A 55080-nucleotide genomic window follows, 5' to 3' on the forward strand; every position below is an offset into this window, starting at 1 on the left:
GACTTTTCAGGAAAACATGTAAAACCACAAGTACTTGAAGATTATCGTGGTGGTGATATTGCTTTAGGTATTGGTGATGAAGTGTTATCGCCAGTTATGTTCCCAATCTTACATTCAATGATTGGTAAGACATTAATTACTACAGATGGTAAAACATTACTGGGTGCGGACGACAAAGCAGGTATTGCTGAAATTATTACTGCGATGGTGCGCTTAAAAGAAACGAATCGACCTCATGGGGATATTCGTATTGCTTTCACTCCTGATGAAGAAATCGGGCGTGGCGCGCATTATGTAGACTTAAAAGCATTCGGTGCAAGCTGGGCTTATACCGTTGATGGTGGTGGTGTTGGCGAACTGGAATATGAAAACTTCAATGCCGCATCCGTGAATATCAAAATTGTAGGTAACAATGTTCACCCAGGCAGTGCAAAAGGGGTGATGGTTAATGCATTAGGATTAGCAACACGTATTCATCAAGAATTACCTGTTGACGAAACACCAGAAAATACCGACGGTTATGAAGGTTTTTACCATCTGCAAAGTATCAAAGGCTCGGTAGAAAGAGCGGAAATGCATTATATTATCCGTGATTTTAATCGTAACTTATTTGAAAAACGCAAACAGAATATGATTGCGATTGCAGAGAGAGTGGGTAAAGGCCTGCATCCTGATTGTTATATTGAGCTAACGATTGATGATAGCTATTACAATATGCATGATAAAGTTGTTCAATTCCCTCACATCATTGAAATAGCCAAACAAGCCATGATTGATTGTGATATTGAGCCAAATATCAAGCCTATTCGTGGTGGTACAGACGGTGCTCAACTTTCTTACCGTGGATTACCTTGCCCTAATATTTTCACAGGCGGTTATAATTTCCATGGTAAGCATGAATTTATCTCTTTAGAAGGCATGGAAGCGGCGGTGAGTGTCATTATGCGCATTGCTGAAATAACGGCTGAAAGAGAAAAGGCTAAAGTGGTTAGCTAATCGCTTATTGAGCTTCGAAATTAAAAATAATAGCCGAAATATCGGCTATTATTTTTTAGTAAAAAGAATATATTAAGTTTGTTTATTTACGCTTTTCGTAATCTTGTTCAACAGAAGATTTCCAATCTTGATTTAACTCTTTTCCTTCAATTTTAGATTGAACGGCTTTATTAACAGACTCATAGGCATTTTCATAGCCTTTAGCATCTTGGATATATTGAGTTGAGTTGGATGATTTAATGCCAATACTTTCAGCCGCACTTATTGCATCAATGTTGGCACCTAAAAAGATAAATTCCCAACCTTTCTCTTTTTCTGCTGAATTAATTAATGATTTTATTTTTTCTAGCGAATATTCACGGCTACTATTTTCTTCGCCATCGGTGATGATCACCATCATGACATTCTTATAGGGTGAATTTGGTTTATTTCCTTCAGTGATCGCATTTCCCACAGCATCTAACAGTGCGGTATTACCCGATGCAAAATAATCGTTAGTCGTTAAATTCTCTATCTTATTAATATCAATGCGGTTATGTAATTTTTTAGCCTGACTATCAAATAAAATAGTGGTGATATAGACTTTTTCAGGGCGATTTTTATTTTCCGCTAAAATAGTATTAAATCCACCAATAGTATCTTTTTCATACCCTTGCATTGAGCCACTTTTATCTAACACAAAAATGATATCCGTTTGTGCTGGTGGTGCCTTCATATTTGCTGTTTCTACTGTTTTTGCAAATACCACGGTCGGTAAAATAAAAGCAGCGATTAAAACAATAAACTTTTTCATAGGCGACTCCATTGTCGAAAAAATAAGTAAAGCAGTAAAAATCTAATTTTATCTTAGGGGCAATTGATCAAATAAAATAGGAGAAACGGCTGAAAAACAAACGAAACATTAATGAAAAAATTTACTTAATTAAAAATAGAGTGATTTTATAATAATGGACTAACATATTTTTTATTATTAAGCTTTTAATATAGGCTTAATATTAATAACTCTTTGATAAATTGAGTTTCCTGAATATCCCTTATAATTAAAGAGAAATAAATATAATATAAGGATATTGAATGGAAACCATAACAGGAAAATTATTAAGACCTGTAATAGAAGAGCAACTAAGCTCTCATAAAAAGGAAGTGATTAAAAAATCTGAGCAACAATCATTTATTATTATTTTTAGTTATTTTCTAATCACTTATTTAATCTCATTTTCTCTTTATGTGACAAATAGCAAACATACATTATTACTTTTTTTCTTACAAAGTACATTTTTTGTTGTTATTCCTTTTTTCTTTCGTAATACAAGAATACTTTTAAAAGAGTCGATAATTTATTTAATTCGTTAGATATTAAAATAAGACTTATTTTAATATTTCTAGTAATAAAAAAGCCCTGCAATAATATGTCAGGGCTTTATAACTTATCATTGATAATTAATCTTCAAAATACCAATAACCTTGGTTTACCAAGTGTGTTAATAAACGTACAAATTTTGGATCGGTTAATGCATCACCTAAGTGTTGTTTATCAATATAATCATATTGACAAAGCGCATCAGCAGCTTCGATATAATCAGTATCTATCAACTCGCCATTAACAAAACAGCTATCACCAACACGTAGCGCACGAAGACCATTTAAGCGGTGAAGTTGTTCGCCTTGTTGCAGCAAATCATGAATTTCTGCGTTTTCATATAAAGGTTCTGGCACTGCAAGATCAAGCTCATGGCGAGATTGAGAAATAAACTCACCAAACCAATGACGGAATACTTCTGGTTGAGCAAGTAGATCTTCCATCATGTCATGAAGTTTATTTAACTCTTGATGTTGCACTAATGCTGGATTCTCACGCGGAGTTAGATCAGGATCGCTATAACGATAGCTACCTAAATCATTTGCTAACACATAGTCAGCGAAACCACTGAAAAGTTCACGAGCATTAGGTGATCTGAAACCAACAGAATAGTTTAGCGATTCTTCAATCGCATAGCCTTCATGTGGGAATCCAGGTGGGATATAAAGAATATCGCCCGGCTCTAATTCTTCATCAATAATTGCTTCAAAAGGATCAACTTGAAGCAGATCAGGGTGAGGGCAGTGTTGTTTCATTGGGATTTTTTCACCCACACGCCAACGACGACGGCCTTGTCCCTGAATAATAAAGACATCATATTGATCAAGATGTGGGCCTACACCACCACCGGGAACAGAATAAGAGATCATTAAATCATCAATGCGCCAATCGGGTAACACACGAAATGGCTTCATTAATGCCGCACTAGGAAAATGCCAGTGATCGACGGCTTGTACAAGTAAAGACCAATCTTTATCACCAAGTCCTTCAAAGTGCTCGAAAGGCCCGTGTTTGACTCCCCATTGTCCGTCTTGACAGCTAACAAGACGGCTATCTACTTCATCTTCCATTGCAAGACCAGCAAGTTCGTCAGGAGATAAAGGATCAACAAAACGAGAGAAGCCGTTTTTAATTAATAAAGGGCGTTTTTGCCAATGGCTTTCGAGGAATGATTGCCAATCTAAATTAAGTTTATAGTCCATTGTGTATATCCTGAATTCGGGAAGCCTGAAGCCATAGTATAATGAATTCTAACTTCCTGCTAAACATTCCTTTGAGCAATGTGAGTAATAGCGAGTAACTCGATAATAACTGAACAGATATCATACATAACGCCGTATATTTGGCGATAACTTTAAAAAGAGAGGTTTTTTTTATAAATAAGGGTTATTCGCGTTCTGTAGTGAGTTGTTGCTCAGCAAATGTCACAGTGATACGAGCGCCTCCTAACGGGCTATCGGTAATAGTAATTTCACCACTATATTGTTCAATAATATCCACCGCGATAGATAATCCTAAGCCTTGCCCAGGACGCAGAGTATCTGCTCTTGTTCCTCGTTGGAAAATGGTCTCTCTTTTTTCAGGGCTGACTCCTGGGCCGTCATCATCAACAATAATCATTATACTACTTTCATTATTGCTAACATTGATTTCAACAAATTCTAAGCAGTATTTACAGGCGTTATCAAGAATATTACCCATCACTTCCATAAAATCATTTTTCTCACCTAACCACATGATTTCAGGTGAAACATTGAGTGTTAAATCAATTCCTTTTGACTGATAAACTTTACTCAATGCACTGCAAAGATTATCTAGCAATCCTGACAGTGAATGAAGTTTTCGCGTGGTAATATCGTGATCACCATGGATGGATGCTCGGTGCAGATAATAACCGACTTGTTGCGAAATTCGTTCTATTTGATCGAGCATGATAGGTTCAGCTTGCTCTATCGTCATCTGTTTGCCCGAACGTAAAGAGCGTAATGTTGATTGCAACACGGCAAGTGGTGTTTTTAGGCTGTGGGTAAGATCAGATAAACTTGTGCGATATTTACTATAACGACTACGTTCATTACGCAATAACACATTTAAATTTCGGACTAAGCCTTTTAGCTCGGTTGGCGGGTTTTCATCCAAATCATTGCGAGTCCCTTTTTCTAATGCACTAATTTGTTCAATAACTTGTTTTATCGGTCTTAAACTCCAATGTGCAGCCAACCAAATTAAGGGTACAACCAAAAATAAATTTGCAAGAATGATATATAAGAACCAATCCCAAACTTGACTGACTTTTTGCATACGTTGAGGAATAGGATCGATAACCGCGATCGCCATATAAGGCATATTATCAGCTGCAGGATAATGATTAATCACAACTGAGTGAGTCAAAAATTCATTACTAGAGTATTCCTCAAGACGTTTGAGATAAACACGATATTGCGGTAACTGCTTTAACATTAACCGTGTTGTTTTGATATCAACTGAGATCTCAAATAAGCCTTCTTCATGACGCCATTTATGTTTAATGCTATCGGGAATGGCTTTGGGGAGATCGGGAGGCATCCATAATACATCGCCTTTATCATCAAAAATGATCACCAGTGAGGTGTTGTTATTATTGAGATTAGTTGGAAATTCAATGTTCAGCTTTCCCTTATTCCACTGCGTTAAGCTGTAATAAAGATTGCTTTGGCTACGCATTAGCATAAATGTGGTTTTATCTATACTCACAATCGAACCCACAATTGCTACTAACCCATATGAGAGTGTGAGTGCCAAAATAATGGCACTAGTAGCAAGTAAAAAGCGTGTTCGTAATGAGAGTGGGGAGCGCTGTTTTTTTTGCATATTAAGGTTTCATATCGAAACGATAGCCTTGTCCACGTACGGTAACCACCACATCATCAGGATATTTTTCTAAGATTTTTTTACGTAGTCGCCCCATAAGTACATCAATAGTATGGCTTTCTTTGAGTTCAGCATCAGGATATAGCTGGCGCATTAATGCATCTTTACTGACAACTTTATTTTGATTGCGCATTAATGTTTCTAAAATCGTATATTCAAATGCAGTTAACTTAATTTGCTCTCCTGAAATCATGAACTCTTTACGTGATAAATCCAACTCAAAAGGTTCAATGGCGAGTGTTTGTGAAGCAATTCCCATGTTTCTTCGCATTAATGCCTGAATACGTGCGACAATTTCCTCAAAATGAAAGGGTTTTGTCACATAATCATCAGCGCCCGCATTTAACGCTGAAACTTTTTCTTGCCAACTTTCGCGCGCAGTTAATACCATTATTGGCAGGGTAATATTATTATCCCGCCATCTACGAATAAGGCTAATGCCATCTTCATCTGGCAATCCTAAGTCCACAATGGCAACATCAGGTGTACCTTCTGCAATAAAATTATCTGCTTCTTTGGCATCTTCTGCTGCATCAACCTGATGCCCAGCATCACGAAATTGCACAGATAAATGATGGCGAAGTAAAATATTATCTTCAATAATTAAGATCCGCATTATCCCACCTTGAGTACAATCAGCAAAAATTCACTGTTGTAAAATAAATATAGGAAATGAATGTCATCCTATAAGATAAAAAATATATTGTTATCATAGTCAATCTATCACTTAAAAAATACCGTAGCGGGTAAAGTGTTTAAGTTACAGAGAGTTTTCTAATTTTTTGATATAAAAAAAGGCAGAGATTATCTGCCTTTTTAGAAAGATAAATTAGTTTAATTTATCAACAAGTTGAGTGGCAAAACCAATATAGCTTTCAGGTTTCATTGCTTTTAAGCGCGTTTTTTCATCTTCTGGTAGTTCTAAACCATCAATGAAAACTGCCATATCTTGTTCAGTGATGCGTTTGCCGCGAGTAAGCTCTTTTAGCTTTTCGTAAGGTTTTTCAATGCCATAACGACGCATTACAGTCTGAATTGGCTCGGCTAATACTTCCCAGTTACAGTCTAATTCTTCACGAAGGTGGTTTTCATTCACTTCAAGTTTATTAAGACCTTTCATGGTTGATTGATAAGCAATCAGCGCATAACCCATCCCAACACCTAAATTACGCAGTACCGTTGAGTCTGTTAAGTCACGTTGCCAACGTGAAACGGGTAGCTTGCTAGAAAGGTGTCCCATTACTGCATTTGCTAACCCTAAGTTGCCTTCAGAGTTTTCAAAGTCAATTGGATTCACTTTATGAGGCATGGTTGATGAACCAATTTCACCTGCAATTGTTTTTTGCTTGAAGTGGTTTAGTGCTACGTAACCCCAAATATCGCGGTCGAAATCGATCAAGATAGTGTTGAAGCGACTAATACAATCAAAAAGCTCTGCAATATAATCGTGTGGTTCAATTTGAGTTGTGTATGGGTTCCATGTAATACCCAATGAAGTTACAAATTCTTCACTAAATTGATGCCAGTTTACTTCAGGATATGCAGCTAAGTGTGCATTGTAGTTACCTACTGCACCATTGATTTTACCTAAGATCTCAACTTGTGTTAGTTGGCGATATTGGCGCTCCATACGGTAGGCAACGTTAGCAAACTCTTTGCCAATTGTAGATGGTGTTGCTGGTTGACCATGTGTGCGAGAAAGCAATGGTAAATCACGGTATTCTTGAGCCATTTTGCTAATGGTATCAATAATTTCACGCCATGCAGGCAGTAAGATCTCTTGGCGTGCTGTTTCCAGCATAATGGCATGAGACAGGTTATTAATGTCTTCAGATGTACAAGCGAAGTGAATAAATTCAGAAACCTGATGTAAAGCAGGGATAGTCGCCACTTTTTCTTTTAAGAAATATTCTACGGCTTTTACATCATGGTTAGTGGTACGTTCGATAGTTTTAATGCGTGCTGCATCTTCTTCATTGAAGTTAGCAACAATCGCATCAAGGTAATCGTTTGCGTTTTTTTCAAAGGCTGGAACTTCTTTAATGTCGGCGCAAGATGCCAGCTTTTGTAGCCAGCGAACTTCTACCTGTACACGGAATTTCAGAAGACCGAATTCACTAAAAATAGAACGTAACGACGAGGTTTTACTTCCGTAACGACCGTCAATCGGTGAAATCGCTGTCAGCGAAGATAATTCCATTGTTGGCAACTCCCAGGTTGAATTTAAAGTATTAACATTGAGCGAGAAAATCATCAGCTTGTCGTAGGATAGCCTTTTGATGCAGTAAAAAATCAAAACGACGACCACCGACTTGACGCCAGAGCACCGCACTTCGAATGCCAGTCAGTAATAACGCTCTAACTTTAGCTTGAATAATAGGGGTATTTAATAGATCAATCGAGCCATGAACCTGAATGCGAGAGCCGACAGGGCTAACTGCATCAACATAAACGCCAGCAAGGGCATTAAATACACCTTCGGACATGGGTTCAAAATAACTTTTTTGGCGCTCTAATTGAGAAATTTTTTGTGATAAATGTGAGCTGTAATTATCATTTTTGCTGATAATACGCTCTAGGTTGATTAAACCTTGTTGGTAAGTCATTAACTCAAGCGTTAACTTTTCTCTTCTCACCGCCTGATGAATGGCTTTCAATGTTTGAAAGCCTAATTTTAGGTGACTGATTTGGTTACCATAAACATCAAGTGTTGAAGTCGGATTGAGATTAAAAACACTGTTAACCATTACTTCAACATCATTCTCGTTCGCATTACCTTGGTAAGCAACTTGTTGAACAAGACGACTTGCTTGGCAGATGCCTGCCAATGCAAGTGTTATATCACGAAAATCTTTAGCCACGTCTACTCCTGAATACGGGTTTCAATGATACCGCCACCTAAACAGACTTCGTCTTGATAAAAGACGGCTGATTGTCCCGGAGTAACTGCTGCAACAGGATAATCAAAGTGGACTTCAATTTTATCTTCACCTAATGGTGTTACTGTACACGCAATATCAGGTTGGCGATATCGTGTTTTAACAGTACAGCGGAAAGCCTCAGTAATAGGTTCCCTTGATACCCAATGTAATTGTTGAGCAATCAAACCTACAGACATCAATCTTGGGTGTTCATGACCTTGAGCAACGATAAGAATATTGTTTTCAACATCTTTATCAACAACATACCAAGGGTCATCGCCACCGTCTTTCGTTCCACCAATACCTAACCCTTTACGTTGACCTAATGTGTGATACATCAACCCTTGGTGTTCACCAATGGTTTCTCCATCAACCGTGATGATAGGACCAGGTTTAGCAGGTAAATAACGCGATAAGAAATCGGTAAATTTACGTTCACCAATAAAACAAATACCTGTTGAGTCTTTTTTCTTTGCTGTCGCTAAATCAAGTTTTTCAGCAATTTTTCTCACTTCAGGTTTTTCCATTTCACCCACAGGGAAAAGGCTTTGTGCAATTTGCTCGTGACTTAACGTATATAAAAAGTAGCTTTGGTCTTTGTTGTTATCAACACCGCGAAGCAATTGGCTTTTGCCATCAACATCACGACGACGAACATAGTGACCTGTTGCGATATAGTCAGCACCCAAATCTTCCGCTGCATATTCTAAAAATGCTTTAAATTTTATTTCTTTATTGCAAAGAATATCGGGGTTAGGGGTACGACCTGCTTTATATTCAGATAAAAAATGTTCGAAAACATTATCCCAATATTCAGCGGCAAAATTGATGGTATAAAGCTCAATGCCAAGTTTATCGCACACAGCTTGCGCATCAGCAAGATCGGTAGATGCTGAGCAATATTCTGTATCGTCGTCTTCTTCCCAGTTCTTCATAAACAGACCAACGACCTGATATCCCTGTTCCTTAAGAAGATAGGCTGAGACGGATGAATCTACGCCACCGGACATTCCTACGATGACTTTTTTTTGGCTGTTATCTGACATGACTGGATCTCACTGCGAAAAAATAAGCGCCATACTTTACCATATCACTGACACAGGTGCATCATGTCTTACTCTGTTTTTGATGCTTTGTTTTTCCTTTAATATTATTTAATTAAAAGGAACACCAAAACTGCTTAATAGAGATAGAGGATAACGTTCACCTTGTTGATAACATAGCAGGCTTTCTCTGACTAAAGGTGAACGTAATTGTTGGCAATGAATAATTTCATCGGCACTGACCCAGTGACAACAATCAATATCACTATCATGAGGCTGAGTTTCATATTGCTCTTGCGCTTCAATAAGAAAAAGAAAACGCAGAAAAGGTGTTTTATCAGGCGCAATCCATTGGTGTAATTTTAGAAAATGTTGAACAGGAAGTGTTAACCCTGTTTCTTCCCATAATTCACGTTGAACCGCCTGAATAAGTGTTTCATTGGCTTCAAGGTGTCCAGCGGGTTGATTCCACGTTGCTTTTCCATTGACCGTTTCTTCAACAACGAGGAACTTATTTTTTGCATGAACGATACACGCGACAGTCACATTAGGTTTAAACAAAATCAATCTCCTTCCATTCACCGGGTAATAAATTATCCAATGTAATATTTCCCATACTAAAGCGGATCAAACGCAATGTTGGATAACCGATATGCGCCGTCATTCGTCTCACTTGACGGTTTTTACCTTCAAATAACGTTATTTTTAACCAAGTTGTCGGGATAGTTTGACGTTCTCTAATAGGCGGATTTCTCTCCCATAGCCATTCAGGTTGTTCAACTATTTCGACTTGTGCAGGTAATGTTTTGCCATCTTTAAGCTCTAATCCATTTCTAAATTGTTGTAATGAGGCTGCACTTGGAATGCCTTCAACCTGAGCATAGTAGATTTTTCCTGTTTTTTTACCCGGTTGTGTTAATTGTGCTTGTAGCTTCCCATCATTTGTTAAGACTAAAAGTCCTTCACTATCTCTATCTAAACGTCCTGCCGCATAAATATCACGAATAGGAATAAAATCTTTTAGTGTTTTTCTGCCATTTTCGTCTGTAAATTGCACAAGAACATCGAAGGGCTTGTTGAAGATAACGACTTTACGCTCACCTCTTGGGCGCACTGGTTTTCTTTGTGCGAGTAGCGTGTGATGTTTTCTCGATTTAGCGCTATTTTTAAGTTGATTTGCCATAGTTAATTTTTGTAAAAAATGGGAGATTGATTATACCTTAAAAGAGAAGCGATTGGCGTTAGCTGAATAATCAAGTAGTATTGACAGGTCTCTTACAAAAAATTAACAAAGCGTGCGCTTACATGAAAGGAGAGGTAAATGGAAAGCAAAGTAGTTGTTCCGGCTAATGGCGCTAAAATTACACTAGATGCTAAAGGTAAGCTTGTTGTTCCAAATAATCCGGTTATCCCTTATATCGAAGGGGATGGTATCGGTATCGATGTTACGCCAGCAATGTTAAAAGTTGTTGATGCCGCAGTTGAGAAAGCTTACGGCAAAGAACGTAAGATTGAGTGGATGGAAGTCTACACCGGTGAAAAATCAACGCAGGTATATGGTAAAGATGTTTGGTTACCAGAAGAAACCTTAGATCTTATCCGCGAATATCGAGTTTCTATTAAAGGTCCTCTTACTACGCCAGTTGGCGGTGGTATCCGTTCATTAAATGTTGCATTACGCCAACAACTTGACCTCTATATTTGCCTACGCCCAGTACGTTATTACAAAGGCACTCCAAGCCCAGTTAAACAGCCAGAACTAACCGATATGGTTATCTTCCGTGAAAACTCAGAAGATATTTATGCCGGTATTGAGTGGAAAGCGGGCTCAGCAGAAGCAGATAAAGTGATTAAATTCCTGCAAACTGAAATGGGTGTTACTAAAATCCGCTTCCCACAAGATTGCGGTATTGGTATTAAGCCTTGTTCAGAAGAAGGTACTAAGCGTTTAGTTCGTGCAGCAATTGAATATGCTATTGATAATGATCGCGATTCAGTCACATTGGTACACAAAGGTAATATTATGAAATTTACCGAAGGTGCCTTTAAAGACTGGGGTTATGAGTTAGCTCGCGAGGAGTTCGGTGGTGAATTATTAGATGGCGGTCCTTGGGTCAAAATCAAGAATCCAAAATCAGGTAAAGAGATCATCGTTAAAGACGTTATCGCTGACGCATTTTTACAACAAATTCTGTTACGCCCAGCAGAGTATGATGTTATCGCATGTATGAACCTAAATGGCGACTATATTTCTGATGCATTAGCAGCTCAAGTAGGTGGTATTGGTATCGCACCAGGTGCAAATATTGGTGATGAGTGTGCATTGTTTGAAGCAACACACGGCACAGCACCAAAATATGCAGGCCAAGACAAAGTTAACCCAGGTTCGATCATTCTTTCCGCAGAAATGATGTTACGCCACATGGGTTGGACAGAAGCTGCTGACTTAATCATTAAAGGTATGGAAGGCGCAATTGCCGCTAAGACTGTAACTTATGATTTCGAACGTCAGTTAGAAGGCGCTAAACTGCTGAAATGTAGCGAGTTTGGTGACGCGATTATCAAACACATGTAATTGTTGATTTGATAAATAGTTAACGGGAGCTTATTAGTTCCCGTTTATTTTTTGTACTATAAAATTCTTCCCCAAAATATCCCCAAAACTCTTCCCCAAAACTGTTCAATTAAACAGCAATAATTTGCCATTCTTTACCTCTATCGTCGTGGTATTTATCAGTCATATTTTGTGTTTTATGACCCAATAATTTTTGTGTATTAATTCCTTGTTCTCGATAAAGTCGCTCAGATAAAGATCGCTGTTCATGGAAAGTTGGTGCCGTACCTTTTTCCCAAGTTAACCCACATTTATCTCGCGCTTTTTTAAACGTTGTGGTTAATGTATTTGGTGTGACTTGTTCGCCTCGTTTCGCTTGTGCGGTGGTATGCCGATAATGCACTAGATATTTACTCACAACCGCATCACGACATTGAGCAACAACATCTCTTAAGGAGAGATTGATAGCCTCACATTTTAGTGAAAGAGGGATGGCCAACTTACTCCCCGTTTTTTCTTGCTGTATATGCAACATGTCATCCCAAATATCAGAGAATTTCATTTTACAGATATCACCGATCCGCTGACCTGTGGTTAAAGCCAATAACATGCCACATTGCAGGTAAGGAGGGTGGTTTTTAGCTTGCTGGTAAATAGTGCGCCATTCGTCCAATGTCATGCGTTCTCTTTTCACTCTGTTTCGTGGTTGTTTAGTTGCTTTCGCAGGATTGTAACCAGGCGGAACATAGCCTGCATGTTGAGCTTCTTTAAATACATCAATAAGCACCATGCGAACGACTTGAGCCATTCTTGAATGTCCTAATACTTTGATGGAATCTATTATTTCAGCGATATCTAATGCGGTTATCTCTTTTAATATTTTCGTACCACAATACTGACGGAATAAATTAATGGGTTTCATTTTTTGTCGATAAGAATTAATTTTTAATTCACCGATATCTAATCTTTCTTTTTGAATATCTAGATATTTATCCATCCATATATCGACAGATATTTCAGACTTGTTTGTCTTAATTTTTGATAACCGTTCATTAATACTTAATAACTGTCGAGTATGTTGTTCAGCAATAATTGTATTGGCTTGAATGGCGGTTTCTCTCGCTTCTTGCTCGTCGGTGCCTAAGCTATGAAATTTACCGGTGATGGGATGTTTATATTGCCAATAAATTTTGCCGTTACGTTTATCTAGCTTTCTATATAGATTAGGGATGATAATTTTATGGGTTCGTGGTCGGGCAGCCATCGGTAATTATCCTCTTAAGTCGTTCCGTTGATTTAGTAGGAATTTGGGGGAGAGACAGATAACCCACATAACGAGCTTCTCTATCAACCATCCACTTGCGGCCCACTTTCATTGCAGGTGGTGCAATAAGGTTATTCTTTGCGTATTTTTGTAATACCGTCATGCAAGGAGAGGCATCTCCAAATTCCAACCTTGCCCACGCTTCAAGAGTCACCATTCTTGACATATTTTCTCTCCACGTTATTTATACTCAGTTTAAATAAATATTAATTAGCGTAATCCGTTAAGCAGTATTTTAAATAATATGAATAGCGATACGAGGATAAGGTAATCCAATCGGCGCAAAAGGAATATCATCATCAAAGTCCATTGGGGGTTCATTATGTTTAGGAGATTGTTGTGGGCTCCATCCGTGTTGATGAGGTGATGGTTGTGATTTCTGGCTACCTGCCTGATTGTTGTTACCTAAAATTTGCATTGAGCCATTAATATTCACTACAACTTCCGTGCTGTATCTGTCTTGTCCATTTTGATCTTGCCATTTACGTGTTTGTAATTGACCTTCGATATAGACTTGTGAACCTTTACGCAGATATTCGCCAGCAATTTCGGCGAGCTTTCCAAATATCACAACTCTATGCCATTCAACACGTTCCTTGGTTTCACCTGATTGTTTATCTTTCCATGAATCGCTGGTGGCTAATGTAATATTAGTAACTGCATCGCCATTTGGGAGGTAACGCATTTCAGGATCTTGACCTAGATGTCCTATCAATAAGACTTTGTTTACACCTTTACTTGCCATTACATCGCCTCCAATTCTGATTTTCTGATGTTATATACTTCCTTTGCTTTTGATTGTTCAGGCGTTTTCCTGAGTAACTTCCATGTTTCACCAAATTCTTTTTTCAAAATATTGAGATCTGTAATAGCCATTGCTGAATTAGTAAAATCTTTCAATATTTGATCTGGTGTTCTCGGTGCTACATTGTGGACTTCTGCATCAGCATCGATTGCCGTTTCTTCGGTTGGTATACAAAATGTTTGGAAAGCTGCGTATTTATATGCAATAGACATGGCTTTATTTGTGGCTTTGTCTCCGCTATCCATTGCTTCACCATAAGTCACAACCGTGTGTTTGCTTCCGTCTTCAACAGAAACAAATTCAAACTCAGCTTTCACTACGACATAGAATAACAAGCCACCTCTTTGTGTTTGTCTTTCCGTGACGGTACGTTCAATGATCCGTGGAAGAATAAGCAATCCATGCTTAACTAGAGCAGGAGCGAGGGCATTATATACAGCGTCAATTCCTCTGAACATAAATCCTTGTTGCTGGTTTACACTTCCTTTTTTAATGCCCGTTTCAGCCATTTCTCTAGCAACATTACTAATAGCTTTGTATACAGCAGTCATATTAATCCCCTAAATATTGACCTTGACGGCGATCACTTCCGTAGTAATCGACTTCAAATTTATTACTAGGCGTATATGTCCTTTTTGAATCTCGTTGGGCTTGAATATGCTCAGGAAGAGGAGGATGATTCTTGGATGCATCTAAATTCATATACCAAAGCGTCATAGCGAGTCGCTGTTCAGCTATGCTAGGCGAATTGCTAGGTAGTTCTCCTTCAATAATAGCTATTGCATGAGCGAGAGCTTCTTTGAAATTCCTTTTCGGAGTAGGTGAACTTAGTCGAGGGTATTTATCATTTGGGTATATTTGATTATTAAAATTATTCACAAAAAATTACCTCTATCCATAGAGCCTATTCATCGGGATATTTATTTTTTTGCATACCTTTGCGTTGTATTGATGTTTTATGCCATAAGCCAGTTTTAATGTCTGATTGGCCTTATTCCATCCATGTTCATCTTTGAGAAAATGGGCGATCCCTGCTTGGCTTTGGGCTAAACAAAGTGTGTATTTATCAATGTTCATGTTTACCTCTGGATGTGCAAAATCCTCACTAATTAAGTGATAGTGGTAATGATTGATATTCTGGTGTTGGCGAAAAAAGATTTAGACGAGAGGGAAATATTTTTATTAATGTTTAACTTTGTTTACTAAGGTATTTAAAACGGCTTTTTTTAATGCCGTTTTTATCGCATTTTCTCCAATCAAATTATCTGAGAAGTCGCTTAGTAATATAGCTAACTCAGGGATTTCATCTGAAGCATTTATTTGAGTGTTTACTTCTACTCGATGTGGTTTATTTTCAATGTGATTTAAAGTTAATTTGACGTTAATAACGACAGAAGTATCTTGTTGAGTCATTTTTATTTTCCATTTATGATGTTTTGATAATTAAGATGATAAAAGTTATGGAAATATTACTCTTTAAGTAATTTTTTTAATTCTATAATTTTATCAATAAGTATATTTACCTCAGAGTCAGTAAGGATGTTACTGCTCAAAATTGAAATTTCTTTTTCAATAATTAATATTTCATCATCTATTGAGTTAGCTTTTGGTATCATTTCTAAATATATTTTTTTTACATCTTTATCCAAATCTTCAAATTCCTTTTTAAAGGATTTTATATCCGACAATGTTTTCATATATTGAGGTAATTGTTGTTTGTTAAGCTCATTTGATTTGAGTAAACATTTAATATTTTTTATCTCATATTCTATTGGTCGGTTATGAGCTCGTTTCAAACTGAATGCTTCAATTGAGGAATTAAGTTTTGCTAAGTTTTCATTTAATGATTCTAATATAGATGTAGTGTACTCTAAAACACTATTGGCACTATTAATTATGTCGAGAATATTTTTTTTCATTATTGAACCACATCGTTAGAATAAAATAGCTTAGATTATAGTATCTCCTTCATATAAAATATGAGATGAAAGTCAATCATTCAATTAATTTGATATACTGATCATCCAATATAAGGTGGTTTCTAATTTATCTTGCAGTGACACAAAATTTGTCCTTTGATTTTTTTGTTCTAACACTCGAAAACATAACTATGTTTGGTAAACAACAGTTATCAGGTGATGATTGATACTTAGGTTCAATATTTCTAGTCACAGGAATGTGGCTTAGCGATAGTGTCTTTTCAACGCGGTTTAATTTTTTAGTTTCTAGTTGAAATATTGAGTCTAGTTGCATCTCAATATCTCTAATTGCAATGGCTTCGACTTTCCGTCTGGCATGACGTCTATTTGCAGAGTTACCACGTAAAAAGTCTGGTTTGCGTGATTTCTTCACTTTTATAGTTGCCATATATCCTCCAAACAGTTGGCTTTAGTGATTGGTGATAAAATAATGAAACACCAATCCGAAAACCTTCTGAGAAGGTTGACGCTTTATCAGCGTCGCCGTTTTGATAGCTAATACACAGCTCGCTACCATCGTTGTTAAAGAACTTCAACGTGCTGTGTTCCGTTGATGTGCTTAGTTTATTAAATACTAAAATTTAGGTCAAGTATTTACTAAACATGATTTAGTTAATAATTAACAACACTATGAATGTTAAGTAAATTTATTTGTGAAAAATCGCAGGTTGTAATGTCGAACATTTATTTTGAGGAGAGAGGCACAAAAAAGCCTTCTCAGAAGGAAGGCTAGAGTCAGGCTAATTTTTGCTTAGCAAACTTAATTGCTGAATCTTTATCTTTAGCTTCAAAGTGAGTTATCTTATATTTATCTAGGGTGTACCTAATTTCATCAATAGCCTTTGACTCTGGGGTTTTTAATTTGACTTTGTGGTCAATAGTGAATAGTACATTATTGAATGTCAGTATTTTCTCATCAACAGCTCGTCTTATTCTAGCTACCCACTTATCACAATGCTCAAGCATTTTGCTTGGCTCAATTTGGTTGAATGCAAGTGGCTTTATGGCACAAAGAATCTCTTTTGCACTTGTCTCTGCTACTAGTGGCATTTCAAAACTAGTGAGCTCTCCCCCTAATCTGATTTTTTTAAATGCGCCTTTTAGCTCGCTGTGAACTTGGAATCTATGTCTTAATTCTGCGGCTAAGATGTCTTCTCTGCGCTCTTTTGTATTGCCTGTTTGTTTAATAAATTTGCTGTATAGCCTATCAAGCTCTTCATTTGCATTGTGAGCCATTAATACACGAACAGGGCTATAACAAAAAATAGACTCACGCTTTTCGGTTAAGTTAAAAAAGAAGTCTCTTAATCCTTCAGCAGAATTAAAGTTAGATGCAATATCTGATGCTACGTTTAATTCATTTTCTATTAATGGTTTAACCACTTTAAAGATAGAGTCATCTCTAAAAAAATTCTGTATTCTAGCATCGTTAGACTTCGTCAAACTAAAATGAAGTTCGTTGGTTTTCGGAGAGCAAATAACCACACCTACATTCGCAAATTCTTCAGTTTCTGCGTATGGAGCATATCTTATGATGCTGTAAAGTAATGGTATTTTCATATTATTGTACTCCTAAACTCACTACTTCTTCCTCTAGCTACGGTATGTAATATATTGTTAGAAATACTATTTTTGGATAACTCATCATCAACCCATTCAGTTGGTATTTCCTCTAGTGCATCATCGCATGAAGAGTTAATACATTCTATTAATTCTTCATTGGATATTGCATCGAACATGTCATATTGCCAACTCCTGTTTTTTGGTGAGAATACATGGAATTCAAACATGTCTATGTTGCAGTTTGGATCAAATGCAAGATTATGGTCTATTAAATAATAGCTTTGTTTTTTTACGTTATAAATAATATTTACATTACCACCAAGTTTGGTAAGCGACCTGTCTGAGTTATTTATCAATCTATCAAATAGGTATATTTCTTTTTGTTTTTGTATGTCAATAAGTTGGTGAGCCAATGTAAATGTAATACTAGCTGAGTCCTCGATAAATTGAGAAGCGAATGCATATCCACAGGAAAGCTTTCCTTTTAGATCAGGAGGTAAAAAATCAACAATGTCACTTGGAACATATACGATAGCAAAATCAGGGATCGGCAAATTGATTTTCTTTGCTATAGCTGATGCCACATATTCATGAATTAATTCTCTTCTTGATACAGATGCATTGCTTTTTATAACGTAAAGATTTCCATCATCACAAGAGCATAAAATAGGTTTTGTAGAGCCAGCGTCCATTTGGCGAATAGCCTCTGTGACTTCTAATTGATTATTATTTTGCATTAATCAAAATCTCGAATTTATCTACACCTAAAACGTGTTGTTAGACTGTTGGGAAAAATGCTTTACCTGTTTTTTCGCAGATATCAATAAACTTGATAGGTTTAACTATAGCTGCGACATAATGAATTGTATCTACTTGATCTGGTGATAACGTTATTGGTTTATGTGAGTTGTTGATACTGGTGAATTGATAGTCTCCATCTCTAGTTTTATTAAAGATTTTTATCATATTGTGACCATCAATCGTACGTACAAATACCTCGTCACCTGTTTTTACTGATGTATTCGGTTCAACGACAACATACTCACCTGATTGAATGCGAGGCCACATGCTGTCACCTTTAACTTTAAGCCCGTATGCATCAACATCATCACTGTATATTTTTAACCATCCACTATGGGCTTCAATCATATCAACAGCACCATCGACACCTAGAAATGCTTCGCCACGTACTTTGACTAAACCTGATGGTATTCTACCTATGAATTCAACCTCATCATCCTGAATATCTTGGGTATCCAGATAACCAATAGGCATCCCATAGTCTCTTTCTAGACGACGAGCAGCCTTCTCTCCAAACGATGATTTACCACTCATCAGTTGAGATATATAGCTTTTCTCTTTAGTGGGCAGGGTTTTACCTTTAAACCACTGTGAGAGTTTTATTTGTCTTAATTTTTTTATTTCCATATCTTTATTTTGATTAGTAATGACTAAACAAGCAAATACTTGACGTTTGGTTTAGTGTTTAATAAACTCCATGTTTGAAACTTATGGAGAATAAATATGGAGTTAAAAAAATATATAGATTCACTTGAGTGGGGGGGAGCTAAAGAATTAGCTGACCAATTGGGTGTTTCGAAGTCTTTCCTTTCTCAAATGGCATCTGGTGTTAGTGCTATTTCTCCTAAACGTTGTGTTGAAATTGAAATAGCAACAAATGGTGCAGTTACACGCAGAGATTTAAGGCCAGACGATTGGTATAAAATTTGGCCTGAATTAGAAACTGTATAGTTTTATTCGCTCTTTAACAATCGCAGTTTTTGACTGCTACGGAGTCGCTGATAAAGCGACAACTTTTCCCCCAATATCAACTCATACGGAACGAGCCACGGATCATTATTGTCCCTTAGTTAACTCATAAGGACTTTAAACAATGGAATGCGCAAATACACGCAAACAATTTAATCAATTTATCTCTAATCACCTAATAGCTTCAGCATTGCAAGCATTGAGAAATAAAACTCAATCTGCTGTGGCTAGAACTTTAGGTGTTCATGATTCAACAATCCTACGTCGAACTGAAAAATACCCTGAAATATGCGAAACACTTGTTGCATCGGGAATTATTGATTTTGTGATGGAAGGAGAACGAAAAATCTCAGAAGAAGAGTACCGATTTTTGTGGAAACAAATGGGTGAACTTTCTCAAATGAAAATAAAAGAAAACGCCTCGATTGCGGCAACAAACGAGGCGTGTTGTTCAATGGAATTCACCATTTAACGTACAAATATACTGTATCAACATCCAGTTTTTATCACAAGGGGAAACTTCGGTTTCCCTTTTTTGATACAGCTTTGGAATGGAGAAATTATACCATGAGACAAAGAATAAATCATGAATTTAATGGCTGTGATGAGCATAAAAACATCATGGAAAATAGGTTATTACAAGAAATAACCCCACTAGGTTGTCAGCGTTTAAAGGAAGCATTGAAAGACGCAAAACTAAGGAAAGCACATCGGGATAAGTTATTAGGAGAGCGAAAATGAGTATGCTTCTAATGGCAAAAGCCATGCAATTACAGGTGGGGAGTACAGCACAAAAAATGGTGCTACTGAAACTTGCCGATAATGCCAATGATAAAGGTGAGTGCTTTCCTTCTTATGAGACTATTGCACGTCATTGCGAAATTAGCCGTCAAAGTGCGATAAACCACATTAAAAGTTTATGTAAAAAAGGGTTTGTTCGTAAAGTTACGCGAAAAACAGATAAGGGGCATACTTCCAATTTATATATTCTGGATTTGGAGGCTAAATCTCTTGATGACGGTAGTCAAAATACAGTACCCCCTAGTCAAAATTCTGTACCAGAGGTAGTCAAAGAATTTGACCACGGTAGTCAAACGGTTGGACTAGGGGGTAGTCAAAAATTTTTACCCAGAACCAGTCAGTCTTTTAACCAGTCAATTAACCCTAAAAAATTATCGTCTGACGACTCGAAACCTGCAAAGCAGATTTCAATTAATCGGCAAGCTAACATTCCTTATCAGGAAATTATGCAAGCCTTCAACGAATCGGCAGGGGATAGATTACCCAATGCCGAATCACTGAATGACAAACGCAAACGAGCAATATCCAAATTCCTGAAAGAGCTCAAAGAACCCACAGTTGAATCAGCTAAAAATTATTTTGATTATTTTATGGAAACGGCGAGTGCTTGGTATTTCGGTGAAAATAATCGAGGTTGGCGAGCAAATTTTGATTATTTACTCAGACCTGAAACGGTACTCAAAACAAGGGAGGGAGCACTGTGATGAACCAAGTTCCGAATAATTTAATGGCGGAACAAAATGTGATTGGAGGACTCCTGCTTGACCCGCAAAGTGATAATGCGCAATCAATTTTTTCACTGCTAAAACCTGAAGATTTTTATGCCCAACACCATCAAATTATCTATCTCACCCTGCGAGAAATGTATACCCAACGTATGCCAATAGACATCATGACGGTGACGGATTGTCTGGAGTCAAAAGGGCGAGTTAATCAATCAGGTGGCTTTGCCTATCTTGCTGAGATGGCAAGAGAAACACCGAGTATTGCTAACATTATGGCTTATGCGAAAAAAATCCGAGAGTGTTCCGCACAGCGTTTTGTTATTGAAAAGACGGTTGAAATTCAAAAGCTCATGATGGTGCCAAGTGAGTTAAGTTTTACGGATAAAATTGAACAAGCACAACGCTTGCTTGATGAAGCCACTTCGTTTGGAAAAATGGGGAGAAAAACAGGGTTACGCCGAATTGATGATGTGCTGGATGATGTTTTTACCGACATTTGTGATCGACAAGATAATCCAGAGAAACATCGAGGATTAAAAACGGGATTTAAAGATTTTGACCGTCTATTAAGCCCAAAACAGATTGTCATAGGCTCACTGTTCGTGATTGGTGCTCGCCCTAAGATGGGGAAAACAACCGTTCTCACTGAAATGGCAAAGAATGTTTCACAACAAGGTAAGCCTGTATTGCTGTTCAGCATGGAAATGACAGACAAACAGCTTATTGAACGGACATTAGCCCAACAAACCCAGATTAATTCAGATAAATTTTACCAAAAGTTAGAAGAGCATGAATGGGATAGGCTTTGCAATGCCATAGGTCGCCTTAAAGATGAGCCCTATATTTGGGTGGATGATACACCTGGCATGTCCTTACAGCATATTCGCTCTGAAAGTCGGAAAATCAAACGCAAAGTCGGTGATATTGGGTTTATTGGTGTCGATTACCTCACCCTGATGCAAGCGGGAAAAGCTGACCGTAATGATATTGCCTATGGCGAAATCACTAAGGGGCTAAAGATATTAGCGAAAGAGCTCAATACGGTGGTTGTGTTGCTTGTACAACTGAATCGAGGATTGGAAAACAGGGCTGATAAACGCCCCGTACCAAGTGATTCAAGAGATACAGGACAAATCGAGCAAGATTGTGATTATTGGTTAGGCATTTATCGTGATGCGGTGTACCACGATAATGCGGATGAAACGCTGACTGAAATGATTTTAAGGCTCAATCGACACGGTAAAACAGGCACCGTGTATGTTGATCAACAAGGATTGAGTATTACGCCAGTTGATCAATATATGGCTGCATATCGCGCTCAACCGAAACGAGAGCCTAAAAGGTATTGTGAAAAATCGTTTTAACTCATAAAAGTAAAAAGGAGGCCTCGTGACAGATGATATCTGTCTCCATAAATCCAATCTCAACAGTATTTTCAAAGTGCTCTCCGAAATCGTGACAACAGGTAAACGCTATCGCATCAAAATCACCGAGTGGCGTGATTTAAGAACCATACCAATGAATAAAACATGGCGTATGTGGATGGAAACCACAGGCGAGTGGTTACGTGCACGTGGCGTTGTTATCGATATTAAAAATGGTGTCGGTGAAATCGTTTTATCAAAGCCCATTACTAATGAGGAAACGCATGAATATTTTGTTGGACATTGGTTAGGACGCAATGAAAACGGTGAGCGTGAAAAAACCAGCAAGATGGATAAGGCAAGGATGCTTTACATGATGGAGAAACATGAACAATGGTGCATTGAGAAGGGAATTCCCATCATCATTCCCAGTAATTCTGAATATATGAGTTTGAAAAGAAATCAAGAGGAATAATTGCTGATGGACAAATCAAAGGACAACAGAATGAAGGTGCTAAGGCGACGACGCTGTAAAATATGTAAGGAATGGTTTCATCCTAAATACAGTAATATTTGGTGGTGTTGCCCAGAACACGGAGCAGAACTGGCAATAAAACAAAGGAATAAGGAAAAAGAAAAAGCGTTAGTAAAACTCAAAAAGGCACAAAGAGAAAAGGAAATCAAAGCAAGAGACAAACTCAAAGCCCGCAAGTTAGCAGTAAAACCTACCTCATATTTTATCAAACAAGCTCAAACTGCGTTTAATCAATACATCAGGCTCAGAGATCATGATGAGCCTTGTATTAGTTGTGGTGAAACTAATCCTCCAGATTTACATGGAGGACAATGGGATTGTGGCCATTTTTTATCTGTGGGTTCACACCCTGAGCTGAGATTTGATGAACGTAATGCATATAAGCAATGTAAATCATGTAATGGTGGATCAGGGCGATTTACGCATAAAAATGCCAGTGTAAGTCAAAAGTATGAGGAAAAACTTATCGAAAAATTTGGTCAAGAATTAGTTGATTGGCTACGAGGGCCTCATGAGCTTCCGCATTGGCGACGCGAAGATTATATCCAGATACGAGATAAATACAGAGAGAAGGTCAGGCAATTAAAACGAGAAAGAGAGATGAAGGTGTAAGTGATTAATTAATAGGCAACAAGGTAACAAATGGTTTGGAGAAGTCTGTATGAGAGATATGCAGGAAGTTTTATCGCGTTGGGGAGCGTGGTGTGCTAATGAGGGAAATAGTATCGATTACTCATCAATTGCCGCAGGTTTTAAAGGATTAATTCCAAGCTCAAGACGAAGCCGAGAGCAATGTTCAGATGATGATGGCTTAAAAATAAATAAAGCGGTATTACATTTAAAGGTAAATAATAGTTACTTGTTTCAGTTGGTTATTATGTACTATGTGAAGAATTATCCTTTGCGTTCAATGGCTTCAAAACTCGGTATTTCTCATAACGAAGTGGCTAAGCGATTGCAGACAGCGGAAGGATTTATTGAGGGATGTCTATCGGTTGATAACGTAAAATTAGACATGGATAAAATAATTAGAAAACACCACATTTATAGTCTTGTGTAATTACAAAACACAATATATTGTGTTAATAATGATTTCAATGTTACATGATTATCTATTGAAAACCTCGTGAGTATAGCGGGGTTATGTTTTTTAGGGGCATACTTAACCTGATTTACCGCAAAAAAATAAAGTTTGCTATCTGAATTTTTCTATGGCTTAATAGCGTCACTGGTTTGGAAGTACAGGCCTATTTATGTTAGTCAGTTTAAAGTTGTTCCCGTTTAGCGTTATCCTCGATACCTCTTCATTGTGAATTCCTTCTAATTAATACCCATAAGTAAAAATACAAAACAAACCGCATATGCCTTATGGCAAATTAAATAAATTAAAGGAAATTCTATGTCTAATACAATGACTGGTACAGTAAAATGGTTCGATGAAGGTAAAGGTTTTGGTTTTATTACTCCAGCTGATGGCAGCAAAGATGTATTCGTACATTTCTCTGCAATCCAAAGTGATAGCTTCAAAACATTAGCTGAAGGTCAACAAGTTTCATTCACCATGGAAAATGGTATGAAAGGCCCAGCAGCAGGCAACGTGGTGGCTCTCTAAAGGCGCTATTACTATTCGCCTCTATTTTAAATGCCCTTGTTGTAGCGGTTCACAATATAGAACATCACAATTTGATGTCACAGTGAACAATCCACACGGCGCAAAATGTATCTTTTGCAAAAGTGTGATGACAGCTCAAATGAGTTAAGCATTAAATAGTTGAATATACAAAACCTCGCTTCGGCGGGGTTTTTTGCTATCTACAATCTCATATTAGTTAAAGATAAAAAATTTAGATTTTAGGGCTTGAAAAATACTTGCTCGTTCATATTTATATTTTGGGTAAATAAGATACCGCCCATAATTCACTAAATACTGAAGGAGGAGTTATATGCCTAACATTAAACCTTTTTCATTATTCCCAACATTATCTGACAACTTGCTTTCAAATCGTTTTGATCAGATAGATCGCCTGTTTAGTCAGTTAACAGGCAGTAAGCCTATTGCATCACCTGTACAGACTTATAACCTGAAACAGATTGATGATAACCATTATGAACTGACGGTGAGTGTGCCTGGATATCAAGAAAATGACTTATCGGTTTCATTGAAAGGAAGTCGTTTATTGATTGAAGGGAAAAAAGAAGAAAAATCAGAAGAAGACAATGATAAATGGCTCCACCGAGGCATATCTCAAGGGCAATTTACATTGCAGTTTGACCTCGGTAAAAATGTTAAAATAGATAAAGCGGATTTATCAAGTGGGCTTCTGACTATTGCTATTGAGTATGAGTTGCCTGAAGAAGAAAAACGGCAAACAATAGCGATAGAAAATAAAGATAAAAAATAATTGGGTTAGATAACGTGAATAAGATTAAGGCTACGCATAATGTGTAGCCTTAATTGTTTTTGTCAGGGGATAAATTGTATTAACTTAGATTTTGGTTGGCTGTGATCGAGGGGGAACACAACTAAATCTAATATAGGATTTAGTTGGTTCTGGAAATAACCTAAAAATTGCAAGGGTTAGTTTGAAATCTGTGGTGTACTCATTTGAGTTTCTCGGAAACTGTCGTCTAGCGCAAAGCGGATAGATGATGCGAGAGTGATAGTTCCGTTAAGGTTATTATATAACGGACCATTAAGCACAGACGGCATAACATATCCAGAAGGTGTAGTATTTCTAAACCCAGGAGAGCCCCAATAATCCTGCGCACGACTTAATAGCAAATCATCACTAAGATTTAAATCTGTAGATAGAACAGCCCAATTGTGTTGGCGAAGTAATGCAGCATAGCGTTCTGCAGTTGCCATAACTGTAGATGGCTGAATCTGAAAGCTGAAGCAGACACGAACAAAAGTCTCAAACTGTAGAGGACTCTTACCAGCTTCAATTTTCGTCCATGCGCTAGGTGTTTTACCTATCAAATCAGCTACTTGGGCTTGGTGTGTTCCTCGCTCTATTCGCAGTTCACGTAAAAGGATTAAGCAAATACTTGAATATGTTGTAATGTTTTCTACTCTGGACATGACAAAATTGTTCCTATTGATTTCAGTTCAGGTAATATAACACAATTGGTTCCGTAGTGGAATGTATTAGTTCCTGTGAGGAACTTGTTTGTTTTTATTTTGTTCGATTGATGGCTTTTCTGGGTAAACTGTGTTTTATTTGATTGATAGTTTTTTTATTAAATCATGAAGTAAAAGCGATGTGTTCATAGGCTGTTATTGTGTATAAAATCACAGAAATGTTGTCTTTAATATAGTAGGTGAACAATAATGTTTGCAACTTTGCTTTTAGTACGGAGTGGTCTGTCAGATTAGATTTATTTTTGTGTTATAACTATGTTATATCAAATTTGAACAGATACATTTGATTGTGAGGGAAATACTTTATACACAATAAAAAAATGCCGATACGCTAGGAGTCATATCGGCATATAAAATAAACGCAAGAAGCAATGTAAGTCATGTCGTACTAATTCATATCAAACCTGTCAATTTGATATATATTAATGATAATCATTCTCATTAATATATTCAACCCTAAATTAAATAAGGTTACCTTGTAGCCTTTCCGTCTACGCCGACCACAGAATCAACACCCACTTATACCGTTCACACAAGAGCTGTGAGTCGGCTCCTTATTAACTAAAATAAATCGGTAAATGTTATGTCAAAAGAGATAAGCGAATTACAGTTTAGTCTTCACTATGCCTCAGAAACAGACAGTGAAATGAATACTTCAGCCATTTTAACGGCGAATATCCATACGGCTGATGGTGAAACTCAACAACTGACACAACTAATTTGCACGACATCTCCCGCAGGTAAAAAGCAATATCGAATCGGCACACAAAAGATTAATGATGCAGGCGACCCATTGCTGGTGGCGATTGAATCTTATTGGCGCAAAAATACACAAGAGAGCTGTGTTTATTTGTTAGAGAAAGCGAAGCAATTTATTCAGGGACACTTACAACAAACGAATACATGGATATCCATGTACGGCCTTGTGATTGTTTCTAATGCGTCACTTGAAGAGCAGTTGCCTGAAGGTTTATTAAAAGCACTTAAAGTATCAATACCCGCCTAATTTTTATCGTTTCACTTTAACTCTCTCACACTAATTATCAACGGACACTCCTCAGGGGGTGACTATGCGTATGGAAAAATTAACCAATGTAACTTATGGAACCGCAGGCTTAACGGCATTTTTTGCCAGCCTCTCATTATATGAATGGGGATTTGTTATCGGGATGGCGTTTAGCATGGTTCTCGGTTTAGCTACTTATTTTATGACTCGTCGAGAGCAGCGAAAACGCACTCAATTATTTGAAGAGCTTGTTCGTCATGTTGATCCACAAAACCCGACTGAAACGTTAAAAAGGCTTGCTGAATTAATGGTGAAAGCGCCAAAGGATATTTAATGTCTCTCAAACAGAAAATAGCTGCGCTAACAACTGCGGGAGCAACAGCAATCGCGTTAGTTGTCATCGCCCATTTTGAGGGTGTGCATTATGAACCTTATCGTGATGTGGCAGGCGTTCTAACGGTTTGTTATGGGCACACAGGCAAAGACATTATTCAAGGTAAGATATACACACAACAAGAATGTGATACGTTATTACAAAACGATTTTATTAAGACACAACAGCAAGTCGATGTATTAATCAAAGTCCCACTCGATGACTACACCAAAGCTGCTTTATATTCCTTTGCTTTTAATGTGGGAACAACTGCATTTGCTCGCTCAACATTACTTAAGAAACTAAATGCGGGTGATAGAGCGGGTGCCTGTGAAGAAATAAAACGTTGGGTTTATGCAGGCGGAAAGGTTTGGCGAGGGCTTGTCAGTCGTCGAGAGGCGGAGTCAGCACTATGTCATGGAAACCTTTAATCGTCATTATCGGCTTTATCCTTGTATTACTCATTACAGTCGCTGGTGGCATTTATCTCTCGATTGATAACTCATGTATTAAAGATCACGTTAGTTTAGAAAAACGCTGTCAGATTGCACTCTCACATCATCGGTACTAATCATGAAATACGGGAAACTCTATGCTGTCATTGCGATGGTAGGCATTATTGTGGGTGGCTATTGGGTGATTAGCTGGCAAGCTAACAGGATTAATTTACTGATAGATACCAACAAAAAACTGACAGTGGCTCTTGAAGAACAGAAGTCTATTAATACTGATTATCAAGCACGCATAATGAGATTAAATCAGTTGGATATTCAATATACGCAGGAGTTAGCGAATGCCAAGAATGAAATTAGTCGCTTGCGTGATATTAGCGAGCGTCATCCTGAGCGGGTGTATATCAAAGCCGAGTGCCCAAAAAGCAAAACCACTTCCGCCACCAGCTTGGCTTCTGCAACCACCGCCCGACCTACTGACACCGCTATCCGGAATTATTGGTTACTCCGAGAGCGAATTGCAGAGTCAGAAAAAATAATTAGAGGATTGCAGGATTATGTAAGACAAGAGTGTGCGAAATAAAAAAGCCCTGCATAGTGAGTGCTAGGGCTAATTAAATTAATATGTAAAGTCACGTATTAGGCATTAATTCGCATAAGCTGTTAGCATTTCTTGTGCAGCAAGCTTACCTAGTGCATTAGCTGCAAAAGGGCTGTCGCCGGTTAAAAGCTTACGATCTTTATGTACTCGGCCAGTAATATCATCATTGACGATATTCATTCCCATTTTTTTCAGTTCTTCACCGAAGTACCAAGTTAGATGACCTGGCATATAGCCTATATCTGGTGTTTGTTTGTCCGCTGAATCTGGGAATGCACAAATCGAATATCCATTTAGCGGATTATTACCATGGCGAAGCGCAAGAAAAGCGGCTGGACCATGGCAAAGAGAGATAACGAAGCGATCATTTTCGATTGCCCATTGTAGTGCGATAGCAACATCTTTACTTTCAGGTAAGCCAATAAGAGCGCCATGACCACCGGGAACAAATATTGCTGCATATTCACTATTTGCATTTAGGTTTTGGACAATATCTGCCAATTTTTTTGGATTATGGAATTGAGATTTATGTTGTTCAAAAAATGAGATCACTTTTTCATCTTTTCGTGGCATAGCCCAGTATTCAAATTTTGTCATCAAACCCGAAATAGTCGCGACTTCGAATTCGAAACCAGCAGCATGCAGATGGTACAAAGGTAATAAGGTTTCAATCGGATGGTTACCCGTTGAAAATAACTTACCATTGTCTGTTGGCAAATAACGTTCGTCAGCAGCAATCACTAGAATTTTTTGCTTGCCAGTATACGGTTTTGGATAGTCCACCCCATCAAGATCAGAAACGGGATTGGTATATTGACTTAGTGAATATTCTGAAGGGAAAAATGCATTATCTTCAGCCATATCAATCTGTGGGTTCTTATTTGATTGAACGGTCATAGTCTATTCCTTATTGTTACTCTGGTCTGTGGTTACTATGTTTGCAACTATTAACTATTTTTAATCAAGGCAATAATGGGTGTCAATATCCTGAAAGGATAGGTAAGAGTCGTTGATTATTCTCATTTTTATTGTGATGTTTGATATTACTAGCAATGCTAACGTTAGGTAGAAGAACAGGCGTGACGATGGAAAGACATCAATATATTTAATTCTACAAACGTCATTCATTGAGTGGCGTATATGGATAGCCATCAGTTAATCGCTGGTGGCTTTTTTTATACGCATTTCATCGCTCATTCACAGAGCAATTCACAAACGTCGAATCCAATCACTTTGATATGAGCCTTCGAGGAAGTCAGTTATAGCTGGCGAGCTTCGACGGGCTGATTTTCTATGTGAACGAGGGTTCATTTCAAATGAAGGTAATACGCTATGAATAAATCCTTAGTTTTTAAAGGTCATAAAATCACCCCATTTGATAAGGGGGATGGAAAAATCTGGTTTACCAACAAGCAACTTTCAGAATTGCTTGGATACAAAGATGAATCATCAGTAACTCGTATCTTTAATCGAAATAAAGATGAGTTTACCGATGGCATGTCTCAGACGGTCAATTTGACCGTTAGTAGTAAAAACAATGAGATACAAAATAAAAGAGTGCGGATATTTTCGGTTAGAGGTGCTCATTTAGTCGGTATTCTCTCTAAAACTTAGATTGCTAAAGCACTTCGACGCTGGTTACTAGACTTAGCTGAGAAGGAGTCAAAACCTCAAGCAGAGCTAGCAAATCTTGATATGGATGAGCTCAAAAGCCTTACCATTAACGAAATGCAAAATAGATTAGTAGCGGCGGATAATTGGTCTTTTGAAAATTTTGGTAAGAAAGGTAGTGACCTGATGAATTTGCGCAAGCGTCATTTGAAGAAAATACGCAAAGCAAAGAAAGCCATTATTGATTTATCACAACTTACTTTACCTGATATGGGTGATTTTCCAGATGGAGGAGAACCCGCATGAACCACGAACAATTCATAGAAAAGAACATACAGGCCGAGTTAAAGAAGCTCGGCTTTTCTTTATCTGTCACCCAGAGAGCAAGCTACATGGCAGTAGATCATTATCGCCGAATCGCTCAAGCGAGTAAGAAAGGGCGAATGTTTGACGATTGCTTGCATATCGCCAAAGTATGGGCGAGTAAATTTGCTAAAGAGAAAACAAAATAGACCCTAGTGATCTTTTTTATTGGAGAACATTATGTCAGATAAACAGATTAACTATGAAGCCATAGGACGTTGTAAGGTCTTGCTTGACAAAATCAAAGTACAGCATCTTGAAAGATCTAAGGCTATAAATGAACTGCGAGCAGTAATCTATTCTCTTCACCAGAAAGGGAATATCAATCATGTTCCACCAGAAGTTGTTGTTTTTGATACTGAGAGCTTAACTTTCTTAGTTGATAAGATTGGACGGACGGATAGTGATCTCATGCGTGCTGTCAGTGAATATAATAATTGGTGTCATGAGGCTGGTGAGAAACCAGTTAAACTGATTGAGGTAGAATGAGCAGTAGAAGAGAATAATAAACAGAATAAACCATGAAAAAACGCAATGTCTATGGTGGTCGCTGGGCTAAAGTGAGATTAGCGTTTCTTAATGAGCATCCGCTCTGTGTTATGTGCCAAGAGCAAGGGCGCATTACTGCGGCCACAGTAGTTGACCACATTATTCCGCATCGTCTTAAAGAAGCGCTTGAATCAGGTGATAAAGAACGTATCGCAAAAGCCCAAGCTTTATTCTGGGATAAAAATAACTTTCAAAGCTTATGCGAACTGCATCATAACTCGACCAAACAACGTATCGAAAAGAGTGGCAAAGTCATTGGCTGTAATGCGGATGGTATTCCACTCGATCCCAATTCTCATTGGCATCAATAACACCATGAAATACAGGGTGGGGGCGGGGTAAAAGTTCAGACACTTTCGCCCTGATTACCTAGCGCCCTCATTTGTGTGTACAACCGCGAAATGAAAAGTTTTTTTCTGGGAGGTTCCGATGGCAGGAAGACGCCCGAAACCGACCCACTTGAAGGTGGTCACCGGTAATCCGGGAAAACGAAAACTCAACGATAAAGAACCCCAACCTAAACGTGAAATTCCAAGCCCACCCGAACATTTAACGGATTGGGGGAAAATGGCGTGGGCAAAATTAACCTTACTACTCGATGGAATGGGCGTTTTAACTGTGGCTGACACGCTGGCATTAGAACGGCTGTGTGATATCTACGCTGATATTCTTCAATTACGAGACACCATTGCCATTGAAGGTCGGACATACATCACAAAAACGCAATCAGGGGATTTTTTAATTAAAGCGAATCCTGCCGTAGCCATGTTGGCTGATGCAGATCGCCGCTTTAAAAGTTATTTAGTCGAGTTTGGTTTAACCCCCGCCGCTCGTTCGAAGGTGAAGATGGATGGTGGAGAAGAAGAGGAAGATCCGCTCAACCAATATTTCGGTTGATCCCGCAACGCAATACGCGCAAGACGTGCATCAAGGCAAAATCTTAGCGGGGCCTGATATTCGTCATGCATGTGCACGTCATCTCAAAGACTTAAATGAAGCCGAGCAACGAGGATTAGTCTGGGATGTTGAGGCTGTCAAAAGGGTGATCGACTTTTTCGCGAAAGTCTTAAAGCTCAATGGCGGGGAGCATGAAGGGAAACCGTTTATTTTATTGCCTTGGCAATGCTTTGTGATTGGCTCTATTTTTGGCTGGAAAATGACAGACGGCACACGCCGATTTCGCATGGTGTACGTTGAATCAGGTAAAGGTTCAGGAAAATCCCCGATGGCAGGTGGCGTTGGGTTGTATTGTTTAGTCGCCGACAGTGAACCGCGTGCCGAAGTGTATGCGGCAGCCACGAAAAAAGACCAAGCCATGATTTTGTTTCGTGATGCGGTGGCGATGGTTGATCAATCTCCCGCATTAAGTCAGCGGATCACCAAATCAGGCGGAACAGGTAAAGAGTGGAACTTGGCTTATTTGAAAACGAGTTCATTCTTTCGCCCGATTAGCTCAGATGATGGGCAATCAGGGCCTCGTCCCCATTGTGCGCTGATAGATGAAATTCATGAGCATAAAAATAATACCGCCGTTGAGATGATGCGAGCGGGCACAAAAGGTCGGCGACAAGCCTTGATATTTATGATCACCAATAGTGGGCATGATAAAACCAGTGTGTGTTATGACTATCATGAATACGGACGAAAAGTTGCCGAAGGCACTATCGAAGACGACAGCTTCTTTTCCTATATTTGCTCACTGGATGAGGGCGATGATCCCTTTAAGGATGAGTCTTGCTGGGGGAAAGCCAATCCGTCATTGGGCTACACCTTTTCTGATCGCTACTTACGTGAACAAGTGACACAAGCTCGAGGTATGCCCGCAAAAGAAAGCATTGTGCGTCGGCTTAATTTTTGCCAGTGGGTGGATGCCGATAATCCGTGGATTAACAGTGAAACATGGATGCAGTGTGAAAACACGTTCACCTTCGATGATCTTCAAGGTGAAGAATGTTATGGCGGATTGGACTTATCGGGAACTAAAGATTTAACCGCATTAGCCTTGTATTTTCCTCGCCTCAAACGTCTTTATGTTGAATTTTGGACACCCAAAGACACCTTATTGGATAGGGCGAAAACCGACCGAGTGCCTTATGACTTATGGGTAAGGCAAGGCTTTATGCATACCACGCTAGGGAATGCGGTGAGATATGAATTTGTGGCAGAACGTATCGCTGAGATGGCGATGCACGTCAACATGAGAGCCATTGCCTTTGACCCTTATCGCATTAAATACCTTGTACCCAAACTCGATGAAGTGGGGGTGACGGTTCCCTTAATCCAACATGGACAAGGATTTTACAAAGCCAAAGATTCAGGGCTGTGGATGCCACACTCTATCGAACTGTTTGAACAGCTCATTGATGACAAGAAGATTGAGATCCACGCCAATCCTTGTTTGAGATGGAATGCCGCATCCGCTGTGCTTGAGGCTGACCAAAAAGATAACCGCGTCTTTGCCAAGAAAAAAAGCACGGGTCGAATTGATGGAGTGGTGGCCTCTGCAATGGCGATTGGTGCTGCGGAAGGGGAATTCGAGGATGAAGGGGATATTGATGGTTTCTTTGATAACCCAATTATTGTGGGGATCTAAATGCGTAACGTGAAAAAAAAGAGCCGAATAAAATCGGCGATCCTCAATTGGATGGGGATACCCATTAGTTTAACTGATGGCGCCTTTTGGGAAGAATGGATTGGAAAGAGTAGCAGTGGCAAGGTGGTCACCGCAGATAATGCATTACAGCTGTCTGCGGTATGGTCTTGCGTTCGGTTACTCAGTGAATCTATTTCGACATTGCCATTGAAAATCTATCAAACGAAGGCGGATGGCTCGCGCGAACTGGCGAAACATCATCCCGCTTACACCGTATTATGCCGAAAACCCAATGCAGAAATGACACCTTCTCGCTTTATGTTGATGGTTGTTGCCAGCTTATGTTTAAGAGGAAATGCGTTTATTGAAAAATGTTATATCGGGAAAAAGTTGGTTTCACTTCAACCGTTATTACCTCAAAACATGACGGTAAAACGATTGGAAAATGGGCAGTTGGAATATACCTATACCACGCCTAAATCGAATAAACGGGTTATTCCCGTTAAAAATATGATGCATATTCGAGGGTTTGGTATGGACGGTGTGTGCGGAATGATACCGATTCAGATTGGGCGTGATGTGATTGGTACCGCGTTATCGACGGATGAAGCGGCCGGAAAAGTGTTTGAAAATGGATTACAAACCAGTGGATTATTAACGTCAAAGAATGCCTTGAAAGCCGATCAACGAGAACGCCTAAGAAAGCATTTAATGACGTTTACCGGCTCAAAAAATGCTGGAAAGGTGATGATCCTCGAAGCGGATTTGTCTTATCAAAATGTCACCATGAACCCTGAAACTGCGCAATTATTACAAAGTCGCGGATTTAGCATTGAGGAAATTTGCCGTTGGTTCCGCGTTCCACCTTTTATGGTGGGGCATGCCGATAAGCAAAGTAGTTGGGCATCCAGTGTGGAAGGGATGAATATGCAGTTTTTGACTAATACACTACGTCCCTTATTGGTCAATATTGAGCAAGAAATTAATCGTTGTTTACTCGACAGTGATGATGATTATTATGCGGAATTTTCTGTTGAGGGCTTATTACGTGCAGACAGTGCAGGACGTTCAGCTTATTACACAACAGCGTTACAAAATGGCTGGATGAGCCGAAATGATGTTCGACGGTTAGAGAATTTACCGCCTATTGAAGGGGGCGATATTTATACGGTTCAGCTTAATTTAACGCCACTGGATCAGCTCGGAAAAGACATCACGAACAATGAAGCTGAAAAGCTCAAAGCACAGATCACTAACTGGTTATTTCCTGAAGGTGAGCCTGTAACCCCATCTCAATCCAATCCACCTCGTCCCGAGGAGTAATCGTTATGAAAAAAAATCAGTTGCCAGTCGCGCTGGAGGATCGCCCCTGCGCATCGATTCGCTATGAGCTGAAACCCAAAGCACTGGATAAATGGAATAGCCGTATTCGAGCATCCAATGCGGATAACTCGATTTCGATATTGGACGTCGTTGGAGAAGATTATTGGGGGGAAGGTGTCACCGCTAAACGGATTTCCGCCGCGCTTCGTGCCATTGGTGAGCAAGATATTGTCGTTAACCTCAATAGTCCAGGGGGCGATATGTTTGAAGGGTTGGCAATTTATAACTTGCTTCGTGCTCACAGTGGCAAGGTAACGGTCAATATTTTGGGCATTGCCGCTTCCGCTGCGTCCATTATTGCGATGGCAGGGGATGAAATAAAAATGGGGCGCGGTGCCTTTTTAATGATCCATAACTGTTGGGCAATGGGGGTAGGAAATCGTCACGACTTTGCAAAACTTGCTCATGATCTCGCTCCTTTTGATGCCTCGATGACCGATATCTATGTTGCACGTAGTGGGCAATCGAGTGACGTGGTGAGTCAGATGATGGACAACGAAACATATATCAGTGCGAGTGAAGCGATAGAAAAGGGATTTGCGGACAGCCTACTTTCTGCCGATGTGATTGACGAAGGTGATGAAAGTCCCCAAGCCGCGATCCGAAAACTGGATGCGCTACTTGCCAAAACCAACACACCTCGTGCTGAACGACGAAAACTAATTAGTGCATTAACCCGAAGTACGCCGAGCGCTACTTCCCAATCTAATGGTATGCCAAGCGCTACCTGCGATATTAATCCTGAAATCCTGTCAAAATTGGAGGAGGCGGTGACCGCCTTTGCCTGCGTTAAGTAATTGGAGTGACTATGTCAGAGACAAATGAATTATTAAAAAACCTATCGGCAAAAATTGAAGAAGCCAATCAGCATTTTAATGCCAAAGCTGAAGAAGCGTTAAAAGAAGCGCAGAAAGTAGGTGGATTAAGTGAAGAAACGAAACATGCCGTAGACAAAATGGCAACCGAGCTAAATGCGCTACGCGAATCTGAAAAAACACTGAAAGCCGCATTAGGGGATTTAGAACAACATGTTGCGCAAATGCCACTCAATAATGCGGTGCTGGTTGTAAAAAGTGTTGGTCAACAAGTGATCTCGGCTGAAGTATTAAAAGAGATCAATTCCAGCATTCAAGGGGGCAAACGTGTTTCAATTCCTGTTCAAGCAGCATTAACATCTACGGGCGTTGCCGAAGGCGTAGTTGAACCACAACGTTTGTCGGGTATCGATGTTGCACCGAAACAACGACTTTTTATTCGTGACTTAATTGCGTCAGGTAAAACGCAATCTCCCGCCATTTTCTGGGTTCAGCAAACGGGGTTTACCAACAAGGCGGCGGTTGCGCCTGAAAATACCACTAAGCCGTATAGCGACATTGCCTTTGCGACTAAAATCACGCCAGTGACGACGATTGCTCATATGTTTAAAGCGTCTAAACAAATCTTAGATGATTTTTCTCAGTTGCAGTCGTTGATTGATGCAGAAATGCGTTATGGATTGAAGTTTGTTGAAGAGCAAGAAATTTTATTTGGTGATGGCTCTGGGGCTCATTTGCACGGCATTATCCCACAAGCCACTCAATATAAAGCCTCCTTTACGGTTGAAAAACAAAACGGTATCGATGATTTACGGCTTGCCATGCTTCAAGCTCAATTGGCGCGTTTCCCTGCTTCTGGTCACGTTTTACACTTTATTGACTGGGCGAAAATTGAACTAACCAAAGACTCTTTGGGGCGCTATATTTTGGCTAATCCTTCCGCATTAACAGGGCCGACTTTATGGGGATTACCGGTTGTGGCAACAGAAACCCCCGCGTTTAAAGGGAAATTCTTAACAGGGGCATTTAATGCGGGTGCACAGCTCTTTGATCGCGAAGAAACGAATGTGGTGATTTCAACGGAAAACGCCGATGATTTTGAGAAAAACATGATCTCTATCCGTTGTGAAGAGCGTCTTGCTTTGGCGATCAAACGCCCGGAAGCCTTTGTTTACGGTGATTTTACGGTAGCAACGTCAAGTGATTAATGTAACTAAGGCGGTCTTTATGGCCGCTTTTTCTTTGGAGGTGATATGAAATTAGTCATCTTACGAGCCATTTATTTTGAGGGACGAGTGGTGTTTGAAGGCGAGCAGATTGATACCTTAGAGCAACATGGACGGGAGTTAATCCAAAAAGGCTATGCCAAAGAACAGGAAGAAACACATCTTGTTACCGAACCCGAACCCGAACCCGAACCGAAAAGAAATATTAAGGCGAAAAAGGAGAAATAATGCTTTCTCTCGAATTGGTGAAGCAGCATTGCAATATCGATCCTGATTTTACGGATGACGATAATTTATTGACGCTGTATATCGGTTCCGCCGTGAAATATGTTGAAAATTACACGCGTCGAACATTACATAAAACTCAGGAGATGGATAAAGCACAAGAAGATCCTGAAGCCTTGTTCTTAACGGATGATGTGATTGCGGCAATGCTCTTATTAATTGCGCAATGGTATGAAAATCGTGAGGGGGTGATTTCGGGGCAAGCTTTTTCTACACAACCTTTTGCGATCACCGCACTACTTCAACCTTACCGGATTTATGGGTTGTAGGAGGTTTTATGCGTGCAGGACGATTACGCCACTCTATTCATATTCAAAAATCAGTATTAGCGCCCGATGCCATCAGTGGCAGTGATGTGATTTGGACGGATCATGCGACGAAAGTACGTGCAGCGATCATGCCTTATCAAGGACGGGAATATTTTCAAGCTCAGCAAGTACAAAGCGAGGCCACAACGCGAATTCTTATTCGCTATATCGCTGATATTGATACCTCAATGCGTATTGTATGGGGTAAGCGAATATTTAATATTATTTCGATTATTGACCCTTATGAGCGTCATCGTGAGCTTCAATTGATGTGCAAAGAGGGCGTGAATGATGGGTGAGATTAAAATCAGTGGATTGTCTGAACTCGCTCAACGAATGCAAGACATTGCCCGTAAAACCAGAAATCAAAGTGCGCGTAAGGCGATGAATGCAGGTGCTTCGGCGTTAAAGCAGGAAATCAAACATCGAGTGCCTATCCTTAAGGAAACGGTGCCGCATCGACGCAAAGGCACCCTCAAGCGCAATATTCGTTCTAAAACGAAAGTGCAGCGCAATGGGCAAGTCAAAACGCGTATTTGGGTGAAATCATTATCGGGTAAAAAAGTGTCTGCCTTTAAACAAGCAACGGGGAAAAGTGCGGCATTGAACCCAAATGATCCGTTTTATTGGTGGTTTGTTGAGTTTGGTACGGCCAAGATGCCCGCACAACCGTTTATGCGCCCCAGCTTTGAAGCGAAAAAGGAAGCGACGGCTAAAGTGATTGTTCAAACACTCAAAGAGGATATTGAAAAAACAAGGTAGAGATCATGATACAGCAATTAAAAGAGACCCTTTCACCGCTTGTCGATGGAAGGGTTTTTTTTCAGGTATTACCCGAAGGCAAAGGGCATTATCCCGCCATAGTGATCCAGTTTGCCAGCATCACGCCTAACAGTGCGCTGGAGGATGCGGATTTAGATAACTATCGCGTGCAACTTGATGTGTATGCGCTCCAGCCACAGCCCCTTATGGTCTTGCGTAAAAAAATCGAGGCTCAGATTGTTGCGACAATCCCATTTGCACAACGGGTGAATGCGGTCTTTGGGTATGAAGCGGATGTCAAATTGCATCGGCTTGTTCTTGAATTAATGATTTCATCAGATAAATAAGGAATGGATATGGCAAAGTCAAAAAACCATAAAGCGACGCCTTTCCTCGGCACGAAGATCTTTGTGCAAACCGGCTTAGGGGAGGCGATGACCGTGACGGAAGCCACGTTATCACCGGCAACTATTACCATCGCCAATAATAAGTTGAAAGCGGATGACATGATTATGTTATCGGGACTCGGGGAGTTAGATGGGCGTTTCCCCATTGCACAGGTTGATGGCAACAAAGTGACCCTGTGCGACGAAGTGGATTGGAGTGATAAAACGTTACCCACGGATTTTGCAAACGCCAAAGCACAACGTATTCAATGGTCTAATAACTTTTGTGCGGTAAAAAGCTTCAGCAAAGACGGTTCAACGACTGAACAAATCGATGTCACCACCATTTGCAGTGATGGCAAAGAATATGAATCCGGCGATACGGAATACGGCTCAATTAAATTGACCTTTTTCTTACGGTATAGCTCCAGTGATGTGCAGCGACTCTTGCGTAAATATGAAAACAGCAAAGAAAAATTCGCAGTGAAAATGGTCTTAACGCGAGATGAAGGCTCCATGTTTTATTACGGCTCCGTTGAAACAGGCATGAACATTGATGGCAGTGTGGGGCAAATGATGGATTCGGGGATCTCGATTAAATTGTCTGGCCGTGATTATTTGAATGCGAAGAAATAACCCTTAATTCACCTCTTTCATTATTTTTCTTCTCCCTTCTCGATAAAAAATCTTAGGAGTGATTATGTCTAACGCGTTATTGCGTGAATTAGTGTTAAACCAAGCACTGAAAGTGACACCTTTTACCTATTTAGACAACACCTTTTATGTCAAAGAGCTGGATGTTGGCACCATGAATTACATTCAGCGTAAACTTCGTCAAATTAAAATTAAGCTTGCTGAGGCTCAGGACATTTATTTAGACGAAGACGATCCCGAACAATTTAATGAAGCGATAAATCGTGTCTACGATGAATATGATGTCGCCAGAATGTTGGCCTTTAAGTTGTGTGATGAAAAAGGGGAACTGCTTTTTGATGCTGAAAATGAAGAAGACTTAAAAGGTCTTAATCGTTTAGGGCAAGGATTCTCTAATGCGGTGTTTACAGCAGAAGCGGGGAACAGTGAAAAAAACTTGGAGAACGGCGACAATTTCAACTGATATTGTCGCTGGCACTGGGAAAAACGCTCGCAGAAATCGAACAAATGCCTGAAAGCCACTTGTGTGAATATGAGGCCTTTTATCGCAAACAGCCCTTTGGTTTATGGCGAGAGGATTATCGGATGGCACAAGTGGCACATCTTCTCGCGATGATAAATCGTGATCCGAAAACGTCTCCGCCTGAATTGGTGGATTTTATGCCGATGTGGAAGAAGAAAATTACGGAAGAAGAGCTGTGGGACAACGTCACTGAGAGTGTATTAGCTAATCGATAGCCCCACATGAGTGGGGCTTAATCGTTAACCACCGCGAGACATTTTCTCAATTTTTTTATCCGTATTGTATTGGGAAAGGGCATAAACCGACCAGATGGCCGCAGGGATCCATCCGATTAAGGTGATTTGGAGGATAAGGCAGAAGATGCCAGCAAATGGGCGACCAATCGTGAAAAATTGTAACCAAGGTAGCAATAACGCCAGAATAAGTCTCATAAATATCTCCTCTAGTATTCGAAATTTCAGTTTATCAATAATTAAATTAATAGTGAATATAATTGATTTATTACACATTTATGGTGTGAAAATCTTAATTCTATTCAGGTTTAGGAATTAATTTATGGCGGGAGCATTAGGTAGATTAAATATTGATTTGACGCTGAATACGGCAAATTTTACAAATGCGATCAACCGTAGCCAGCGCCAAACAGAACAATTTGGGCAAAGTATTCGCGTCAGTCTTCAAGCTATCACCGTACAACAAGAGCGAATGGTATCGCAAACCGCAAAATCCTCGGCACTCTTTACTCGTTTTGCGAGCGTCGCAGCAGGTGCATTATCTGTACGGCAAGTGATTAATTATGCCGATGGTTGGACGGAATTACAGAATCGACTGAAATTAGTCACAGATAGCACTCAATCGCTAAACAGAGCGACCAATGATGTTTATACCATTGCCCAAAAAACCTATCAATCATTGGATGCTACAACACAAGTTTATCAACGTTTTGCAGATAATGCCGATCGGTTAGGTTTAAGTCAGCAAAAAGTGGCAGAACTCACTGAAACCGTCTCAAAAGCCGTGGCGATTTCGGGAGCGAGTGCAACTGCAGCCCAAGCAGCATTAACCCAGTTTGGTCAAGCATTAGCCTCGGGGCAGTTACGTGGGGAAGAGCTGAATTCAGTAATGGAGCAAACCCCTGCGTTAGCGAAAGCCATTGCCGACGGCATGGGAGTCAGTGTGGGCGAATTAAGGAAGAAAGCCCAAGACGGTGAAATGACGATTGAAAAAGTCATTCAAGCCTTAGAGCGTGTAGCCGACAGTGTGGATAAAAAATTTGCTACCAGTGTGACAACCGTTAGCCAAGGTTTTACTAATCTTCAATCGGCGATAACAAAATTTATCGGCGAAGCGAATCAAGGTACAGGTGCGACTCAGCTTTTAACAACGGGGCTTTCTGCATTATCGAATCATTTTTCTGAAGTGATGAGAGTAACGGAAGCTTTAGCCATGACGACTATTGCAATAAAAATAGCCAAATGGACTCAAGCCACTTATGCACAAGCCGCAGCAACGAAATTAAAAGCTCAACAAGATTTAATCGCCGCTAAAGCCACAAAAGTCAAGATGACGGCTGAATTAGAGCTAGCCCGTTTTGAAATGCGTTCTTTACAAGCGCAACTTCAACTCGCTCAGACAGAAGCACAACGCAGTAGTATTCGAATGCGAATGAAAGCGCAGTCTTCCATTATTGTGTCAGCCACAAATGCAGAAACATTAGCGATACAACGGTTGAATGCGGCACAAAGAGCCAGTTCTACATTAGGGCGAAGTTTTGGTGGTGCACTTGCCTTTCTTGGTGGGCCTCTTGGGATTGCGACAGGATTATTGACCGCGGGGGCAATGGCTTACTATGAGTGGCAACAACAAGCAGAACAATCAAGACAAAAGACTCTTGAGTATGCAGAGTCATTAGACGTTGCAACGGAGTCATTAAACAAATTAAGTGATGCAGAGCGTCAAGCTTCAATCGGAAAACTGGCTGAAGGTTTAGATGCACAAATTGAGAAAATAGAAGAGCTAAAGAGAAAGCAAGAGGACTTAAAAAAATCATCGGATTTGGGTGGGGCAAATAAAGGTATCTCTTTTTATTATACAGGAGATTATGAGTCATTTTCAGCGGAAGTAGTTAAAGCTAGAAAAGATGAACTCCAAGTAACAGCTGATCTTGAAACAAAGAATAGAGAATTAGAAGTTACACGTAAAAAAATGGCATTATTGCTTGATGCTGAAATTCAAAAAAATGGGATGGTCTCTAATGCCTATGCGCTTTATGCCAGCCGTATTTACGATGCTTCCGTAAAATCTGATGAATTGATTGGTAAACTCCATCTACAAGGTTCTGCTTTTGATAATTTAGCACAATCCATTCGTTCAGCTACCCAAGAGCAACAGCAGTTTTCGGCAAAATCGTTAATTGTTGTTTCTGATGATGCACAAAAATCAATCGATGCTTCTCTTCGTACTATTGAAAAATCTAAAGCAGAAGGTAAGGCTTTAGCCAAACTCAATGCAGAAGATGTATTGGCGAGTAGAAAAATTACACCGGACATGATGGGGTATGACAAAGCGTTGCAAGCTGAAATTGAAGCCCAACTTGCTTTACAGTCTAAAAAAATTAAGCCACCCAAAACACCAAAATCAACCATTGATTACGCCAAGCAGTACACCAAAATCTTGACGGAATTGGAGGAAAAACAAGCCTCATTGATTGCGGATGGGCAAAGCATTCAGCTGTACGGCACTACCTCTTCCTTTAATGAATACACATCCGCATTAGCCGATATCAAACAGAATAAAGACAAGTTTGATGCCATCTTAAAAATCGATTCTAAAGCCATTGAGACGATTAAAGAAAAGGCGAAAGCCATTGATGATCTGGCGCGTGCCAATTCGGTTGCGCAATTTGCTTATGATCGCAGTAAAGAAATTGAGCAGATGCAATTTGAAACTTCCTTGATAGGAAAATCACGCGCAGAGCAAGAAAAGCTCAATGCCCTTCGTCAGATTGATGTGTTGTATCAGCAAGCCAGTGTGGATTTAGGTGAGAAAGAGCTGGCGAACTTACAACGCAATGTCGAACTCACTAAACAGCAGATTGAGGAAGAGCTTAGGAAACGAGAGGCCATGAAAGGTGATCCGATGGCGGGATTAAAACAAGGCTTATCGGATTTCAGTGAGTCAGCCATGGATGTGATGGAGAACGTCAGAAACGTCACTACCAATGCCCTTAATAATATGTCTGATGCATTAGCCGATTTTGCTTTAACGGGCAAAGGAAGCTTTAAAGATTTTGCCAATGCGGTGATTTCCGATATCACTCGAATGGTGATGAAAATGCTGATTTTCAAAGCCATTGAAGCAGGCGGGCAGGCAATGGGCTTTGATATGGGATGGATGAGCAAAGGGCATGCTTACGGTGGTTATACGGGGCATGGCGGAAAATTCGAACCTAAAGGGATTGTACATGGTGGTGAGTTTGTTTTTACCAAAGAAGCGACGGCTAAATTGGGTGTCGGCAATCTCTATCGCTTAATGCATGCGGCGCAAGGTTATGCTTCAGGTGGCTTTGTGGGGGCGGTCGCAGGGCGAATACCCGTTACACCACAACCGACGTTAGCCCGTGCAGGTGGTGTACAAATGACCGTCGTTAATCATATTACGGTGACGGGAAATGGTGACGCTGTACTTGCGCAGGCAATGAAAGAAGCCGCACAACAAGGGACAGAAGCTGGTGCACAGAAAGCTCACGCGATGATGTTACAAGACTTTCAAAGTAATGGCGCAGCACGTAGAACATTAGGAGTTTAAATGTCTATTCTTGAATGGCCAAAAGCGGTGATCCCCACACAGGAAAACTGGCAATTATTGAGTAACAGCAAAACCTTTACCTCGCCATTTAATGGAAGTAGTCAAACGGTACGCTTTCCGGGGAGTCGTTGGCGTTGTGAGCTGACATTCAATAATTTAAATGAAGAGAAATCGCGCCAGTTAGAAGCGCTGGTGGCTTCATTGGATGGCATGTCGGGGCGAGTCAAAATAGCCAGTTGGATAAGAAAAGGGCGTTATGGGTATGGTTCGCCTCGTGTTGCAATACCAAGCCAATTAGGTCATCGACTAGAAACAAAGGACTGGAAGCGCAATATGCGCGTGTTACAACAAGGGGATCGCTTAACTGTGGGCAATGAACTCAAAATGGTGGTGGCGGATGTGGTCAGTGATAATCAGGGGTATGCAAGTATCCCTATTTCACCGATGTTAAGAATGTCTCCTACCGTTAATGAAATACTCGAGGTTGAGCGACCTTTTGGGATTTTTCGGCTCGTTGATAATGAACAGGGTAAATTTCAGCATCGTCGCTTGGGGTATACCAATATCACGTTATCTTTTGAGGAGGTGTTGTACTAATGCAATATCATCCATTTTCTGATGCCATGGTCAACGCGATTAATGGGGGGGCTTATATCATTTTAGCCGCCAGACTCGATTTGAAATCAGGCGTCACCTGTGCGCATACCGGTGTTGGGCAACTGATTATTGCGGGGGAAACCTATTTAGGTGTAGGAAGTTTAGGTGAAATCAGTCAGCTAAAAGAAAATAAGACAACCAGTCCTCCACAATTACAGCTTAAATTAGCCGGTTTTGATAAATCGCTGGTGGGAATGGTGATGAATGAGCAAAGTCGAGGACGCGAAGTGCGATTGATGATGGTCGCCATCGGCGAAGAGGGGAACCCGCTTCTTGCTGAAGTCTTATTTGTTGGACAAATCACATCTATCAATGTGGTATCTGGCGAAGAAAATGCCGTATGTGTTAATGTTTCTAATCGATTCGAACGATGGTCAATCGGGTTACCCGATAGATTCACCGATGAGTCGTGGTCATCTCGACGGCAAGGTGATCGTATCTTTCGTTATGTTGCTCAAATGGCTGAACGGGCTATTTATTGGGGCAGCAAGAAAGATGCACCTGCATTTATTTATAAATAGTTATTTTTAAGAAAACGGGGACAACTGAAACGATGAATAAATTAGTTTTAACTTTTTTTGTATTCTCTTATTCCACCTTTTTTTTACAACCATCTTATGCAGAGGATAATTTTGATTTCGCCAACACAGCTAAATTGGTATGTGAATATGGGGAAAACCAAAAAAGAAAAAGTGTTTGCAAGGATATGGTAAACCAATCGATAGTAGCAGCGGTTGAAATTGGTAGAGCAAGTGCTTTCTGCGAAATAGCAAAAAATAATGGTGAAAAAATTAATAATAACTTAAAAGTAGAGTGTGAAAGAAAAATGAAAATGGTTGAAGAAATCCGTAATCTTGAAAATTAATTTAATGTTTAAATAAACTATACATGGAATAAATTTAAACCATTATAACTTAATTCTCGACCCTCTTTAGAGGGTCTTTTGTTTTCTAAGGGTCTTAATGAAACAACAAAACTGGACACTCCAGTTACCAGAAACCATAAGGGCGGCGATGAGTCGCCCTTTTTCATGGGGTGAATTTGATTGTTGTATTTTTGCCTCTGAATGTATTTACGCACAATGCGGTTTCTCGCCAATAAAGCCTTATCTCAATCACTATAAAACCAAAGCCGAAGCCTTCAACCTGATCAAATCTAAATTTGGCACATTAGAGAAAGCCGTTTCACGCTATTTCAAATCCATTGAGATTGAGCGTGTTCAGCGTGGTGACCTCGTACTGTTCAAAGGTAAGGACGGTGACAGTTTAGCGGTGGTCTGGGCGAGGCATTATTGGGGCGTAACCCCACAAGGCGTGAAGCCGGTGCAGATTAACCCAATCAAAGCGTGGAGAGTGGAATAATGGGTGGGAGTGGTGGATTAATTTCAAAAGTCGTGGGTGCTGGCTTAATGATTGCGGGGCTATTTACTGGAGGCGTCACCTCTGCGATGGGCATGGCGCTGATGGCGGCAGGCGTCGCGGTGCAAGTCGCGGGTTCGCTTATCTTTAAGCCAAAACTGCCTTCCATGAATTATCGAGATACGGGTGAACGCAAACAGATGTTACGTTCATCGTCTGCGCCTGAAACCGTAATTGTCGGAAAAACAGTGATATCGGGTTTGCTTTTCTTCGCCGAAGAAGAAGCGGGGGAACAAGATGAAAACGAAAAAATCACACTGGCATTAGCACTTGCTGGACACCCCATAGAGAAAATTGGGAAGATCTGGTTGGGTGATGATCTCATTGAGACGTTTGGTGATAAAGCCTCATGGGAATTACATAACGATAGGGAAAATGTCGATCCCTTTATGTTTAAAAATTGCCCGTCATGGAAAGAGGATATGATAGGTCGAGGTCTGGCGTGGTTACGTGTGACACTAACGTTTGACCAAGAAAAATTCCCTTATGGATTACCCAATGTGAAATGTGAAGTTTGGGGAAAACATCTGTTTGATCCTCGCACAGGGCAAACTGTGTGGAGTAACAATGGTGCCTTAGTGATTTTGGATTATTACCGCCATTATTTAAAAGTACCTGATACAGATATTGATTTTGACAGCTTTAAACAGGCAGCCGATTTATGTGATGAAAAAGTGAGTCTGCCAGAAGGTGGATTTGAGTCGCGATATACCCTTAATGGTGCCTATGACTTAAATGAAAGTCCATCCAGTGTCTTGGAAGCGATGCACAAATGTATTAACGCGGAACCGACATTCACCGCAGGAAAACACGGTATTCAAATCGGCGCTTATTATGGGCCGGCAATAAAAACCATTACCGAATCACAATTGATTGGCACTGTCACATGTACCCCTGAAACAGGTTTAAAAGACGCGACCAATGCGGTGTATGGCACATTTATTGATGCCGAACAGTTGTACACAAAAACCGATTTCACGCCTGTGATTGTGGACGAATGGGTGAAAGAGGATGGCTTAGAAATTCGAGAGAATATCGACTATCGTTTTGTCACCAGCCCTTATCAAGCCCAACGATTAGCTCGCCAATATCTTCGTAAAAAGAAAGCAGGAAGACGAGTTCAATTGACCATGAACTTAGACGGCTATTCTTATCGTCCTGGTGAAGTTGTGCTTTTAGAATTACCTTCTTTGGGGATTAGTGGGCTGGAATTTCGTATTGCCGAATGGTCATTTCATGCATTAGACGGTGTGGCTTTAACGTTGGAAGAGGATGGTGCCTATTTATATGAAGATGTGGTTGGCAAACCGTTTGAGCGTCCGCCATTTGTGAGTTTACCCGCTGGTGGTGTTGCTTCACCGATTAATCTTACCTTTGTTCCACTTGCAGTCAGTGACATCGTGCAAGGTACGCTTTCTTGGCAGAATGTGGCTTCTGATGTGCGTTATAACACTGTCACTATTCTTCAAAAAGGCAATGTTATTCAATCTATTCAGGTACCGGCTGAGCGTGTTGATATTAACGGATTAGCGCGAGGGACTTATCGTGTTGAAGTCAGAGCAACAAACGTTGCTGGTGCGATGTCGGCACCTGCTATTAGTGATTTTGCCATTCAAGCACCACCGCCTCCGGAGCATATTGATGTTACCTCTGGCTTATTTAATCTGACCGTTGCACCGAAACAAGGCGATAGCGCTGTCTTTGGTTATACCTTTGAGTTTTGGTTTAGTGAGGAAAAACTTGCTGATCTTTCTGAAAATGAAGTGATCACCAAAACAAACAAAGTTGGCCAAGGGAATTTCTGGACGCAAGAGAATTTACAAGCAGGGCATACGTATTATTTTTATGTTCGAACAATCAACAGCTATGGTAAATCACCTTTTGTGGAAGCTTCGGGGACTTGCTCTTCTCAAACGGATTTAATTCTTGAGGAATTAGCGGGGCAAATTAGCCGAGACCAATTAGCGCAAGACCTATTGGGTGAGATCAACAGCAAGGCTAACCAACTCGATATTACTGAATTACATGAGTTGATGAGGATAAATCATGACAAGATTTTATCTGAGTTGATGAGGCATGGAGCAACGATTGAAGAAAGTGAAAAAAAACTGGAGGAGGCAGGAAAATTACTGGCTGAGCGGATAAATCAAGTTGCAACGGCAACAGAAGCACAGGCTGCCGCAATTAAACAAGAGCAACAAGCACGTATTGAGGCTGATAAAACTGAAGCACAACAACGCCAATTCTTAGCCACACAACTTCGTGGTGATTATACTGGCAATGATTTATCGAAAGTCACCGCAGGACTTATCTCCGCTGAGAAGCAAGCGCGTGTTACAGGCGACCAAGCGGAAGCCAAAGCCAGACAGTCATTGGAAACACGGATGAATGGGAATGTTTCCGCGATTAATAAATCACTAGAAACCCTCACCTCGAAACAGCAAGCACAAACGCAAGAGATTTCAACGCTCAATTCAAATTTGAAAGGGAAAGCTGATAGTAGTGCGGTAAATACGTTAAGTACTCGAGTGTCGAATATTGATGGCAAAGTGACGTCTGCAACCTCTCAGGTACAAACGTTATCTAGCAAATTAGATAAAGTGAAAGCCGATTTAATGGAGTCTGTGGTGGTGGATTTAGATTTATCTAAACTCAATGAAAACACCTATTATCCGGTTATTTTGCTTTTAGTGACCTCTCGTCGTTATACCTTTAAGGTCTTTAGAACCTTAGGACAATATTCAGACAATAAACCTAGCTATGCGACGCACAGCACCAAAGGCTTTGCCATGATTGTGGAATGGCAAGTGAGTGCATCAGGATGGGGAACCCAGTCTGAAAACCGTATCATTGATAACTTTGATTGGCGATGGACAAATCAATCCCCTGTGATGGGACCAGCTCAATTAATAAATGGTTCTGTGGAATATATCTATTTGCGAGGAGGCGCTAAATACCAACTCACTAAGCATAAAAGTGTTAACCATCAAATTATCACCAGCACTTATACCAACAACAAGCAATCGGTGGCCCCAAAGGGGTTTTTGGCGAATGACGTACCTAAGTCGAGCGAACAGAAAGCCAATGCAACGGCGAATGCGGTAAGCCAACTTGAAACTAAAGTGACCGAGGTTTCAGGTAAGGTGACCTCTACCGCCCAGCAAGTCACTCGCTTAGAAAGCCAAGTGGGTACAAGTTCAGCTAAAATCGAACAAACTTCGAAAGTGGTCACAGACATAAATGGCAAAATTTCGGCATCATGGACAATGAAAGTCCAGCAGGATAGCAAAGGGAATAAAGTCATTACTGGCATTGGCTTAGGGGTTAATGCGCAAGGAAATAGCCAATTTCTGGTTAATGCCCAAAACTTTGCAGTGATATCGTCATTAAACGGCAAAGTGGTGACGCCCTTTGTGATCCAAAATGGACAAGCTTTTTTCAATGATGCGTTATTTAGTAAGGCAACCATTGATAAATTATCAGTGGGTAAAAAAATCACATCCACTAATTATTTAGCGGGTAAGAAAGGATTTAATATTGATGCCACAACAGGGAATGTGGAATTAAATGATGCGGTATTTCGTGGACGGTTAGATATTAATTCAGGCAGTACGAAAGGGCGGTTAGTGATCACCAATAATACGATTTATGTTTATGATGAAAATAATAAGTTGGTTGTTAAATTGGGCTACTTGGGTTAGTCGAATTCTTTTTCATAAAAAGGTTAATAAAATGCCATGGGGATTAACAATTTATAATGATAAAGGGGCGGTGGAAAACATCACCAGTTCATCATTTGTGCTCGACTTTATTAAAATTACAGGAGATGGAAGCAAACAATACACTGTTCCTAGTGGGTTAACATTGTATGCGACAGCAATTGGACGGCACAGTATTCGAACTTCTGTTTCAGGCAATACCGTCTATTGGAAATCCAATATAACCTCGCCATCGATGGATGGCATTATTATTGTGGGGTTAAAATAAATGAGTCAATATGGTTTGAAAGTATTTAATGGAAAAAATGCAGAGCATTTAAGTACATTAGAATCATTTGTTTTTTTTAAACGCATTAATAATATTAAAAAAGGAAATTATAATACAGGAATAAAAGAAACGGATGATCCGCCAATGGTATTTTCAAGATGTACATCAATACAATCTGTTATTCCTGCTTCAATTTCGGTTATAAAAAAGGATGGATATTGGAACATTACTTGTCAACAAAACGGTGATGTTCTTTTTGAGTGTTATTTATTCGTCAGAGCCTCATATTATAATAAAGTAAAACCCCAAAAATGGGGTGTTCAGATATTTAATAATAACCAGTTGCTTCAAGTCTCAGGAGCAAGACCATTAAGAATTCAGTCAATCACAGGGTTTTCTAATGGTAGACCTATTGGTAATGAATTATCGGTGGGTATCCAATGCGCTCCACTGTGTCGAGTTGTTGGATATTACTCTACACCAACATCTCCTTATCAACATGCCGTTATTGAAGTGGGAAGTTGCGGTTCAGGCACTAAAATCGTACCAATGCGATGGCAATTAACGGTATTGCCGGGGCCTAGTGCAAATTCAAATACAGATAATGTGGTGCAATATATTGATATTAAGGACTATCAATAAGGAATAGAGAATATTATTTTTAATGTTAGGAGTGATATATTTTTTTAAAATTTTAAAATAATTTAAATGACTTTATTCTGTATAGATAAAGTATTATAGTAATAGAAAATAAAATTAAGTGTAAGATGAATGAAATGACTATCAAATCTATTGAAATAAGAAATATTCTATCTTTTGATAGTGTTTTTATTAATGATATTAATGAAATAAACTGTATTGTTGGAAAAAATAATGTTGGAAAATCAAACATCTTAAAGGTGATACGCTTTTTTTATGATAGATTAGATGGAAAAAAACTCATTGGTTTAGAGTTGAATAATTCATATACACCATATGGTTGTATAAAAATAAGCTACGACCTATCTAGGATAAAAAAAATAGTCACATCAAAAAATAGTAATAAGAGTTCATATTTTAAACATATATATAATGTTTTTTTTAAAGGTGAATTAACTGGTGATGCACGGGTTTTTAGTGATGAACCATCAGAACCTAGTTGTATTTTTAGTCTAGAATTAATAATTAATAAAGATGGTATGTCAAAATGGTCCATCGATAATAAAGATAAATTAAAAGTTATAAGTTATCTATACCCTTTTTTTGATATAGAAACAAGACATATAAATTTATATGACTGGAATAAATTATGGATCATAGTTAGTCAATTGAAATCTTTTAATATGTCATCTTTTAATAAGGACAAATTAGTTGAGTTTATTAATGAAGAAATATCACCGACTAGTGATGGCTATAAAAAATATTTATCAGAAATTCAAAATGTAATTGACACATTTAAATACTCATATAAAGAAAAAATCCTTGGTTTAATTAAGGTTGGACTCAACGGGCATCGTTTTTCTATTGATGGAAATATTTTAGAAAAACAATCGGATGGAACTAATTCCTTTAGGTATATTAGCACTTTTTTAACATTAATTATTTCTTTGACTAGAAGAGAATTTATCACACCATTTATCTTTATTGATGAACCTGAGATAGGGCTACATCCTAAAATAACAGAGGAACTAATTTATAATATATTTGAAGTGGTAATTAAGTATCAAAAGAATTCATTGTATAATATAGGTAAATATAATACACCGTTACCAAAAATAATGTTTTCAACACATTCGCCAAATATTGTAAAAAGTATAATGAAATTGTTCCCTAATAATAATAGTATTTTTCATTTTTCAAAAAATGGAGAAGATGAAATTACAAAAATTAGGAAATTAAAAACAGATTATAGAGATGAACGGTTTTTAAATGCATTTAGTGATAATGAAGCAAGGTTACTTTTTAGTGATTTTATTTTTTTTGTTGAAGGGGCTACTGAGATAGAATTATTTGGTAATAGAAAGCTACAACGATATTTTCCGAAATTAAGAAAAATTGATTTTTATTCAGGTGATAATGTATTAATTGAAAATATTTCTCCATCATACACTAAGGCTGTAACTCCATATTTATTTCTTTTTGATATGGATAAAGCAATGGATGTTGTTAATGGAAATAACAAATTTAATAAAATAGAATTAAAGGGTAATGGGAATATTTTTACATTTAAAAATATAAATAAAGAAATTGAAAATAAAAAATATTCGTATAGCAAAGAGCATAATGAGATCTTCTGTTTATTTAAAAAAATAGTTAGTTATAATGGTTGGAGTATTAAAATAAGTAGAAAAACATTAAGTATTATTGATGGAAGTCATAGTGAATTTTTAGAGTTAAAAAAAGATATTCATAATTATTTAATAGAGAAAAATGTATATATTTTGGACGATACTATTGAAGGAGTACTTATATGTAGACAATCTTCAGAAATATTTTTTAAATGGCTGGAGTCTAAAGGGGTGCCTATCAACGATTTGATTAATAAATTAGACAATAGAAATTATCTAACGAAAGATTTGCTTCTGATTTATATTCGACTAATTTTTGGTGGTAAAAGTGAAGTTTTACAAAAAAGTAACAACATATCGAAATCTAATAAGATATATAAGTACGTAAATGATAATCTTATTGGAAATAGAGTATCAAGCAAAAAAACTAGTGGGTGGGTAAATGAGTTTTTAACTTATGCCATAGGTCATATTGAAAATAACTGTAAGGAAAATCATTTCTACACCCATTTTTCTAGGTATTTCCCTCAATTATCTGATATAATAAAAAATCTCCGGTTTTGATAGTTTGAAGGGCACAGTCACAGGAGCTTAACCTGATTGTGTGCTAGCTTAGGTCTGGCCTAGCCTGCATTAACCAGTTAGCTTATGATTTCCCTATTGGAATGTTAAAGGTTACCTTTTTAATTGCACAGAGTGAAAATCTGTTATTGGTATCAAGATCGGAGTTTTTTATGATTAAGTTGAATAGAGAATTTTTTACTTCTGACATTATAGTGTTAAAAAATAGTGAATCAGGGCTATCTGAGTTTATAAATTCAAATACTATTCCTTGGGATAATGTTACTGAAATAAAATTAAAAGGAAAATATTACTATTCTTTTTCTAAAAGAATAGTTCATAATATTGATTATGTGAAATCTCAAAGGAACATATATGATTATTTTTCTAATGTTATACCTCTAAATAATAATTCTTTTGCTTATAAAAAAGAAACGTGTTACTTGGATTATCTAAGACCTCACATTGGTAATTATTTTTTTTTGAAAATTGATATAGCATCTTTCTTTCATTCAATAAAAGAATCCTATGTTAGAAAATTATTTTATAATTATATTAATGATGAATTTTTAGATAATGACAAGAAGTGCTCTTTAATAGATGCATTGATAAAATTAACATCCATTGATATTCCTAGTGAATCAAAAAATATTTCTTATGTTAATAAAAGAGTTTTTCCAATAGGATTTTCTTCATCACCTATAATATCTGAAATTTATTTTCGACCTATTGATGTATTATTAATGAAGCTATGCTCAGATTTTGAACTCACCTATACAAGATATGCTGATGATATTTTGATTTCTGGAGGAATTAACAATAAATATATAGCTAATAATTGGGATTTTATATACAACCGTATTTTTGAAATTTTTAGTTATTATAAATTAAAAATAAATACAAGAAAAACTATAAATAAGAAAAAATGCTTATCTATAAATGGTTATGTTTTAGAGTCTATGTATTATGATAACCGGTTGTTATTTTCTGAGCTTAGAATTTCAAATTTCAAATTAAAAAAAATAAATAAAGCCTTATTTTATCTTGAGGAAAATACTTATATTAAGAATGAAACTATAAAGTATGTTATGGAAAAGGTATTTAATAGTAAGTTTAAAAAAGATAAATTTAAATATACAATTACACAATCATTTATTGATAGACATTATGTTTTTTCATTAACAAATAAAATGAGAGGCTTTAGAGCATATTTGCTTTCTTTTATTATCTACGACAGAAAATATATGATTTTGCAGAAAGAAACTAAAGATAAATATCTGAAAATAATTGGAAGAATAGAATTGATTATAGATAGGCTACTAAAAAAATAATGATTGAATTAATGTGATAATAACGATATGAAAAGGAGGGGGTAATTGATTTTCCCTCTTTGACTTTTTAATATTGGTATAATATGAACTAAAAATTTTATTTTATAGACAAAATTATAATAATCCACACTAATATTCTCCTTGAGAAATTGTATTTTTGATGTTCCTTACTAAATAAATATGATTGATGCTGTAAAAAAGGCTAGTATCACAGCTTCTGATTTAAAATAATCTTCCCCAAAACTCCCCCAATCCAAATTAAAAATCAACCAGTTACATACAAACCAAGATCACATAAAAAACAATTAATTACCCAAATAATTATAAATTATTTAATAAGTTACTTAATTATTATGGGTATAATGCTACGCCACATGGGTTGGACAGAAGCTGCTGACTTAATCATTAAAGGTATGGAAGGCGCGATTGCCGCTAAGACTGTCACTTATGATTTCGAACGTCAGTTAGAAGGCGTTAAGCTGCTGAAATGTAGCGAGTTTGGTGACGCGATTATCAAATATATGTAATTGTTGATTTGATAAATAGTTAACGGGAGCTTATTAGTTCCCGTTTATTTTTTGTACTATAAAATTCTTCCCCAAAACTCTTCCCCAAAAATGTTCAATTAAACAGCAATAATTTGCCATTCTTTGCCTCTATCGTCGTGGTATTTATCGGTCATATTTTGTGTTTTATGCCCCAATAATTTTTGTGTATTAATTCCTTGCTCTCGATAAAGTCGTTCAGATAAAGATCGTTGTTCATGGAAAGTAGGGGCAGCGCCTTTTTCCCAAGTTAACCCACATTTATCTCTCGCTTTTTTTAAACGTCGTGGTTAACGTATTTGGGATGACTTGTTCGCCTTATTTTACGGTCCAAGCTTCTGAGAAATTGTGCTTTGAAAATAATTCTGTTAACCCACAGATTTGTTTTAAGCGTAATACTTCATCTTGTGACATACCTAGTTCATCACCAATCCGTTTATCGCTCCATCCCAATCTGGATAGATCTCTAACTATATCTGACATAGCTGCGACTTGATGTTGTCCTCTTGCTCGATTATGACGAATAGTGGTTGCTATTTGATCTGATATTGTGTTGTTTTTAACATCAAGGATGGTGACTGGTAAATAATTATTAATTCGTTTTTTTAAGGCGTTTTCTTTACTTAATAAATAACGATGATAGCCATCAACGATTTGCCACTGCAATTGTTTAGTTTTATTTTGTTGTGCAGATAATACTACAACGGGTTGAGTATAACCGTCTTTTATCAATGAGGTTTTGAGTAATCTCTTTTCTGTGGGAGACATAACATTAGGGTTGTAGTCATTTGCTACGACTTTATTTTGCTTTATCCAAAGAACACA

Annotated in this window: 72 protein-coding genes and 3 pseudogenes (2 of these 75 cut by a window edge); 48 read left to right on the forward strand and 27 right to left on the reverse strand. The window is 38.7% G+C overall.

From position 1 onward, the window contains the following. Positions 1-996 carry the 3' portion of a peptidase T gene (gene pepT / locus F1325_RS07705; protein ID WP_109372899.1) on the forward strand. The gene continues 249 nt to the left of window position 1, outside the view, so the window shows 996 of its 1245 coding nt (coding positions 250-1245); its start codon lies off the left edge, out of view; it ends in the stop codon at positions 994-996. Positions 997-1078: 82 nt separating this feature from the next. Here the strand turns inward: pepT and F1325_RS07710 are convergent, their stop codons facing one another. Then, positions 1079-1789, reverse strand: coding sequence for a vWA domain-containing protein (locus F1325_RS07710; protein WP_244313552.1), 711 nt, complete (start codon positions 1787-1789; stop codon positions 1079-1081). A gap of 281 nt (positions 1790-2070) precedes the next feature. On the opposite strand from F1325_RS07710, the gene F1325_RS07715 reads away from it, so the two are divergent. After that, entirely contained in the window at positions 2071-2349 is a 279-nt protein-coding gene (locus F1325_RS07715) for a hypothetical protein (protein ID WP_109372900.1), read from the forward strand. Positions 2350-2436: 87 nt separating this feature from the next. On the opposite strand, the gene F1325_RS07720 is transcribed toward F1325_RS07715, so the two are convergent. From F1325_RS07720 to rluE, 8 genes are all read right to left on the reverse strand, one after another. Next, a complete protein-coding gene (locus tag F1325_RS07720; RefSeq protein ID WP_109372901.1) occupies positions 2437-3558 on the reverse strand; it encodes a cupin domain-containing protein in 1122 nt (373 codons plus the stop codon). A 184-nt stretch (positions 3559-3742) separates the two neighbouring features. Then, a complete protein-coding gene (phoQ, locus tag F1325_RS07725) occupies positions 3743-5206 on the reverse strand; it encodes a two-component system sensor histidine kinase PhoQ (RefSeq protein ID WP_109372902.1) in 1464 nt (487 codons plus the stop codon). A gap of 1 nt (position 5207) precedes the next feature. After that, the gene (gene phoP, locus F1325_RS07730; protein WP_109372903.1) at positions 5208-5882 is read right to left on the reverse strand and encodes a two-component system response regulator PhoP; all 675 of its coding nucleotides are present in this window, start codon (positions 5880-5882) and stop codon (positions 5208-5210) included. Positions 5883-6095: 213 nt separating this feature from the next. Next, positions 6096-7466, reverse strand: coding sequence for an adenylosuccinate lyase (gene purB / locus F1325_RS07735; RefSeq protein WP_109372904.1), 1371 nt, complete (start codon positions 7464-7466; stop codon positions 6096-6098). Positions 7467-7497: 31 nt separating this feature from the next. Beyond that, on the reverse strand, positions 7498-8127 hold the full coding sequence (gene hflD, locus F1325_RS07740; RefSeq protein WP_109372905.1) for a high frequency lysogenization protein HflD: 630 nt from the start codon (positions 8125-8127) through the stop codon (positions 7498-7500). A 2-nt stretch (positions 8128-8129) separates the two neighbouring features. Further along, positions 8130-9233 carry a tRNA 2-thiouridine(34) synthase MnmA gene (gene mnmA / locus F1325_RS07745; protein WP_109372906.1) on the reverse strand — a complete coding sequence of 368 codons (1104 nt, stop codon included), beginning with the start codon at positions 9231-9233 and terminating at the stop codon, positions 8130-8132. A gap of 108 nt (positions 9234-9341) precedes the next feature. Next, entirely contained in the window at positions 9342-9791 is a 450-nt protein-coding gene (locus tag F1325_RS07750; protein WP_109372907.1) for an NUDIX hydrolase, read from the reverse strand. Then, positions 9784-10413, reverse strand: coding sequence for a 23S rRNA pseudouridine(2457) synthase RluE (gene rluE / locus F1325_RS07755; RefSeq protein WP_160230263.1), 630 nt, complete (start codon positions 10411-10413; stop codon positions 9784-9786). Before rluE ends, F1325_RS07750 begins: the two co-directional genes overlap by 8 nt. Positions 10414-10551: 138 nt before the next feature. On the opposite strand from rluE, the gene icd reads away from it, so the two are divergent. Next, positions 10552-11805, forward strand: coding sequence for an NADP-dependent isocitrate dehydrogenase (gene icd / locus F1325_RS07760; protein WP_023582546.1), 1254 nt, complete (start codon positions 10552-10554; stop codon positions 11803-11805). Between the two features lie 109 nt (positions 11806-11914). Here icd and F1325_RS07765 read toward each other — a convergent pair whose 3' ends face one another. The 12 genes from F1325_RS07765 to F1325_RS07820 form a co-directional block, all read right to left on the reverse strand. Beyond that, positions 11915-13048, reverse strand: a complete 1134-nt coding sequence (locus tag F1325_RS07765) for a site-specific integrase (RefSeq protein ID WP_072062659.1) — start codon at positions 13046-13048, stop codon at positions 11915-11917. Next, entirely contained in the window at positions 13023-13274 is a 252-nt protein-coding gene (locus F1325_RS07770) for an excisionase (protein WP_017628380.1), read from the reverse strand. Before F1325_RS07770 ends, F1325_RS07765 begins: the two co-directional genes overlap by 26 nt. 69 nt (positions 13275-13343) lie before the next feature. Next, complete coding sequence (locus F1325_RS07775) at positions 13344-13853, reverse strand: single-stranded DNA-binding protein (RefSeq protein ID WP_160230264.1); 510 nt, start codon at positions 13851-13853, stop codon at positions 13344-13346. Next, on the reverse strand, positions 13853-14464 hold the full coding sequence (locus tag F1325_RS07780) for an ERF family protein (protein ID WP_088495883.1): 612 nt from the start codon (positions 14462-14464) through the stop codon (positions 13853-13855). Before F1325_RS07780 ends, F1325_RS07775 begins: the two co-directional genes overlap by 1 nt. Before the next feature lies 1 nt (position 14465). After that, positions 14466-14630: a hypothetical protein gene (locus F1325_RS19310; RefSeq protein WP_244313553.1), complete on the reverse strand. Its 165-nt coding sequence runs from the start codon at positions 14628-14630 to the stop codon at positions 14466-14468. Between the two features lie 174 nt (positions 14631-14804). Further along, on the reverse strand, positions 14805-14990 hold the full coding sequence (locus F1325_RS07790; RefSeq protein WP_160230266.1) for a host cell division inhibitory peptide Kil: 186 nt from the start codon (positions 14988-14990) through the stop codon (positions 14805-14807). A gap of 105 nt (positions 14991-15095) precedes the next feature. Continuing rightward, positions 15096-15326: a hypothetical protein gene (locus tag F1325_RS07795; RefSeq protein WP_004244711.1), complete on the reverse strand. Its 231-nt coding sequence runs from the start codon at positions 15324-15326 to the stop codon at positions 15096-15098. A 56-nt stretch (positions 15327-15382) separates the two neighbouring features. After that, on the reverse strand, positions 15383-15832 hold the full coding sequence (locus tag F1325_RS07800; protein ID WP_160230267.1) for a hypothetical protein: 450 nt from the start codon (positions 15830-15832) through the stop codon (positions 15383-15385). Positions 15833-15959: 127 nt separating this feature from the next. Further along, positions 15960-16280, reverse strand: coding sequence for a hypothetical protein (locus F1325_RS07805; protein ID WP_160230268.1), 321 nt, complete (start codon positions 16278-16280; stop codon positions 15960-15962). A gap of 347 nt (positions 16281-16627) precedes the next feature. Further along, positions 16628-17452, reverse strand: coding sequence for a DUF3037 domain-containing protein (locus F1325_RS07810; RefSeq protein WP_160230269.1), 825 nt, complete (start codon positions 17450-17452; stop codon positions 16628-16630). After that, complete coding sequence (locus F1325_RS07815; protein WP_160230270.1) at positions 17449-18192, reverse strand: HipA family kinase; 744 nt, start codon at positions 18190-18192, stop codon at positions 17449-17451. The genes F1325_RS07810 and F1325_RS07815 overlap by 4 nt, the downstream gene beginning before the upstream one ends. Before the next feature lie 40 nt (positions 18193-18232). After that, complete coding sequence (locus F1325_RS07820; RefSeq protein ID WP_160230271.1) at positions 18233-18883, reverse strand: S24 family peptidase; 651 nt, start codon at positions 18881-18883, stop codon at positions 18233-18235. 96 nt (positions 18884-18979) lie between these two features. Here F1325_RS07820 and F1325_RS07825 point away from each other — a divergent pair, with 96 nt between their 5' ends. The 11 genes from F1325_RS07825 (at position 18980) to F1325_RS07865 (ending at position 25052) form a co-directional block, all read left to right on the forward strand. After that, entirely contained in the window at positions 18980-19207 is a 228-nt protein-coding gene (locus tag F1325_RS07825) for a transcriptional regulator (protein ID WP_004244717.1), read from the forward strand. Positions 19208-19349: 142 nt separating this feature from the next. Continuing rightward, positions 19350-19697 carry a hypothetical protein gene (locus tag F1325_RS07830; protein ID WP_004247478.1) on the forward strand — a complete coding sequence of 116 codons (348 nt, stop codon included), beginning with the start codon at positions 19350-19352 and terminating at the stop codon, positions 19695-19697. 95 nt (positions 19698-19792) lie between these two features. Beyond that, positions 19793-19966, forward strand: a complete 174-nt coding sequence (locus F1325_RS19160) for a hypothetical protein (RefSeq protein WP_004247479.1) — start codon at positions 19793-19795, stop codon at positions 19964-19966. After that, positions 19963-20730, forward strand: a complete 768-nt coding sequence (locus F1325_RS07835) for a helix-turn-helix domain-containing protein (protein WP_160230272.1) — start codon at positions 19963-19965, stop codon at positions 20728-20730. Before F1325_RS19160 ends, F1325_RS07835 begins: the two co-directional genes overlap by 4 nt. Continuing rightward, entirely contained in the window at positions 20730-22115 is a 1386-nt protein-coding gene (locus tag F1325_RS07840) for a replicative DNA helicase (RefSeq protein WP_160230273.1), read from the forward strand. The genes F1325_RS07835 and F1325_RS07840 overlap by 1 nt, the downstream gene beginning before the upstream one ends. Positions 22116-22140: 25 nt before the next feature. Beyond that, positions 22141-22590, forward strand: coding sequence for a hypothetical protein (locus F1325_RS07845; RefSeq protein ID WP_088495870.1), 450 nt, complete (start codon positions 22141-22143; stop codon positions 22588-22590). A gap of 30 nt (positions 22591-22620) precedes the next feature. After that, positions 22621-23262, forward strand: a complete 642-nt coding sequence (locus F1325_RS07850) for a recombination protein NinG (RefSeq protein ID WP_167514948.1) — start codon at positions 22621-22623, stop codon at positions 23260-23262. Positions 23263-23311: 49 nt separating this feature from the next. Continuing rightward, positions 23312-23710 (forward strand): antiterminator Q family protein, encoded by a 399-nt coding sequence (locus F1325_RS07855; protein WP_160230275.1) that lies wholly within the window; start codon positions 23312-23314, stop codon positions 23708-23710. Positions 23711-24049: 339 nt separating this feature from the next. After that, the gene (gene cspE, locus F1325_RS07860; protein ID WP_004244726.1) at positions 24050-24262 is read left to right on the forward strand and encodes a transcription antiterminator/RNA stability regulator CspE; all 213 of its coding nucleotides are present in this window, start codon (positions 24050-24052) and stop codon (positions 24260-24262) included. 7 nt (positions 24263-24269) lie between these two features. Further along, positions 24270-24410, forward strand: a complete 141-nt coding sequence (locus F1325_RS19315) for a hypothetical protein (protein ID WP_418312483.1) — start codon at positions 24270-24272, stop codon at positions 24408-24410. A gap of 183 nt (positions 24411-24593) precedes the next feature. Further along, a complete protein-coding gene (locus tag F1325_RS07865) occupies positions 24594-25052 on the forward strand; it encodes an Hsp20 family protein (RefSeq protein ID WP_160230276.1) in 459 nt (152 codons plus the stop codon). A 176-nt stretch (positions 25053-25228) separates the two neighbouring features. On the opposite strand, the gene F1325_RS19320 is transcribed toward F1325_RS07865, so the two are convergent. Next, a complete protein-coding gene (locus F1325_RS19320) occupies positions 25229-25516 on the reverse strand; it encodes a hypothetical protein (protein ID WP_244313554.1) in 288 nt (95 codons plus the stop codon). A gap of 93 nt (positions 25517-25609) precedes the next feature. Further along, a pseudogene (locus F1325_RS19550) lies at positions 25610-25732 on the reverse strand (helix-turn-helix domain-containing protein); the annotation flags it as partial. A gap of 643 nt (positions 25733-26375) precedes the next feature. Between F1325_RS19550 and F1325_RS07875 the strand changes: the two are divergent. The 5 genes from F1325_RS07875 to F1325_RS07890 all read left to right on the forward strand — a co-directional run bounded on the left by F1325_RS07875 (position 26376) and on the right by F1325_RS07890 (position 28206). Further along, complete coding sequence (locus F1325_RS07875) at positions 26376-26798, forward strand: hypothetical protein (RefSeq protein ID WP_160230278.1); 423 nt, start codon at positions 26376-26378, stop codon at positions 26796-26798. Between the two features lie 64 nt (positions 26799-26862). Next, the gene (locus tag F1325_RS07880) at positions 26863-27132 is read left to right on the forward strand and encodes a bacteriophage protein (protein WP_046334538.1); all 270 of its coding nucleotides are present in this window, start codon (positions 26863-26865) and stop codon (positions 27130-27132) included. Then, positions 27132-27602, forward strand: coding sequence for a lysozyme (locus F1325_RS07885; protein WP_160230279.1), 471 nt, complete (start codon positions 27132-27134; stop codon positions 27600-27602). Before F1325_RS07880 ends, F1325_RS07885 begins: the two co-directional genes overlap by 1 nt. Then, complete coding sequence (locus F1325_RS19165) at positions 27584-27742, forward strand: hypothetical protein (protein ID WP_167514939.1); 159 nt, start codon at positions 27584-27586, stop codon at positions 27740-27742. The genes F1325_RS07885 and F1325_RS19165 overlap by 19 nt, the downstream gene beginning before the upstream one ends. A 2-nt stretch (positions 27743-27744) precedes the next feature. Then, positions 27745-28206: a lysis protein gene (locus tag F1325_RS07890; protein WP_160230280.1), complete on the forward strand. Its 462-nt coding sequence runs from the start codon at positions 27745-27747 to the stop codon at positions 28204-28206. 63 nt (positions 28207-28269) lie between these two features. On the opposite strand, the gene hchA is transcribed toward F1325_RS07890, so the two are convergent. Beyond that, on the reverse strand, positions 28270-29121 hold the full coding sequence (hchA, locus tag F1325_RS07895; protein WP_115065288.1) for a glyoxalase III HchA: 852 nt from the start codon (positions 29119-29121) through the stop codon (positions 28270-28272). A 435-nt stretch (positions 29122-29556) separates the two neighbouring features. Between hchA and F1325_RS19325 the strand changes: the two genes are divergently transcribed. From F1325_RS19325 to F1325_RS19335, 18 genes are all read left to right on the forward strand, one after another. Beyond that, positions 29557-29838 carry a hypothetical protein gene (locus F1325_RS19325; RefSeq protein ID WP_244313555.1) on the forward strand — a complete coding sequence of 94 codons (282 nt, stop codon included), beginning with the start codon at positions 29557-29559 and terminating at the stop codon, positions 29836-29838. Between the two features lie 81 nt (positions 29839-29919). Then, the gene (locus F1325_RS19330) at positions 29920-30141 is read left to right on the forward strand and encodes a hypothetical protein (RefSeq protein WP_244313556.1); all 222 of its coding nucleotides are present in this window, start codon (positions 29920-29922) and stop codon (positions 30139-30141) included. Further along, positions 30138-30347: a hypothetical protein gene (locus F1325_RS07905; RefSeq protein ID WP_108716960.1), complete on the forward strand. Its 210-nt coding sequence runs from the start codon at positions 30138-30140 to the stop codon at positions 30345-30347. Before F1325_RS19330 ends, F1325_RS07905 begins: the two co-directional genes overlap by 4 nt. 31 nt (positions 30348-30378) lie before the next feature. Further along, positions 30379-30687 (forward strand): hypothetical protein, encoded by a 309-nt coding sequence (locus F1325_RS07910; RefSeq protein WP_160230281.1) that lies wholly within the window; start codon positions 30379-30381, stop codon positions 30685-30687. A 32-nt stretch (positions 30688-30719) separates the two neighbouring features. Continuing rightward, a complete protein-coding gene (locus F1325_RS07915; protein ID WP_036937620.1) occupies positions 30720-31058 on the forward strand; it encodes an HNH endonuclease in 339 nt (112 codons plus the stop codon). 118 nt (positions 31059-31176) lie between these two features. Further along, positions 31177-31644: a phage terminase small subunit P27 family gene (locus tag F1325_RS07920; RefSeq protein ID WP_160230282.1), complete on the forward strand. Its 468-nt coding sequence runs from the start codon at positions 31177-31179 to the stop codon at positions 31642-31644. Beyond that, positions 31598-33340 (forward strand): terminase large subunit, encoded by a 1743-nt coding sequence (locus tag F1325_RS07925; RefSeq protein ID WP_160230283.1) that lies wholly within the window; start codon positions 31598-31600, stop codon positions 33338-33340. The genes F1325_RS07920 and F1325_RS07925 overlap by 47 nt, the downstream gene beginning before the upstream one ends. Then, entirely contained in the window at positions 33341-34663 is a 1323-nt protein-coding gene (locus tag F1325_RS07930) for a phage portal protein (protein WP_160230284.1), read from the forward strand. A 5-nt stretch (positions 34664-34668) separates the two neighbouring features. Beyond that, positions 34669-35520: a head maturation protease, ClpP-related gene (locus tag F1325_RS07935; protein WP_160230285.1), complete on the forward strand. Its 852-nt coding sequence runs from the start codon at positions 34669-34671 to the stop codon at positions 35518-35520. 11 nt (positions 35521-35531) lie between these two features. Further along, positions 35532-36746, forward strand: a complete 1215-nt coding sequence (locus F1325_RS07940) for a phage major capsid protein (RefSeq protein ID WP_160230286.1) — start codon at positions 35532-35534, stop codon at positions 36744-36746. 45 nt (positions 36747-36791) lie between these two features. Continuing rightward, the gene (locus tag F1325_RS07945; protein WP_160230287.1) at positions 36792-36992 is read left to right on the forward strand and encodes a hypothetical protein; all 201 of its coding nucleotides are present in this window, start codon (positions 36792-36794) and stop codon (positions 36990-36992) included. Continuing rightward, the gene (locus F1325_RS07950; RefSeq protein WP_160230288.1) at positions 36992-37318 is read left to right on the forward strand and encodes a head-tail connector protein; all 327 of its coding nucleotides are present in this window, start codon (positions 36992-36994) and stop codon (positions 37316-37318) included. The genes F1325_RS07945 and F1325_RS07950 overlap by 1 nt, the downstream gene beginning before the upstream one ends. 8 nt (positions 37319-37326) lie before the next feature. After that, the gene (locus F1325_RS07955; protein ID WP_160230289.1) at positions 37327-37656 is read left to right on the forward strand and encodes a phage head closure protein; all 330 of its coding nucleotides are present in this window, start codon (positions 37327-37329) and stop codon (positions 37654-37656) included. Further along, positions 37646-38119 (forward strand): HK97-gp10 family putative phage morphogenesis protein, encoded by a 474-nt coding sequence (locus tag F1325_RS07960; protein WP_160230290.1) that lies wholly within the window; start codon positions 37646-37648, stop codon positions 38117-38119. Before F1325_RS07955 ends, F1325_RS07960 begins: the two co-directional genes overlap by 11 nt. 5 nt (positions 38120-38124) lie before the next feature. Then, positions 38125-38466, forward strand: coding sequence for a tail completion protein gp17 (gene gp17, locus F1325_RS07965; protein WP_160230291.1), 342 nt, complete (start codon positions 38125-38127; stop codon positions 38464-38466). Positions 38467-38553: 87 nt separating this feature from the next. Next, positions 38554-39141, forward strand: coding sequence for a hypothetical protein (locus F1325_RS07970; RefSeq protein WP_244313564.1), 588 nt, complete (start codon positions 38554-38556; stop codon positions 39139-39141). A gap of 64 nt (positions 39142-39205) precedes the next feature. Next, positions 39206-39622 carry a hypothetical protein gene (locus F1325_RS07975; RefSeq protein WP_036900961.1) on the forward strand — a complete coding sequence of 139 codons (417 nt, stop codon included), beginning with the start codon at positions 39206-39208 and terminating at the stop codon, positions 39620-39622. 44 nt (positions 39623-39666) lie between these two features. Beyond that, entirely contained in the window at positions 39667-39897 is a 231-nt protein-coding gene (locus F1325_RS19335; RefSeq protein WP_432277994.1) for a phage tail assembly protein T, read from the forward strand. A 24-nt stretch (positions 39898-39921) separates the two neighbouring features. Here the strand turns inward: F1325_RS19335 and F1325_RS07985 are convergent, their stop codons facing one another. Then, positions 39922-40113 (reverse strand): YqaE/Pmp3 family membrane protein, encoded by a 192-nt coding sequence (locus tag F1325_RS07985; protein WP_004242485.1) that lies wholly within the window; start codon positions 40111-40113, stop codon positions 39922-39924. A gap of 124 nt (positions 40114-40237) precedes the next feature. Here F1325_RS07985 and F1325_RS07990 point away from each other — a divergent pair, with 124 nt between their 5' ends. From F1325_RS07990 to F1325_RS08040, 11 genes and pseudogenes are all read left to right on the forward strand, one after another. After that, positions 40238-43489 (forward strand): phage tail tape measure protein, encoded by a 3252-nt coding sequence (locus F1325_RS07990; RefSeq protein ID WP_160230293.1) that lies wholly within the window; start codon positions 40238-40240, stop codon positions 43487-43489. Further along, positions 43490-44086, forward strand: coding sequence for a hypothetical protein (locus F1325_RS07995; RefSeq protein WP_160230294.1), 597 nt, complete (start codon positions 43490-43492; stop codon positions 44084-44086). Continuing rightward, the gene (locus F1325_RS08000) at positions 44086-44667 is read left to right on the forward strand and encodes a hypothetical protein (protein ID WP_160230295.1); all 582 of its coding nucleotides are present in this window, start codon (positions 44086-44088) and stop codon (positions 44665-44667) included. Before F1325_RS07995 ends, F1325_RS08000 begins: the two co-directional genes overlap by 1 nt. Before the next feature lie 32 nt (positions 44668-44699). Continuing rightward, on the forward strand, positions 44700-45011 hold the full coding sequence (locus tag F1325_RS08005; protein WP_160230296.1) for a hypothetical protein: 312 nt from the start codon (positions 44700-44702) through the stop codon (positions 45009-45011). A 97-nt stretch (positions 45012-45108) separates the two neighbouring features. Next, positions 45109-45507, forward strand: a complete 399-nt coding sequence (locus tag F1325_RS08010) for a DUF6950 family protein (RefSeq protein WP_160230297.1) — start codon at positions 45109-45111, stop codon at positions 45505-45507. After that, complete coding sequence (locus tag F1325_RS08015; protein WP_160230298.1) at positions 45507-49265, forward strand: phage tail protein; 3759 nt, start codon at positions 45507-45509, stop codon at positions 49263-49265. The genes F1325_RS08010 and F1325_RS08015 overlap by 1 nt, the downstream gene beginning before the upstream one ends. 31 nt (positions 49266-49296) lie before the next feature. Next, positions 49297-49551: a hypothetical protein gene (locus F1325_RS08020; protein ID WP_109850098.1), complete on the forward strand. Its 255-nt coding sequence runs from the start codon at positions 49297-49299 to the stop codon at positions 49549-49551. Further along, entirely contained in the window at positions 49552-50193 is a 642-nt protein-coding gene (locus F1325_RS08025) for a hypothetical protein (RefSeq protein WP_160230299.1), read from the forward strand. 134 nt (positions 50194-50327) lie between these two features. Then, a complete protein-coding gene (locus tag F1325_RS08030; protein ID WP_160230300.1) occupies positions 50328-52382 on the forward strand; it encodes a retron Eco8 family effector endonuclease in 2055 nt (684 codons plus the stop codon). Between the two features lie 170 nt (positions 52383-52552). Then, the gene (locus F1325_RS08035) at positions 52553-53710 is read left to right on the forward strand and encodes a reverse transcriptase domain-containing protein (protein WP_160230301.1); all 1158 of its coding nucleotides are present in this window, start codon (positions 52553-52555) and stop codon (positions 53708-53710) included. A gap of 359 nt (positions 53711-54069) precedes the next feature. Further along, positions 54070-54237, forward strand: a pseudogene (locus F1325_RS08040) (isocitrate/isopropylmalate family dehydrogenase); the annotation flags it as partial. Between the two features lie 98 nt (positions 54238-54335). Here F1325_RS08040 and F1325_RS19340 read toward each other — a convergent pair. Further along, positions 54336-54573 (reverse strand): annotated as a pseudogene (locus tag F1325_RS19340) (tyrosine-type recombinase/integrase); the annotation flags it as partial. Continuing rightward, a protein-coding gene (locus tag F1325_RS08050) for an IbrB-like domain-containing protein (protein ID WP_109372555.1) crosses the window boundary here: on the reverse strand, positions 54574-55080 show its 3' portion. The gene runs 135 nt beyond the window's last position; only the last 507 of its 642 coding nucleotides appear in the window; its start codon lies beyond the right edge, outside the window — the gene reads right to left on this strand; the stop codon is at positions 54574-54576. It lies immediately after the preceding pseudogene.

It is taken from the genome of Proteus columbae, assembly GCF_009914335.1.
Taxonomy (GTDB): domain Bacteria; phylum Pseudomonadota; class Gammaproteobacteria; order Enterobacterales; family Enterobacteriaceae; genus Proteus.

What these genes read in the sequence shown, in the direction of transcription:
- phoP (WP_109372903.1), bottom strand. Translation starts at nt 5,882, where the DNA reads ATGCGGATCTTAATTATTGAAGATAATATTTTACTTCGCCATCATTTA.
- F1325_RS07920 (WP_160230282.1), top strand. Translation starts at nt 31,177, where the DNA reads ATGGCAGGAAGACGCCCGAAACCGACCCACTTGAAGGTGGTCACCGGT.
- F1325_RS08000 (WP_160230295.1), top strand. Translation starts at nt 44,086, where the DNA reads ATGCAATATCATCCATTTTCTGATGCCATGGTCAACGCGATTAATGGG.
- F1325_RS19320 (WP_244313554.1), bottom strand. Translation starts at nt 25,516, where the DNA reads ATGGCAACTGCAGAACGCTATGCTGCATTACTTCGCCAACACAATTGG.
- F1325_RS07890 (WP_160230280.1), top strand. Translation starts at nt 27,745, where the DNA reads ATGAAATACGGGAAACTCTATGCTGTCATTGCGATGGTAGGCATTATT.
- F1325_RS08015 (WP_160230298.1), top strand. Translation starts at nt 45,507, where the DNA reads ATGGGTGGGAGTGGTGGATTAATTTCAAAAGTCGTGGGTGCTGGCTTA.
- F1325_RS07905 (WP_108716960.1), top strand. Translation starts at nt 30,138, where the DNA reads ATGAACCACGAACAATTCATAGAAAAGAACATACAGGCCGAGTTAAAG.
- F1325_RS07775 (WP_160230264.1), bottom strand. Translation starts at nt 13,853, where the DNA reads ATGGCAAGTAAAGGTGTAAACAAAGTCTTATTGATAGGACATCTAGGT.
- F1325_RS07710 (WP_244313552.1), bottom strand. Translation starts at nt 1,789, where the DNA reads ATGAAAAAGTTTATTGTTTTAATCGCTGCTTTTATTTTACCGACCGTG.
- F1325_RS19310 (WP_244313553.1), bottom strand. Translation starts at nt 14,630, where the DNA reads ATGACGCTTTGGTATATGAATTTAGATGCATCCAAGAATCATCCTCCT.
- F1325_RS07995 (WP_160230294.1), top strand. Translation starts at nt 43,490, where the DNA reads ATGTCTATTCTTGAATGGCCAAAAGCGGTGATCCCCACACAGGAAAAC.
- F1325_RS07820 (WP_160230271.1), bottom strand. Translation starts at nt 18,883, where the DNA reads ATGGAAATAAAAAAATTAAGACAAATAAAACTCTCACAGTGGTTTAAA.
- F1325_RS07825 (WP_004244717.1), top strand. Translation starts at nt 18,980, where the DNA reads ATGGAGTTAAAAAAATATATAGATTCACTTGAGTGGGGGGGAGCTAAA.
- F1325_RS19160 (WP_004247479.1), top strand. Translation starts at nt 19,793, where the DNA reads ATGAGACAAAGAATAAATCATGAATTTAATGGCTGTGATGAGCATAAA.
- F1325_RS07945 (WP_160230287.1), top strand. Translation starts at nt 36,792, where the DNA reads ATGAAATTAGTCATCTTACGAGCCATTTATTTTGAGGGACGAGTGGTG.
- F1325_RS07950 (WP_160230288.1), top strand. Translation starts at nt 36,992, where the DNA reads ATGCTTTCTCTCGAATTGGTGAAGCAGCATTGCAATATCGATCCTGAT.
- F1325_RS08020 (WP_109850098.1), top strand. Translation starts at nt 49,297, where the DNA reads ATGCCATGGGGATTAACAATTTATAATGATAAAGGGGCGGTGGAAAAC.
- F1325_RS07855 (WP_160230275.1), top strand. Translation starts at nt 23,312, where the DNA reads ATGAGAGATATGCAGGAAGTTTTATCGCGTTGGGGAGCGTGGTGTGCT.
- F1325_RS07930 (WP_160230284.1), top strand. Translation starts at nt 33,341, where the DNA reads ATGCGTAACGTGAAAAAAAAGAGCCGAATAAAATCGGCGATCCTCAAT.
- F1325_RS07875 (WP_160230278.1), top strand. Translation starts at nt 26,376, where the DNA reads ATGTCAAAAGAGATAAGCGAATTACAGTTTAGTCTTCACTATGCCTCA.
- F1325_RS07970 (WP_244313564.1), top strand. Translation starts at nt 38,554, where the DNA reads ATGACCGTGACGGAAGCCACGTTATCACCGGCAACTATTACCATCGCC.
- F1325_RS07715 (WP_109372900.1), top strand. Translation starts at nt 2,071, where the DNA reads ATGGAAACCATAACAGGAAAATTATTAAGACCTGTAATAGAAGAGCAA.
- F1325_RS08030 (WP_160230300.1), top strand. Translation starts at nt 50,328, where the DNA reads ATGACTATCAAATCTATTGAAATAAGAAATATTCTATCTTTTGATAGT.
- F1325_RS07885 (WP_160230279.1), top strand. Translation starts at nt 27,132, where the DNA reads ATGTCTCTCAAACAGAAAATAGCTGCGCTAACAACTGCGGGAGCAACA.
- F1325_RS07850 (WP_167514948.1), top strand. Translation starts at nt 22,621, where the DNA reads ATGAAGGTGCTAAGGCGACGACGCTGTAAAATATGTAAGGAATGGTTT.
- F1325_RS08035 (WP_160230301.1), top strand. Translation starts at nt 52,553, where the DNA reads ATGATTAAGTTGAATAGAGAATTTTTTACTTCTGACATTATAGTGTTA.
- F1325_RS07975 (WP_036900961.1), top strand. Translation starts at nt 39,206, where the DNA reads ATGTCTAACGCGTTATTGCGTGAATTAGTGTTAAACCAAGCACTGAAA.
- F1325_RS08025 (WP_160230299.1), top strand. Translation starts at nt 49,552, where the DNA reads ATGAGTCAATATGGTTTGAAAGTATTTAATGGAAAAAATGCAGAGCAT.
- hchA (WP_115065288.1), bottom strand. Translation starts at nt 29,121, where the DNA reads ATGACCGTTCAATCAAATAAGAACCCACAGATTGATATGGCTGAAGAT.
- F1325_RS07815 (WP_160230270.1), bottom strand. Translation starts at nt 18,192, where the DNA reads ATGCAAAATAATAATCAATTAGAAGTCACAGAGGCTATTCGCCAAATG.
- F1325_RS07800 (WP_160230267.1), bottom strand. Translation starts at nt 15,832, where the DNA reads ATGAAAAAAAATATTCTCGACATAATTAATAGTGCCAATAGTGTTTTA.
- F1325_RS07835 (WP_160230272.1), top strand. Translation starts at nt 19,963, where the DNA reads ATGAGTATGCTTCTAATGGCAAAAGCCATGCAATTACAGGTGGGGAGT.
- F1325_RS07915 (WP_036937620.1), top strand. Translation starts at nt 30,720, where the DNA reads ATGAAAAAACGCAATGTCTATGGTGGTCGCTGGGCTAAAGTGAGATTA.
- icd (WP_023582546.1), top strand. Translation starts at nt 10,552, where the DNA reads ATGGAAAGCAAAGTAGTTGTTCCGGCTAATGGCGCTAAAATTACACTA.
- F1325_RS07955 (WP_160230289.1), top strand. Translation starts at nt 37,327, where the DNA reads ATGCGTGCAGGACGATTACGCCACTCTATTCATATTCAAAAATCAGTA.
- F1325_RS19165 (WP_167514939.1), top strand. Translation starts at nt 27,584, where the DNA reads ATGTCATGGAAACCTTTAATCGTCATTATCGGCTTTATCCTTGTATTA.
- F1325_RS19325 (WP_244313555.1), top strand. Translation starts at nt 29,557, where the DNA reads ATGAATAAATCCTTAGTTTTTAAAGGTCATAAAATCACCCCATTTGAT.
- F1325_RS07880 (WP_046334538.1), top strand. Translation starts at nt 26,863, where the DNA reads ATGCGTATGGAAAAATTAACCAATGTAACTTATGGAACCGCAGGCTTA.
- F1325_RS08010 (WP_160230297.1), top strand. Translation starts at nt 45,109, where the DNA reads ATGAAACAACAAAACTGGACACTCCAGTTACCAGAAACCATAAGGGCG.
- F1325_RS08005 (WP_160230296.1), top strand. Translation starts at nt 44,700, where the DNA reads ATGAATAAATTAGTTTTAACTTTTTTTGTATTCTCTTATTCCACCTTT.
- F1325_RS19335 (WP_432277994.1), top strand. Translation starts at nt 39,667, where the DNA reads ATGCCTGAAAGCCACTTGTGTGAATATGAGGCCTTTTATCGCAAACAG.
- phoQ (WP_109372902.1), bottom strand. Translation starts at nt 5,206, where the DNA reads ATGCAAAAAAAACAGCGCTCCCCACTCTCATTACGAACACGCTTTTTA.
- F1325_RS07790 (WP_160230266.1), bottom strand. Translation starts at nt 14,990, where the DNA reads ATGAACATTGATAAATACACACTTTGTTTAGCCCAAAGCCAAGCAGGG.
- F1325_RS07810 (WP_160230269.1), bottom strand. Translation starts at nt 17,452, where the DNA reads ATGAAAATACCATTACTTTACAGCATCATAAGATATGCTCCATACGCA.
- F1325_RS07830 (WP_004247478.1), top strand. Translation starts at nt 19,350, where the DNA reads ATGGAATGCGCAAATACACGCAAACAATTTAATCAATTTATCTCTAAT.
- mnmA (WP_109372906.1), bottom strand. Translation starts at nt 9,233, where the DNA reads ATGTCAGATAACAGCCAAAAAAAAGTCATCGTAGGAATGTCCGGTGGC.
- F1325_RS07990 (WP_160230293.1), top strand. Translation starts at nt 40,238, where the DNA reads ATGGCGGGAGCATTAGGTAGATTAAATATTGATTTGACGCTGAATACG.
- rluE (WP_160230263.1), bottom strand. Translation starts at nt 10,413, where the DNA reads ATGGCAAATCAACTTAAAAATAGCGCTAAATCGAGAAAACATCACACG.
- F1325_RS07840 (WP_160230273.1), top strand. Translation starts at nt 20,730, where the DNA reads ATGAACCAAGTTCCGAATAATTTAATGGCGGAACAAAATGTGATTGGA.
- F1325_RS07865 (WP_160230276.1), top strand. Translation starts at nt 24,594, where the DNA reads ATGCCTAACATTAAACCTTTTTCATTATTCCCAACATTATCTGACAAC.
- purB (WP_109372904.1), bottom strand. Translation starts at nt 7,466, where the DNA reads ATGGAATTATCTTCGCTGACAGCGATTTCACCGATTGACGGTCGTTAC.
- F1325_RS07780 (WP_088495883.1), bottom strand. Translation starts at nt 14,464, where the DNA reads ATGACTGCTGTATACAAAGCTATTAGTAATGTTGCTAGAGAAATGGCT.
- F1325_RS07910 (WP_160230281.1), top strand. Translation starts at nt 30,379, where the DNA reads ATGTCAGATAAACAGATTAACTATGAAGCCATAGGACGTTGTAAGGTC.
- F1325_RS07935 (WP_160230285.1), top strand. Translation starts at nt 34,669, where the DNA reads ATGAAAAAAAATCAGTTGCCAGTCGCGCTGGAGGATCGCCCCTGCGCA.
- F1325_RS07960 (WP_160230290.1), top strand. Translation starts at nt 37,646, where the DNA reads ATGATGGGTGAGATTAAAATCAGTGGATTGTCTGAACTCGCTCAACGA.
- F1325_RS07985 (WP_004242485.1), bottom strand. Translation starts at nt 40,113, where the DNA reads ATGAGACTTATTCTGGCGTTATTGCTACCTTGGTTACAATTTTTCACG.
- F1325_RS19330 (WP_244313556.1), top strand. Translation starts at nt 29,920, where the DNA reads ATGGATGAGCTCAAAAGCCTTACCATTAACGAAATGCAAAATAGATTA.
- F1325_RS07925 (WP_160230283.1), top strand. Translation starts at nt 31,598, where the DNA reads ATGGTGGAGAAGAAGAGGAAGATCCGCTCAACCAATATTTCGGTTGAT.
- cspE (WP_004244726.1), top strand. Translation starts at nt 24,050, where the DNA reads ATGTCTAATACAATGACTGGTACAGTAAAATGGTTCGATGAAGGTAAA.
- F1325_RS07770 (WP_017628380.1), bottom strand. Translation starts at nt 13,274, where the DNA reads ATGTCAAGAATGGTGACTCTTGAAGCGTGGGCAAGGTTGGAATTTGGA.
- F1325_RS07795 (WP_004244711.1), bottom strand. Translation starts at nt 15,326, where the DNA reads ATGACTCAACAAGATACTTCTGTCGTTATTAACGTCAAATTAACTTTA.
- F1325_RS07940 (WP_160230286.1), top strand. Translation starts at nt 35,532, where the DNA reads ATGTCAGAGACAAATGAATTATTAAAAAACCTATCGGCAAAAATTGAA.
- F1325_RS07805 (WP_160230268.1), bottom strand. Translation starts at nt 16,280, where the DNA reads ATGGCAACTATAAAAGTGAAGAAATCACGCAAACCAGACTTTTTACGT.
- F1325_RS07720 (WP_109372901.1), bottom strand. Translation starts at nt 3,558, where the DNA reads ATGGACTATAAACTTAATTTAGATTGGCAATCATTCCTCGAAAGCCAT.
- gp17 (WP_160230291.1), top strand. Translation starts at nt 38,125, where the DNA reads ATGATACAGCAATTAAAAGAGACCCTTTCACCGCTTGTCGATGGAAGG.
- F1325_RS07765 (WP_072062659.1), bottom strand. Translation starts at nt 13,048, where the DNA reads ATGGCTGCCCGACCACGAACCCATAAAATTATCATCCCTAATCTATAT.